The following is a 55818-nucleotide window of genomic DNA, read 5'->3' on the forward strand; positions in this document are numbered from 1 at the left end:
GGCACACGCTTTGACTTCAAAGGCACCAGCGCCGCCGTCGAACTCAAAGACAAGGAAATCACCCTGTTCGGCGATGCCGACTTCCAGCTCCAACAGGTGGAAGAGGTGCTGCGCAACAAACTGGCCAAGCGCAGCGTAGATGTGCGTTTTCTGGAGGTCGGCAAAGTCGAAAAAATCGGCGGCGACAAGGTCAAGCAGGTGGTCAAGGTGCGCAACGGCATTGCGACCGAAGATGGCAAGAAAATTCAGCAGGCGCTCAAGGCCAGCAAACTCAAGGTACAGGGCGCCATTCAGGGTGACGCAGTGCGTGTGACGGGCGCCAAGCGCGACGATCTGCAAGCCGCCATGAATGTGATCAAGGGCGAGTTGAAAGACCTGCCGCTGTCTTTCAACAACTTCAGGGATTGACACGCCCCCCCGCCTTGCAAGGCCTGTTCCAAGACGACCTCGGTCAAGGCCCTTTATGCGCACATGGCTTCTTTGCTCCGCTCTGACTTTGGCTCTCGCTGCCGGTTCGTCGTTGGCGCAGTCGGTGGCACTTTCTGGGGTGGCGGGCTCCAAGGCGTTGCTGATCGTAGATGGTGCTGCGCCGAAGTTTTTAAGCCCAGGGCAGACGCACCAGGGCGTGAAGCTGCTGAACACCCAGGGCGAGAACGCTGTGATCGAAGTGGGTGGCCAGCGCCAGACGCTTCGGGTGGGTGAGGCGCCGGTGCATGTGGGGCGCAGCGCCGCGGGCGGGCGTGGCGCCGAGCGCATTGTGCTCACGGCAGACGGCCAGGGCCATTTCATGCCACAGGGGCAGATCAACGGGCGCGCGGTGCAGTTCATGGTGGACACAGGCGCCACCCTGGTCATCCTCAGCGAATCGGATGCCAAACGCATCAACCTGAACTACGAGCAGGGCCAGCGGGTTCGGGTCAGCACGGCCAACGGTGGCGCGGTGGGCTACCAGGTGCGGCTGGACTCGGTGAAGGTGGGTGACGCGCAGGTTTACGCGGTGCCCGCGATCGTGCTGCCCCAGGCCATGCCTTATGTGCTGCTGGGCAACAGCTTTCTCACCCGGTTTCAGATGCAGCGCAACAACGACCAGCTGACACTGGAGCGAAGGTACTGACGAAGCGCGCCGACGGCCTGTTCAGTCGGTTCTGTGTTTTCGTTTCAACCCGCCTGCGCCGCCGTCACCACAATTTCGATCTTCCAGGCCGGGTCGGCCAGAGCCGCTTGCACCGTGGCGCGTGGTGGCGCGGTCCCCGGCACCACCCAGGCGTCCCACACGGCGTTCATGGCAGCGATGTCGCTGATGTCACTCAGGTAGATTTGTGCGCGCAAGATGCGCGACTTGTCGCTCCCGGCTTCTTGCAGACGGGTCTGCACCTGGTCCAGCACGTCTTGCGTCTGGCCAGCCATATCGGCGTCGCCGCGCTCGGGCACCATGCCCGCAAGGTACACCAGGCCCTGGAAAACAGCGGCTTCGCTGTAGCGCGCCGCTACGCCATGGCGAACCAGTTCGTTGCTCATTTCTTTGCTCCGAGTTTGCTTTCTTTACCGGCCAGCAAACGGTTGATATTTTCGGCGTGGCGCCACACCAGCAGCACCCCCATGACGGCCAGGCTCAGCACCATCACACCCGGTGCGTTCCAGGCCACGCGGTCGCCAAACAGGTAAAAGGCTGGCGCAAACACGGCCGTGACGATGGACGCCAGCGACGAATAGCGGAAGAAGTACGCCACGATCACCCAGGTGAGCAACGCAGCCAGCCCCAGCCAGGGCTGAAAACCGATGATGACGCCGGCGGCCGTGGCCACACCCTTGCCGCCCTGAAAGCGGAAGAACACCGGAAACAGGTGTCCCAGAAACGCAGCCAAACCCACCAGTGCCACCGTGCCATCACCCAGGCCATAGGGTTCGCCCCACCCGGCCACCGCCACCACCGGCACCCAGCCCTTAAAGGCGTCCAGCAGCAGCGTGACCACGGCAGCGGCCTTGTTGCCCGAGCGCAGCACGTTGGTGGCCCCGGGGTTTTTGCTGCCGTAAGTGCGCGGGTCGTTCAGGCCCATGGAGCGGCTGACGAGCACCGCAAACGACAGCGAGCCGATCAAATAAGCGGCCACCGTGGCCAACAGGGGGTATGCGGATTCCAAAAAAACTCCTCGTGAGGTGTCGACTGGGCACAGCCAGGATGGCAGCTATTCTGCCAGCGCGCACTGCACCGGCTGGGCTCCCAGCGGGTCAGACAGCACCCCGGGATGGATGCCCACCAGAAAACCGCGCCGGCCGCCGTTGATCCAGATCGCCGGGAGCGTCAGCACCGACGCTTCGACCCACACCGGCATGCTGCGCTTGAGGGCGAACGGCGAGGTGCCGCCCACCAAATAGCCGCTGTGACGGTTGGCAACGTCGGGCTTGCAAGGCTCTACCGACTTGGCCCCGATCTGGCGCGCCAAGTTTTTGGTGGACACGGTGCGGTTGCCGTGCATGAGCACCGCCAGCGGTCGCGCCCGCTCGTCTTGCATGATCAGCGTCTTCACCACCGAAAACGGGTCGAGGCCCAACACGGCCGCGCTGTGCTGCGCACCGCCGTGCTCCAGGTAGTCGTAAGGGTGCTCGGTGAACGCCACGCCGTGCGCCTTAAGCCAGGCGGTGGCGGGGGTTTCAGAAATGTGGTTCTTTTTTGCCATGGACACAGTCAAGAGACGGTTCCGGCCCTGGAGGCCTTACGCGAAGCGAAGTGTCTTAACCAAGGATGCCGCGGAACTGGCTTTGCCAAGCCGCAGGCATCGCCCCTGAGGGGTGACGCCGCAGGCGGCGCGGGGGGATTCCTCTACTGCGCTGGATCGCGGCATTCCCACCGAATTTTGTCGATTTCGGTCAGCAACTCGGGGGACAGTTCGGCACCCCATGCGTCCAGGCATTCATCTAGCTGGGTCAGCGACGTCACACCAATGATGGTGCTCGCCACCCGCCAGTTGTTGTAGCAAAAAGCCAGCGCCAGCTGCGAAGGCGTGAGGCCGTGGTCGCGCGCCAGCGTGTTGTAGCGGCGGGCGGCGTCCAGCGCCTCCGGACGGCCCCAGCGCTGCTTGCGCATCGATTCATACAGCGACATGCGACCGGCGTCACCCACCAGGCCGGTGGCGTCGTATTTGCCGGTGAGCAAACCGAAGCCGAGTGGCGAATACGCCAGCAGCGACACACCCAGACGGTGGCAGGTCTCGTCCAGTCCGTTTTCGTAGCTGCGGTTGATCAGGCAATATGGGTTTTGCACCGTATCCACCCGTGGCAGGCCGTGCTGTTCGGCCAGGCGCACGAACTCGTGCACGCCATAAGGCGTTTCGTTGGACAGACCGATGGCCTTGACCTTGCCCGCCTTGACGAGCTCGGCCATGGCCTCCAATTGCTCGCGGATGGACGCACACGGCTTGTCTTTGCTGGGGTCAAAGTACAGCGCTCCAAACGCGGGCACATTGCGCGCTGGCCAGTGAATCTGGTAGAGGTCGATCACATCGGTCTGCAAGCGGCGCAGACTGCCTTCGCAAGCGTTGATGATTTCGGCCTTGGTGACGCCAGAGTTTTCACCCCGGATCCAGGGCATGCCGCGCGACGGCCCCGCCACTTTGGTGGCCAGCACCAGCTTGTCGCGCGCGCCCGGCGTTTTGGCAAACCAGTTGCCCAAAATGGTTTCGGTGGCGCCGCAGGTTTCGGCCCGGGCCGGCACCGAATACATCTCGGCGGCATCCAGGAAATTGACGCCTCGCTCCAGCGAGCGGTCCAGGATGCTGTGCGCGTGCGCCTCGGTGACCTGCTCGCCAAAGGTCATTGTTCCGAGACATATGGACGTTACCTGTAGCGCGCTAGAGCCAAGTGAAACAGTTTTCATGACATTATTTGTAAGTAAAAGTGGAAGACATTGGCAAATCACACCGACAAGGTATAAGTTTAGGTTGCATTGACGCAGAAGGATGGTCACGGCTGCAACAGCCCACAGACCCTGCACTGTGGCTTACATCTCGTGTCCACCACTGCGGCAATTTCTCGCAACAACCCCAACAGGAGCACTGAACATGCAACACAACAACACAACGATGCCCCGCGCCTTCACCGCTGCCGTTCTGGTGGCAGCCATCACACTCACCGGCTGTGCCAACATGACGGAGACCCAGCAAGGCACGGCCAAGGGCGCTGCCATTGGCGCCGCTGCGGGTGCCCTGCTTGGCGTGGCCACCGGTGGCTCCAAGCGGGCCGGCACGGGTGCCGTGATTGGGGCGGGCGCCGGCGCACTGGGCGGCTACATCTGGTCGCAAAAAATGCAAGCGCAAAAAGCCGCCATGGAACAAGCCACCGCAGGCACCGGCGTAGGCGTGACACAAACCGCCGACAACCGCCTGAAGCTGGACATTCCGGCCGACATCTCGTTTGACGTGGGCCGATCGGCCATCAAGTCCAACCTGGCCGGCGTGCTCAACCAGTTTGCCAACACGCTGAACGCCAACCCGGTGACCACCGTGGCCATCGTCGGGCACACCGACAGCACTGGCAGCGACGCCGTGAACAACCCCCTGTCGCTTGACCGCGCCAACAGCGCCCGCGACTACCTGATTGCCCGTGGCGTGGGTGTGGCGCGCTTCAGCACCGAAGGCCGTGGCTCGCGCGAACCCGTGGCCGACAACAGCACGGCTGAGGGCCGCGCCAAGAACCGCCGCGTGGAAATCTACGTGGCCGAACCCGCCGCAAAGTAAGCCCCCTCCGAGGGGTGATGGCCCCTTTGACGTGAGCCAACACAGGGACGCGCCGTCAGGCCCGTCCCTGTTGTGCTTTGTAGCGCTGCTCTTCTTGCAGACGCAAAACACGGCGCTGCACCTTGCCGGTGGTGGTCATGGGCAAAGCGTTCACGAATTCGATTTCTTTCGGGTATTCATAAGGGGCCAGCTTGCCCTTCACGTGGGCCTGCAGCTCGGCGGTCAAGCGCTGCTCAAAGGCGGCATCTCCCGCCGAGCGTCCGGGCTGCGCGGCCAGATATTCCTGCGCCAATACCACATAGGCTTTCACCACCGCACCCCGCTCGGCGTCGGGCTTGGGCACCGCCGCGGCATTGGCCACAGCCGGGTGCTTCACCAGGCAGTTCTCAATTTCGCTCGGGCCAATGCGGTAGCCCGCTGCTTTGAACACATCGTCCGCACGGCCCTGGTACCAAAGGTAGCCGTCGGCGTCTCGCACCGCCATATCGCCGGTGCGGCACCAGCTGCTGGCCGGGTCGCCGGTGAACTTGGCGCGGGTCGATGCCTCGTTTTTCCAGTAGCCCAAAAAGAAAATGGGGTCGGGCTGGCCGTGCACATCGAGCCGGTGCACCGCCACATCGCCTGGCACGCCCACCGGGCATTCATTGCCTTCATCGTCGATCACGGCCACCCGGTGTCCGGGGTAGCCTTTGCCCATGCTGCCGGCGCGTGCAGGCCACAAACGGGCGCAGTTGCCCACGATGTAGTTGATCTCGGTCTGACCGAACATTTCATTGACCGTCACGCCCAACTGTTGCTGGCAGTAGGCAAACACCGCGTCGCCCACCGCCTCACCCGCACTCATCAGGCCTTCTAGCCGCAGGTGGAAATGGTCTTGCGGTGCGGGAAAGGCTTTCATCATGGCCTTGAGCGCTGTGGGAAACAAAAAGCTGTGCGTCACCTGGTGGCGCTCCAGCAATTCAAACGCCGTTTGCGGGCTGAAGCGGCCGTTGAAACCCACGATGGGTCGGCCGAAATACAGCGTGGGCAAGAGCGCGTCCATCAGCCCACCGGTCCAGGCCCAGTCGGCCGGAGACCAGAACACCGCGTTCGAGGGCTTTGCCGCGTCAAACGGGTCGAAACCAAACCAATTCTGACTGCACACGAAACCCGTCAAGTTGCCAATCAGCGCACGGTGCGGAATCAGCGCACCCTTGGGATTGCCGGTGGTGCCGCTGGTGTAGATGAGCACGGCGGCTTCGTCCGCCAGGGTGGCCACCGGGTGAAAATCGGCCGGCGCCTGGGACAGCACCGCTGCCCAGTCCAGCGCCCGGCCGTGTTGCGCTGGCGTATCCACCGCCATCAGGGTGTGCAGCAGCGGGCAGTGGGCGCTGACCGACTGCACCGCCGCCAAAGTGCTGGCATCGCAAATGGCGGCAACAGCTTCGCTGTCTTGCAAACGAAACTCCAACGCTTCGGGACCAAACAGCTGAGACAGCGGCATGCCCACAGCCCCCATTTGCAGCACGGCCATGTAAGCCACAGCGGTCTCAAAACGCTGCGGCATGACGATGGCCACCCGGTCGCCCCGTTGCACACCCAGCGCAGCCAGCGCGTTGGACAAGCGGTTGGCCTGGTCTTGCAATTCGGCGTAGCTGTGGTGGCGATCGGGCTGGTCGGGTGTGCAGGCGATCACCGCGGTTTGCGCAGCTTGGGCAGGGTCGGCGGCCCAGCGCCGGGCGCACACCTCGGCCATATTGAAGCGCTCGGGCACCTGCCAGCGAAACTGGCTGTGCAGGGCTTCGTAGCCGTCCAACCCGGCTGGCCCCGAGGCCTTGCGAACAGCTGTGCGCGGTGGGGTCTTGTCTCGGCGTTGACTCCGGCTCATGGCCTGTCTCCATCTCGTTCTCTATGATCCACTGAATGTACCAAGCCCTGAAAGCCTCGCGCAGCGAATTCGTCCCCATTCGCAACCTGAACTATCACGTGCGCGTCTGGGGCGAGCCCGACCCTGACCGGGCGCCGCTGGTGCTGGTGCATGGGTGGATGGACGTGGCCGCTTCCTGGCAGTTCATGGTGGACGCGCTGGCGCAGCAGCGCTGGATCGTGGCGCCCGACTGGCGGGGTTTTGGCCTGACCCGCGCTGCAGGCCCTGCGCCCGACAGCTATTGGTTCCCCGACTACCTGGCCGACCTGGACGCCCTGCTCGACCACTACGCCCCAGAGCAGCCGGTGGACCTGGTGGGCCACAGCATGGGCGGCAACGTGGTGATGGTGTACGCCGGGGTGCGACCTCAGCGTATTCGCCGGCTGGTGAACCTGGAAGGCTTTGGCATGCCGGCCACCCGGCCCGCCCAGGCGCCCGGGCGCTACGCCCAGTGGATGGACGAAGTAAAGGCGTTGCACCGGGGCGAACAGGCGCTGAAAGCCTACGACTCGCCCGAAGCCGTGGCCCGCCGGCTCATGAAAACCAACCCGCGCCTGGCGCCAGACAAAGCCGACTGGCTGGCCCGCCAGTGGGCTGCGCCCAACGCCCAGGGGCAATGGGAAATTTTGGGCGATGCCGCGCACAAGGTGGTGAGCGCCTACCTGTACCGGGTGGACGAGGCGCTGGAGGTGTACCGGCGCATCAGCGCACCGGTGCTGTCGGTCACGGCCAGCGACGACAGCCTGAGCCAGTGGTGGAAAGGCCGCTTCACACTGGCCGAACACCACGAACGCCTGCGCGCCGTGCCGCGCCTGGACAACGCGGTGGTGGCAGACGCGGGCCACATGCTGCACCACGACCAGCCCCAGTTGCTGGCGCAAACCATCGAACACTTTCTGGCCCGGGTGGACTTGGACTGAAGCCAGCCCCAGAAGGGCATCTGGTGTGTCGGATGTGCTCGGTGGAGCCTCGCCCGGCAGGGCTCGGCGCTGCCGTTGGCCAGACGTGAGAAAATCGCTCTTTCGGTCGTTGCTGTGCAGCACGGCCAGCCCCCTATTTTCAGCACCCCATATATTCAAGGATCCCCCATGGAAGCCGAACGCAGCAACGCCATCCGAAGCCAACTCGAAGACCTGACCACGCGCGTAGCCGAGTTACGGAGGTATCTTTGACTACGATGCCAAAGCATCGAAACTGAAAGAAGTCGAGTCGGCGCTGGAAGACCCCACCGTCTGGAACGACCCCAAACGCGCCCAGGACCTGGGCCGGGAGAAAAAGTCGCTGGAAGACGTGGTGTTGGTCCTTGACCGCCTCACCAACGAGCTGTCTGATAACACCGAGCTGTTCGAAATGTCGAACGAAGACGGTGACGACGCTGGCTTGATCACCATTGAAGGCGAGGCCGCCAAGGTGGCAGCCGAGGTGGAAAAGCTCGAGTTCCGCCGCATGTTCAGCAACCCGGCCGATCCGTTGAACTGCTTCCTGGACATTCAGGCCGGCGCCGGTGGCACCGAAGCCTGCGACTGGGCCAGCATGCTGCTGCGCCAGTACCTGCGCTATGCAGAGCGCAAGGGCTTCAAGACCACGATTGAAGACGAAACTGCGGGCGACACCGCGGGCATCAAGGGCGCCACGATCAAGATCGAAGGCGAGTACGCCTTTGGCCTGCTGCGCACCGAAACCGGCGTGCACCGCCTGGTGCGCAAGAGCCCGTTCGACTCGTCGGGTGGACGGCACACCTCGTTTGCCTCGGTATTCGTGTACCCGGAAATTGATGATTCGATCGAGATCAACATCAACCCGGCCGACGTGCGCACCGACACCTACCGCGCTTCGGGCGCGGGTGGTCAGCACATCAACAAGACCGATTCGGCCGTGCGCCTGACGCACATTCCCACCGGTATCGTGGTGCAGTGCCAAGATGGCCGCAGCCAGCACGGCAACCGCGATGTGGCCTGGAAGCGCCTGCGATCCAAGCTGTACGACTTTGAGTTGCGCAAGCAGCAAGAAGAGCAGCAAAAGCTGGAAGACACCAAGACCGATGTGGGCTGGGGCCACCAGATCCGCAGTTATGTGCTGGACAACAGCCGCATCAAGGACCTGCGCACCAACGTGGAAATTTCGGCCACCCAAAAAGTGCTGGACGGCGACCTGGACGCCTTCATCGAAGCCTCGCTGAAGCAAGGCGTTTAATGGTTCAGGCCCTGATCTTCGACATGGACGGCACCATGATCGATTCCATGCCCTCGCATCAGCGCAGCTGGGTAGAGTTCACGCGCCGCCGGGGGCTGAGCATCGACGTGCCTGAACTCATGCGCCGCACCACCGGGCGCACGGGTGTGGAATGCATGCGCCAGCTGTTTGGGCAAGACCTGCCCGAAGATCGAGCCATCACCTTTGTGGCCGACAAAGAAGCCGTTTACCGTGAGCTGTTCGCGCCCGTGTTCAGCGAAGTCGCTGGCTTCAAGGCCTTTTTGGTGCAGGCCCAGGCACGCGGCCTGGCGGTGGGCGTGGGCACCGCAGGCGACCGCCACAACCAGGCCTTTGCCTACCAACACTTGGCCTTGGGCCAGACGCTGCCCACCGTGGGTGGCGACGAAGGCCTGCCCGGTAAACCCGAGCCTGCCATTTTTCTGGAAGTAGCGCGGCGCCTGGGCGTGGCGCCCGAGCGCTGCATCGTGTTTGAAGACGCCCCCCTGGGCATTGAAGCGGCACGGCGTGCCGGCATGCGCGCGGTGGCCATTTGCAGTTCACACACAGCCGACGAACTGGACGGGGCCCACGTGCTGGCCCGCGTTCCCGACTACCACGCACTGATCACATCCCGTTTCCTGGAGACCCACCATGTCCCTTCTGCGTGAGGCCAATGGCCCAACCACGGTGATCCGCCGCGAAGACTACGCCGCCCCCGCCTACTGGATCGACACGGTCGAGCTGAGCTTTGACCTGGACCCGGCCAAAACTCGGGTGCTCAACAAAATGCGCCTGCGCCGTAACACCGACGTGGCCGCGCAAGCGCTGCGCCTGGACGGCGAAGAACTGAACCTGGCCCGCGTGCTGGTCAACGGGGCCGGCTGCTCGTTCAAGATGGAGGGCCACCAGCTGGTGCTGGAAAACCTGCCCGAAGGCGATGCGCCCTTTGACCTGGAAATTTTTACCACCTGCGAACCCGACAAGAACACGCAGTTGATGGGCTTGTACGTAAGCCAGGGCACGTTTTTCACGCAATGCGAAGCCGAGGGGTTCCGACGCATCACGTATTTTCTGGACCGCCCGGACGTGATGGCCAGCTACACCGTGACGCTGCGCGCCGACAAAAAACGCTACCCGGTGCTGCTGTCCAACGGCAACCTGGTGGAAGAAGGTGTGCTGCCCGACGGCCGGCACTTTGCCAAATGGGTTGATCCGCACAAAAAACCCTGCTACCTGTTTGCTCTGGTGGCCGGGCAGTTGGTGGCTCGCGAGCAGCGCATCGTGGCGCGCAATGGCAACGAGCATCTGCTGCAGGTGTATGTGCGCCCCGGCGACATGGACAAGACCGAGCATGCGATGAACTCGCTGATCGCCAGCGTGGTGTGGGACGAAGCGCGCTTTGGCCTGCCGCTCGACCTGGAGCGCTTCATGATCGTCGCCACGGCCGACTTCAACATGGGCGCCATGGAGAACAAGGGCCTGAACATCTTCAACACCAAGTACGTGCTCGCCAACAGCGCCACTGCCACCGACACCGACTTCGCCAACATCGAATCGGTGGTGGGCCACGAGTACTTCCACAACTGGACCGGCAACCGCATCACCTGCCGCGACTGGTTCCAGCTGTCGCTGAAAGAAGGCCTGACCGTTTTTCGCGACCAGGAATTCAGCATGGACCTGTGCGCCGAAGCGTCGGCACGCGCGGTCAAGCGCATTGAAGATGTGCGCGTGCTGCGCACCGCACAATTCCCCGAAGACGCCGGCCCCATGGCCCACCCGGTGCGGCCCGACAGCTACGTCGAGATCAACAACTTCTACACCGTCACCATCTACGAAAAAGGTGCCGAGGTCGTGCGCATGATGCAGACCTTGGTGGGGCGCGCCGGTTTCGCGGCCGGCATGAAGCTCTACTTTGCCCGCCACGACGGCCAGGCCGTCACCTGCGACGACTTCGCCCAGGCCATGGCCGATGCCAACCCGCAGTCGGACCTGGCGCGGCTGCTGCCCCAGTTCAAGCGCTGGTACAGCCAGGCCGGCACGCCACATCTGCATGCCGAAGGCGTTTTTGACGCCGCAACGCGCAGCTACACGCTCACGCTCACACAGCGCTGCGACCCCTCGCCCGCCCAGCCGGCCAAGCAACCGTTTGTCATTCCCGTGGCCCTGGGTCTGCTGGACGCCAACGGCACCGAACTGCCCCTGCAACTGGCCCATTGGGGCCAGCCCGAAGCTGGCACCCGCACCTTTGTACTGACCGAGGCCAGCGAGAGCTTCACCTTTGTGAACGTCGACAGCGAGCCGGTGCCCTCCATACTGCGCGGCTTCTCGGCCCCGGTGGTGCTGGAGGTGGACTACACAGACGCCCAATTGCTGGGCCTGTTGGCATTTGATACCGATGCGTTCAACCGCTGGGAAGCCGGCCAGCGCCTGGCACTGCGCCTTGCACTGAACGCCATCCGCACGCAAGGTCCGGTGCCGAACGCCCCCCTGGACGCTGCCTACCTAGCCGCCATGCGCGCCGTGCTTCGCCACCCGGCACTGGACGCCGCGTTCAAAGAACTCGTGCTCACTCTGCCCAGCGAAAGCTACATCGCCGAACAACTGGACGTGGTCGACCCCCAGCGCATCCACGCCGTGCGCGAAGCCATGCGCGAACAGCTCGCGCATGGCCTGCACGATGACTGGGTCTGGGCGTACGAAGCCCACAAAGACAACGGAGCCTACAGCCCCGACCCGCTGGGCACCGGCCGCCGCGCGCTGGCGGGTATGGCACTCACCATGCTCTGCTTGGCGGCACGCAGCAACGGCAACCCAGTGTGGCCTGGCAAGGCCTACCAGCGCTTCAAAGACGCTGGCAACATGACCGACCGCTTCAACGCCCTCTCAGCACTGGTCGTCAGCGGCCAGCCGCTGGCACCCGACGCGCTGAACCGCTTCCACAGCATGTTCCGCAGCGAAGCGCTGGTGATCGACAAGTGGTTTGCCCTGCAAGCTGGCGCACCCGACCGCAGTGGCAACGTGTTGCCCGCTGTGCGCCAACTGCTCGTCCACCCCGACTTCAATCTGCGCAACCCCAACCGCGCCCGCAGTGTCATCTTCAGCTACTGCAGCGCCAACCCGGGTGGTTTTCACCGCGCCGATGCAGCGGGCTACGTGTTCTGGAGCGAGCGGGTCATCGAGCTTGACGGCTTCAACCCGCAAGTTGCCGCGCGCCTGGCGCGTGCGCTCGACCGCTGGAAAAAGCTCGCCGAGCCCTACCGCAGCGCTGCGCGCGAAGCCATTGCCCGCGTTGCAGCCAAACCCGACCTGAGCAACGACGTGCGCGAAGTCGTCACACGCTCCCTGGCCGACTGAGCTTTTTTACAGCTTGCCAAGCGCTGCAAACAGCTTTCACCGAACCTGAAAAATCATGTCCAAACGTATTTCACTCACCCGCTACCTCGTCGAACAACAACGCGTGGACGGTCATATCCCGGGCGACCTGCGCCTGTTGCTCGAAGTGGTCGCACGGGCCTGCAAACACATCAGCCAGGCCGTCAACAAAGGCGACCTGGGCGACGTCCTGGGTTCGGCCACCACCGAAAACGTGCAAGGCGAGATGCAAAAGCAGCTCGACATCATTGCCAACGAGGTATTGATCGAAGCCAACGAATGGGGCGGCCACCTGGCGGCCATGGCCAGCGAAGAAATGGAAGGCATTTACGTGGTGCCCAACCGCTTTCCACAGGGCGAGTACCTGCTCATGTTCGACCCGCTGGACGGGTCCTCCAACATCGATGTCAACGTGTCCATTGGCACCATCTTTTCGGTGCTCAAGAAGGGCAACGAAGACCCGACCACCATCGAGCCCGTCAACGAACAAGACTTCTTGCAACCCGGCAGCCAACAAGTGGCGGCGGGTTACTGCGTTTACGGCCCGCAGACCACCCTGGTACTCACCGTAGGCGACGGCGTGGCCATGTTCACCCTCGACCGCGAACAAGGCTCATTCGTGCTCACCAAAGAACACATCCAGATTCCGCCCGACACCAAAGAATTTGCCATCAACATGAGCAACATGCGCCACTGGGACGAACCCGTGAAACGCTATGTGGACGAATGCCTGGCCGGCAAAGAAGGCCCTCGCGGCAAAGACTTCAACATGCGCTGGGTAGCCAGCATGGTGGCCGACGTGCACCGCATCCTCACCCGCGGTGGCGTCTTCATGTACCCCTGGGACAAGCGCGAACCCGAAAAAGCCGGCAAGCTGCGCCTGATGTACGAAGCCAACCCCATGAGCTGGCTGGTGGAGCAAGCCGGCGGCGCAGCCACCAACGGCAGCCAACGTATCCTTGACATCCGGCCCACCAAGTTGCACGAGCGTGTCAGTGTGGTTTTGGGATCAAAGAACGAAGTCGATCGGATCACCAGCTACCACACCGCGCTATAATCTAAGGCGTTGCCGGTGTAGCTCAGTCGGTAGAGCAGCTCATTCGTAATGAGAAGGTCGGGTGTTCGATTCATCTCTCCGGCACCAACGTATACAAGTAAAGCCTGCTATCCAAAAGATAGCGGGCTTTTTCTTTTGTTGTTCGTGTAGCGAACACACAGTCACTCGTGCTGTGAATCGCTGGGTGACAGACCTGTGGGACTCAGAAAAATGGTGGTGCAGGCCCCGTGCAAAAACGAGGAGTCTGGCGGCATGCCGGCATACCCGATATACCGCCTCTCGCTGGTGGCAAACCAGAAATAGAAAACCCCGGAAACCTTTCGATTTCCGGGGTGTCTATTTGGTGCGGCTGGCAGGAATTGAACCCACGACCCCTTGGTTCGTAGCCAAGTACTCTATCCAACTGAGCTACAGCCGCGAAGCCTTGTATTCTAGCAGGGTTTTCACGCTGACTTTTTCACACCGCCAAAAACTGCATCTTGGTAGGCCGTGTAGGACTTGAACCTACGACCAAAGGATTATGAGTCCTCTGCTCTAACCAACTGAGCTAACGGCCCCAAGACACTTGAATTGTAGAGGCATGTTGCCGCACTCACTTGCTGTGGCTGAGCGCGTTGCTCACCAGCTTGGATGTGACGTCCACAATCTGGATCATGCGCTCGTAGGGCATACGCTGTGGCCCGATAACGCCCAGTGTGCCTACCACCTGGCCGTCAACCTCGTAGGGGGCCGTGACCACCGACAGGTCTTCAAACGGAACCACCTGGCTTTCGCCGCCAATGTAAATGCGAACACCGTCGGCCTGGGCCGACACATCGAGCAGGCGGATGAGTTGGGTTTTTTGCTCAAACAAATCAAACATGCGCCGCAGGTTGCCCATGTCGCTTGAAAACTCGCTCACAGACAACAGGTTGCGCTCGCCCGACACCACCACTTCTTCTTGCGCCGCGTCGGCCTCTGCTCCGATTTCAACGGCGGCTTTCATCAGGTCGGCGATTTCACCGCGCAAGGCTTCGACTTCGGTCTTCAGCCGTTCGCGCACCGCTTCCATGGCGAGGCCTGCGTAATGGGCGTTGAGGAAGTTGGCTGCTTCGAGCAGTTGCGGCTGGGTGAAGTTGACCTGGGTGTGGATGATGCGGTTTTGCACATCGCCTTCGGGCGAGACGATAATGACCAGCACCCGGCGCTCGGAGAGGCTGAGAAATTCAATGTGCCGAAATACCGACGCGCGGCGCGGCGCCATGACCACACCCACAAAGTGCGACAGGCTCGACAACATTTGCGCGGCGTGGCTGATGACACGTTGCGGCTGGCCGGCGTCGAAACCCTGACTGGTCATTTCGCTCATGGGCGCCAGCCCGTCGCGCCGTACCGTGAGCATGGTGTCGACAAACAGGCGGTAGCCCCGCGCCGTGGGGATGCGCCCGGCCGAGGTGTGCGGGCTGGTGATCAGGCCCAGCTCTTCCAGGTCACTCATCACGTTGCGGATGGTGGCTGGAGACAACTCCAGCCCCGCAGCTTTGGCAAGTGTGCGAGAACCGACGGGCTGTCCGTCGGCGATATATCGCTCAACGAGGGCTTTGAGCAGCAGCTTGGCGCGGTCATCTAACATCGTTTCATTTTAGGAGGGTCTGGTCTCGCGCGGCCGCTCGGAGCAAGGGTTTTCGGGCAAACCACGACAAAGAAGCTATGTTGTAATTTGCCGATGAGTTTGCCATCCGATACCAGGTCTGCCCCCCCCCGAGAGAGGCGCCCGCTGCGCTTTGCGCATGTGGTCATCATCGGCAAGTACCATGCGCCAGGTTCGCGCAACGCGGTGGATGAAATTGCCCACTTTCTACATGCCGAGGGTTGCGACGTGTCGCTGGAGCAGGAAACGGCGCTCAACACCGGTTTGCTGCAATACCCCGCATTGGATGTGCCCGCCATGGGCAACACCTGTGACCTGGCACTGGTGGTGGGCGGCGACGGCACCATGCTGGGCATTGGCCGCCAGCTGGCGCGCTATGGGGTGCCACTGGTGGGCATCAACCAAGGGCGGCTGGGCTTCATCACCGACATCCCCTTTGAAAGTTACCGAGAAAAACTGCGGCCCATGTTGCGCGGAGAATACGAAGAAGACCCGCGCGCGCTGATGGCGGCCAGCGTTTGGCGCGACGGCCGCTGCGTGTTTGAGGCCACCGCGCTGAACGATGTGGTGGTGAACCGCGGTGGCGTGGCCAGCATGATTGAGTTGCGTGTGGAAGTGGACGGCCATTTCGTGGCCAACCAGCGCGCCGATGGCTTGATCATTTCTTCGCCAACTGGCTCCACAGCATATGCCTTGTCTGCCGGCGGGCCGCTGCTGCACCCAGCCATTGCCGGCTGGGTGATGGTGCCGATTGCGCCGCATACGCTGTCCAACCGCCCGATCGTGCTGCCGTCCGACAGCGAGATCGCTGTGGAGATTGTTTCGGGCAAAGACGCCAGCGCCAATTTCGACATGCAGTCGCTCACCAGCCTGATGCACGGCGACCGTATTGTGGTGCGCCGCTCAGAACACGCCCTGCGGCTGCTGCACCCGGTGGGCTGGAGCTATTTCGACACCTTGCGCAAAAAACTGCACTGGAACGAAGGGGCCTGAAAGGCCGGTCACAATACGGGCGACACCCCAAAAACCGACCCTGGATTCCGACGTTCATGAGCCTCAGACGCATCGTTTTGCGCGACTTTGTCATCGTGCAGTCCCTGGACCTGGACTTGGACAGCGGCTTCTCCGTTCTGACGGGAGAAACCGGTGCCGGCAAGTCCATCCTGATCGACGCCCTGCAACTCGCCTTGGGTGCCCGCGCCGACAGCGGCGTGGTGCGTGAGGGCGCTGCCCGATGTGAAATTGCCGCTGAGTTTGATGCCTTGCCCGCGCTCACCCCCTGGCTTGAAGAACAAGGCTTTCCGGTCGAAGACACCCTGCTGCTTCGGCGCACGGTAGACACCGAAGGCCGCAGTCGCGCCTGGATCAACGGAAGCGCCGCCACCATGACCCAGCTGAAGGCGCTGGCCAAAAGCCTGGTGGACATTCATGGTCAGCACGCCTGGCAAAGCCTGACCCGCGCAGACGCGGTGCGTGAACTGCTTGATGCTTATGCTGGCGTAGACACCACAGCGGCCCATCAAGGCTGGACCGCATGGCGAAGCAAGCGCAAGACGCTGGAAACGGCCACCGAGCGCCAGAACACCTTGCAACAGGAAAGTGAACGCCTGGCCTGGCAAATCGCCGAGCTCGACAAAATCACTCCGCTGCCCGATGAATGGGCCGAACTGAATGCCCAGCACAGCCGCCTGGCCCATGCGCAAGCGCTGCTGGACGCGGTGCAGGTGGCGGTGTCGGCGCTGGACGACGACGAACCCAGCGCGGGCAGCCTGTTACATCGCGCGCTCACGGCCTTGCAGGCACAGGCGCACATCGAACCGCAGTTCGCCGATGCCATTGAGGCACTGGAAGCCGCGCTGGCCGGTGTGCAGGACACCGTGCACAGCCTTCACCAATACGCTCGGCGCACCGAGCAAGACCCCGCCAGCCTGGAAGCACTTGACGAGCGCTTGTCGCAATGGGTGTCGCTGGCGCGGCGCTACCGCCGCCCCCCCGAGGAACTGGCCGACCTGCACGCGCAGTGGAAAACAGACCTGATCCGTGTTGACCAGGCGCTGGACCTGGCCGCCCTGCAGCGGGACGAGCGCCAGGCCTGGCAGGCCTTCTCAGCCACCCTGCAGACGCTGACGAAAAAACGCCAGCAAGCAGCGCCCAAGCTTTCCAAGGCGGTCACGGAAACCATGCAGTCCCTCGGCATGCAGGGCGGCCGCTTCGAAGTGAGCCTTCAGCGGCTGGAAGAACCTCAAGCCGAAGGCTGGGAACAGGTGGAATTTCTGGTGGCCGGCCACAACGGCGTGACACCGCGCCCGGTGGGCAGAGTGGCGTCTGGCGGTGAGCTCTCACGCATTGCCTTAGCCATTTCGGTCGTCACCAGCCGCCTGGGGCAAGCGCCCACCTTGATTTTTGACGAGGTGGACTCGGGCATTGGTGGCGCGGTGGCCCACACCGTGGGCCAGTTGCTGCGCCAGTTGGGCGTTGACCGCCAGGTGCTGGCTGTGACCCACCTGCCCCAGGTGGCCGCCTGCGCCGACCAACACCTGCTGGTGAGCAAACAGCAAGCCGGCGCGCAGACGGTCAGCACGGTCAAAGCCATCACACCGCAGGGCCGCGTGAGCGAACTCGCCCGCATGCTCGGCGGCAGTGCAGCGTCTGAGGTGTCGCTCGCCCACGCCCGCGAACTGCTCGCCAACTGAATGACCGACACCGTGACAACACCCCCCTCTCAAGCCATCGAGCTGGTGCTGATCACGGGCATGTCCGGCTCCGGCAAGTCCGTGGCGCTGACCGCGCTGGAAGACGTGGGCTTCTATTGCGTGGACAACCTGCCGCCGGAGCTGCTGGAGCCATTCATAGCCCTCGAACACAGCCACCGGACCGACAAGGTGGCGATTGCGATGGACGTGCGCAGCGCTGCGTCGCTCCCGGGGCTGCCGCAACGGCTGGCTGCACTACAAAGGCACCCTGGCCGCCAGGTGAACCTGACCATCCTTTTTCTGGACGCCAACACCGACACGCTGGTGCGGCGGTTTTCAGAAACCCGCCGTTTGCACCCGCTGTCGCTCAAAACCAGCCACGACCAGCGCCGCGCGCTGACCGATGCGATTGAGCACGAACGCGAACTGCTGGCCGAGCTGCACGAGCTCGCTCTGGTGATGGACACCAGCCTGATTCGGCCAGCTCAGTTGCGAAGCCAGATCAAAGACATGCTGGGCGCCACACACTCGCCACTGACGCTGGTGTTTGAGTCGTTTGCCTTCAAGCGCGGCGTGCCGATGGATGCAGACTTCATGTTTGATGTGCGCATGCTGCCCAACCCGCACTACGAACCAGAGCTCAAAGCGCTCAGTGGACGCGATGCACCAGTGGCCCAATACCTGGCCGACCAGCCTGAAGTAGCGCAGATGCGGGAGCAGATCATGGCCTTTCTGAGGCATTGGCTGCCCCAGATGCTGCGCGACCACCGCAGCTATGTGACCGTGGCCATCGGCTGTACGGGCGGGCAGCACCGTTCGGTCTACCTGGTAGAGCAATTGGCGCAAGCCTTTGGTGCCGAGTGGAGCACGCGTGTGCGGCACCGCGAAGCCAATGGATGGCCACAGCCGCCTGCCGCGGCAGAAAACACCAGCGCCTGAGAGGCAGACCCAGCGCGAAAAGGCACAGCCCACATCGCCAAGTTCCCTCGCACTTTCAGGTCTGGGCGCGGCCCAGCCAAGGCGCCAGCAACACGCGCACCGGAGCCGGCAGACCGTGCCCATGCAAGGCCACAATGTCCACCCAGTCGCCCTCCATCGCGGCGGGCACCATCAACGGTCCGTCCAGCACCAGCAAACGCGGGTGCAAGCGCAGTTCGCGGTGCGTCAGGCTGTGCGACACGGCCTCCAGCTCGTGCAAACCTTCCCGCCAAGTTGGCGGCAGCGCGTCCAGCAGTGCCGCTTCGCTGCCGAATACCGGTGGGCAATACAGGCCCGCCCAGATACCCGGCGCTGGCCGGCGCGCCAGCCAAATACGCTCACGGCCCGCGTGACCCGACTCGCGCAACAACAACAGCCACCAGCTTTCGTGCCGGCGCTTCACAGCGCGGGTCTTGACCGGGTAGTTCGAGACCGTGCTGGTTTCAAGCGCACGGCATATGCCCTGCACCGGGCAGCGCTCGCATTGGGGCCGGCTGCGCACACACAAGGTGGCGCCCAGATCCATCAGGCCCTGTGTGTAGGCAGTCATGTCATCGGGCGACGGCGCCTCTGGCAGCAGGGCCTGGGCCAAGTCCCACAGCTCGCGCTGGCGCGCGGTTTGCGCCAGGTCGCCATCAAAAGCCAACAAGCGCGACAGCACCCGGCGCACATTACCGTCCACGATCGACACCCGCTCACCGTGGCAAAACGCTGCGATCGCCGCAGCGGTAGATGCGCCGATGCCAGGCAGCGCTTGCAGGCCTGCTGCGTTGCTGGGGAACACGCCACCGTGCTGGGCCACCACCGCCTGGGCACAGCGGTGCAGGTTGCGCGCGCGGCTGTAGTACCCCAGCCCGGCCCACAAGGCCATCACCTCGTCAGCGCTCGCTTCGGCCAGGGCTTGGACCGTTGGGAATTTGTCCAAAAAACGGGGAAAGTACGACAGGACCGTGCTCACCTGGGTTTGCTGCAGCATGACTTCAGACAACCACACCCGGTACGGGTCTCGGGTGTGCTGCCATGGCAAGCCCCTGCGGCCGTGTTGGCGCTGCCAGTCGATCAGCAGCCGCGCAAATGCCAGAGGCAGGCCGCTGCCCGCGTTCACCACCACCGCGTTCATGTGGCCATGGCGCTGTCAGACCTCTCGTCGGGCGCTGCCAGCAGGTGGTCGGTCAGTTCAGACAGTTTGGCATCCACCAAATGGAGCTCGGCCTGCTGCGATTGCAGTTCGCGGATGCGCTCGTCAAGCCCGCCAGCGGCCTGCTGGATACGTGACACCGCTTCAATACGGCGCGAAAAATTGCGGCGCCGCTCACGCAACTGGGCGTCAAGCTGGGCCGCTGCCGACTTGTTCCACAACTCCACCTCGTTGACGGCCGTGTCGTACACCACCCTCAGACGGCTCATGAGTGCCCGGGCCAGGCGTTCGGCAAATTCGGGTTGTGCCAGGCGCAGCGTATTGCTCAGGCTGAGGTACTGCAAATGGCTTTTCTCGATCAGGTCGAGCTCGCGGGCGTAGTCGGTCAGCAGGGGTGGTGTGGGCGCCTGCAAAGAAAAACCGTACGCGGCATTGAGTCCCTTGAAACTGCCTTCCAGCATGGCCAGGATGTCATCCGCCAACTGGTGCGCCCGGGCCAGGTCCGTGCGAAGGCGCTCAAAGGTCTGACCATACGCCCGCTTAACGCCCAGCTTGATGCCGGGCTGCTTGAGCGCACGGGCCAGCTCGGACACCTCGGTTTTCAAGTGGGTGGCGCTGAGCAGCGCAAACAGGTTTTTGAGCAGACTCAGGTGCACCGAGCGCACCGCCTGGATCTTGGCCCCGCTGGCGTCAAAGTCGGCCTGTTCCTGCTCAATGCGCAGCCGCATCTGTTTGATGACGCCCACATTTTTACCCCGCAGCCCCTCAAGTTCCTGAACCTGCTCCATCAGGTCGCGGGCACGGGTGTGCACCAGGCGACCGGTTTCCTGGCGCAGCAACTGAATTCCTGAAGCCACCACCGAACTCAAAATTGTGCGGCGCTGGCCAAGCAAGTCCACGCCCAACGCCGTTTCCAACTCCAACAAATTGCTGGCCTCAAGCAGCTTGTCGTCGCCATTGACCTTGGCCAGCAGCCCTTTTTGAGCCGAAACCGCCAGCACCTGCTTGGGCGAAAGGCCCAAAATGGCGGCCGAATCGGTACGCTGCGAGGCTATTTGCCGCTGCACCTGATCGGGGGAACTCAGCGCATCCCACATGGTGTCAATTTTGTTCAGTACCACCAGGCGAGACGCTTTGCGCTCCCCCAGCACAGCCAAATGCTGGCGCCAGATGGTGAGGTCGGACTTGGTCACGCCGGTGTCTGCCGCAAGAATGAACACCACCGCATGCGCCTGCGGCAGCAGGCTCACCGTCAACTCCGGCTCGGCGCCGATGGCATTGAGTCCAGGCGTATCCAGAATCACCAAGCCCTGCTTGAGCAGCGGGTGCGCCATGTTGATCAAGGCATGGCGCCACTTGGGCACCTCGATCAATCCGTCAGAGCCCATCAGAGGGTTGTCGTCGGGCACTTCGTCGTCCCAGAAACCCAGGGCGGCCGCCTCCGTTTGGCTCACCCGGCGCACCTCGGCCACCTTCTGAATCGCCTTGGCCAGCTGTTTCGGGTCGTTCACATCCAGATCGATTCGCTCCCATTTGTCGGGCGCATTGCGCCAGTCCAGCAGCGACTGGGGCTGCAGCCGGGTTTCGATGGGCAACAGCCGCAAGCAAGGCGGCACCTGGGCATCAAAACCCAGCTCAGTGGGGCACATGGTGGTGCGCCCTGCACTGGCCGGCATGATGCGGCGCCCATAGCCGGCAAAAAACACCGCGTTAATCAGTTCAGACTTGCCACGCGAAAACTCGGCCACAAACGCCACGGTGATCTTGTCGTTCTTGACCTGTGCGTGCAGCTGTTCGAGCCGGTCGCGCACCCCCGCTTCCATCAGGTCGTGGTCGGTCAGCCATTCAGAAAGTTGCCTCAGCCGCAAAGCAAACTGCTTGCGCCAAGCGCCGTGCTGATCAAAGTCCTGATTGAAGCTCATAGGCCGATTTCTGTAGTTATCGCTCAATATAGCACCGGGCCAACCCGGCAAAAGGGGCGGCAGCCAGACGCCCCAACCCCCGGGATGAGCGGCTTACGGCTTCTGACAATGGGGGCAAAAAAAGGTGGACCGCTGACCCTGGCGCATGCTTTTAATCGGCGTTTCACACACCCGACACGGCAGGCCTTCGCGCCCGTACACCATAGCGTCGAGCTGAAAGTAGCCACTTTGCCCTTGCGCGCTTGAAAAGTCGCGCAGCGTGCTCCCACCCAGCGCCACGGCGCGCTGCAACACCGCCACAATGGCCGCGTGCAGGCGCGCTGCCCTGGGCTTGCTCAGTCGCTCGGCCCGCACGGTGGGGCGTATGCCCGCCATAAACAGCGCTTCCGACGCATAAATATTGCCGACGCCCACCACAATGTCGCCCGCCAGCAGCACCTGTTTGATGCTGGCGCGACGCAATTGCAGCGCACGGTGAAAAGACAACGGATCAAACCCGGCCTCCAGCGGCTCTACGCCCAAGCCGCCCAACAACTTCACAGCGCGCGGGTCGTCCAGGGAGTCGACATACACCACAGCGCCAAACCGGCGCGGGTCGTGCAGGCGCATAAGACCTCGGCTGGTGCCCACCTCAAAATGATCGTGCACCCCGCGCGGCGGCAGTGCGGGCGCAAACTGCAAACTGCCCGACATACCCAGATGGAGCAGTAAAACGCCCACATCCAGCTGTACCAGCAGGTATTTGCCGCGCCTGGTCACGCGCAACACTGTGCGCCCCACCAGGCTCCCGGCTTCACAGCCAAGCGCCCAGCGTAGGGGTTTGCCCATTTGCACATTCACAATACGAGCGCCCGCAATGCGGTCAGCAAAGCTGCGGCGTGTGACCTCTACTTCCGGGAGTTCGGGCATGGCAAGGGGGCTTTTTAAGTGTTGTTCAGGAACGCCCGCACGGTCTTTGAGTCCGACCCGCAGCCTCCTGAAAGCCTTCCATTATCAAGAGTGAACCGCCCCGGGGCGGTTCACCATATCGAAGAAGTTCGATATGGGGGTTCGAACAGTCTGAGCAACCGAGTGCTTCTGCATTCATGGTGTCACAGGCGTATCCACGCCCTTGGCTTGGAGGTCACCAAGCCGGTCCCATTACGGGGACTTTAATCTGGTGCTATAGAGTAGGGGTATGCAACCCGATAACTCTAGAGATCCAGTGGTCGTCCGTGAGCCGTATGCGTCGAAAGGCGCAAGTACGGTTCTTAGGGGGGGCTTTGGTGGAAACACCACGGCCCTACCCTCCAACACCTTGCACCGCAACGTCCATCCGGCTTTGAGTCGTGCAAACGGGGCGAGGCGCCGCCCCCACCACGCCGGCAAGCGGGTCGCTCTGTTGGTGGCTTTGTTGCTGGGCGTGGCGCTGAACGCGACAGCACAAACAGCCCCCAGCACCCCTGAGGCCGCGCCCGCCACGCCTGCGGTCCCGGTGGTCAACTCGGCACTGAATGCGCCGCTTTTTTACCAGTTGCTACTGGGTGAACTCAACGTCCAGGCCGGTGAACCCGGTACTGGCTACTCGCTGATCCTGGACGCTGCGCGAAAGCAGCGCGATGAGCGGCTGTACCGGCGCGCGGTTGACGTGGCGCTGCAAGCGCGGTCGGGCGAAGCCGCGCTGGGCGCCGCGCGAGCCTGGTCACAAGACCTTCCGCAAAGCCCGGAGGCCCACCGGTTTGTGCTGCAAATCCTGCTGGCCCTCAACCGGGTGGGAGAAGCTGCCCCGGTGCTGCGCACCATTTTGGACCGCAGCACACCCGCCGAGCGCAACGATGCACTGAACGCCATCCCGCAAACGTTTGCCCGCGTAACCGACAAGGCGCAAGCCCTGGCGGTGGTGCGCGAGGCGCTGATCGGCGCGTTCAAACAGCCCGAACATGCAGCCGCAGCCTGGACCACGGTTGGCCGCATGGAGCTGGCCGCTGGCCAACTGCCCCAATCGCTGGTCTCGGCTCGCCAGGGACACCAGGCTGACCCTGCATCGCCCTTCCCCGCACTGCTGGCGCTGGAACTGCTTGAGCGCGGCCAGCTCGACGCTGAGGCGCTGGTGCGCCGGCACCTGCAGGTCAGCCCGCAAACGCCACCGGGCACACCACCCGTGGCGCTCGCCTACGCGCGCATTTTGCTCGACCTGCAGCGCTACCCCGACGCGCGCAGCCAACTTGACAACATCACCGCCAGCCAGCCCACCTTGGCCGACCCCTGGTTGCTGCTGGCCACACTGCAAGTGCAAGACAACGCGCTGCCTGCAGCCACCACATCGCTGCAGAATTACATGGCGTTGGCCCGCCAGGCGGGAGACGAGCGATCGGCCCGTGGCTTGACGCAGGCCTATCTGCAAATGGCCCAGATTGCCGAAAAGCAAAACGACTTTGCGGCAGCCAGCGCCTGGCTGGACCGGATTGAAAACGCCGACGACATCATGGCCGCCCAAATGCGCCGCGCCTCGCTGCTCGCCCGGCAAGGGCAGCTGCCCCAAGCACGCGCCTTGTTGCGCAACCACCCCGAACGCCGCCCGGAAGACGCCCGCCTGAAGCTGGTCGCCGAAGCCCAGCTACTGCGCGACCTTAAAGACTGGCAGCAAGCCTACGAGGTGTATGCAGAGGCCAGCCAGCGCTTCCCGCAAGACACCGAACTGCTGTACGACCAGGCCATGATGGCCGAAAAGGCGGGCCAACCCGAAGCCATGGAGCGGCTGCTGCGCCAACTCATCGCAGCCAAACCCGATTACCAGCACGCTTACAACGCGCTGGGCTATTCGCTGGCCGACCGCAACGAACGCTTGCCCGAGGCCAAGCAATTGATCGAAAAAGCGGTGGAACTGGCCCCCACCGATGCCTACATACAAGACAGCTTGGGCTGGGTTGAATTCCGGCTGGGCAATTTCCCGCGTGCGCTTGAAATTCTGCAGGCCGCCTACAGCAAACGTCCCGACGCCGAGATCGCCGCCCACCTGGGCGAAGTATTCTGGACCATAGGCCGGCGAGAAGAGGCCTTGAAGATCTGGCGCGAAGGCCTGCTGCTGTCCAACGACAACGAAACACTGCAGGCCACCCTGAAACGGCTCCGGGTTGCACCATGAGGTTGCCTGAGAATGGGGGTGAAACTGGCTCCTGGCGGGCTCAGTTCAGGTGGCGACTGTTGGCGCTGGGGTGCGCTGTGCTGGTCTCTGCCTGTGCCACACCGCCGCGCGCCGTGCTGCCCGGAGAAACCACCTGGAATGGCCGCCTTTCGGTGCGTGTCGACAGCGATCCTCCCCAGACTTTCTCGGCTGGGTTTGACCTTCGCGGCTCTGCGCACACCGGCGAGCTGCAACTAACCTCGCCACTGGGCAACACGCTAGCCACCGTGCTCTGGTCGCCTCAAGGCGCCGAATTGCGCCAGGGGCAACAAGTCACTACCCGCAACAGCTTGGACCAGCTGACCAAAGAACTCAGCGGCACCAGCCTGCCCGTGACCGCCATGTTTGGCTGGCTGCAGGGCCAGGCCAGCGAAGACGCCCATGGTTGGCTGGCCGACCTGACCCGACAGCCCGAAGGCCGCATCACCGCCCGGCGCACCGCCCCGCTGCCAGCTGCCGAGCTGCGCATCCTTTTCCAACCATGACCGATTTCCCCTCACGAATGCCGCTGAAGCGGCTTTTTGACGTGCCCGCGCCCGCCAAACTCAATCTGTTTTTGCACATCACCGGTCGGCGAGCAGACGGCTATCACCTGCTGCAGTCCGTCTTCATGCTGATCGACTGGTGCGACACCCTGCACTTCGAACTGCGCCAAGATGGCGGCATCAGCCGTGAAGACCTCACAGGCGCACACCTGCCCGCAGAAGACTTGGTCGTGCGTGCTGCACGACTGCTGCAACGAGCCACCGGCTGTGCGCTGGGCGCTCACATGGGGCTCGAAAAACGATTGCCTGCCGAAGCGGGCATGGGCGGCGGTTCGTCAGATGCGGCTACTTGCCTGCTGGCGCTCAACCGCCTGTGGGGCTTGGGCCTAAGCCGCACGCAACTGGCGACGCTGGGTCTGCAACTGGGAGCCGATGTGCCCTTCTTTATCGGCGGGCGCAGCGCATGGGTGGAAGGCATCGGTGAGCAACTGACGCCACTGTCGCTGGAAGAAGCCCGGTTTGTGGTGGTCAAACCCCCAGGAGGAGCCTCCACGAAATCCATTTTCAGCTCCCCAATTTTGAAACGCGACTCAAAACCCGCTATAATCCAAGGCTTTGCTGCAAACGATGCACACGAGCCGTTAAGGCACAGCATTCAGAGCATTCTGGATGTTGGGCACAACGACCTCCAACCCGTCGCACAAGCGTTGTGCCCTGATGTAAGGCACTGCATTAACTGGCTCCAGAGCCACGGATTGCAAGGACGCATGAGCGGGTCGGGTACAGCAGTGTTTGCGCAAATACGACAGTCTCTAGATGTTTCAGATGCCCCTGGCAACTGGCTGATCAAAGATTGCAAAAATATGGATGCACATCCATTGTTTGACTGGTGTTCCGGGTAGAATCTCGGTTTACGCTCAGCCCAGGCAGTTGATGCGTAACCTGCGACAGTTTTCGGTTTTCTGAGTGGCACTTGTGCCAAACAGTTGACCTGCGTAGGGGAGTCGCCAAGTTGGTAAAGGCACTGGATTTTGATTCCAGCATGCGAGGGTTCGAGTCCTTCCTCCCCTGCCATTTCATTTGATCCACACCACGTAACAAAACGGCCATCCTGCGGTGGCCATTTTTTATCGGCGATCCTGTGGGGCCGCCGTAGCAACAGCTGGGAACACCATGCAAGTTCAGCCCCCGGATTTCATGATCTTCACCGGCAATGCCAACCCGGTATTGGCCGCTGAAATTGCACAGCACCTGGGTACGCAGCTGGGTGCCGCTAACGTGGGTCGCTTCTCCGACGGTGAAGTCACGGTTGAAATCACCCAGAACGTGCGCACCCGCGAAGTCTTCGTCATTCAGTCGACCTGCGCTCCGACCAATGAGAACCTGATGGAACTCATCATCATGGTCGATGCCCTCAAGCGCGCTTCGGCGTCACGCATCTCGGCCGTCATTCCTTATTTCGGGTACGCCCGCCAAGACCGCCGTCCGCGTTCGAGCCGCGTGCCCATCACAGCCAAAGTGGTGGCCAACATGCTGCAGGCCGTGGGTGTGGACCGCGTGCTGACCATGGACCTTCACGCCGACCAGATCCAAGGTTTCTTCGACATTCCGGTGGACAACATTTACGCCTCGCCTGTGTTGCTGGGTGACTTGCGCGCCAAAAACTATTCCGATTTGCTGGTGGTCTCCCCGGACGTGGGTGGCGTGGTGCGCGCACGCGCACTGGCCAAGCAACTCAACTGCGACATGGCCATCATCGACAAGCGCCGTCCGAAGGCCAACGTGTCGGAAGTGATGCACGTCATTGGCGACATTGATGGCCGCAACTGCGTGATCATGGACGACATGATCGACACCGCCGGCACGCTGGTGAAAGCCGCAGAGGTGCTGAAAGAGCGCGGTGCCAAGAGCGTTTACGCCTACTGCACGCACCCCATTTTCTCGGGTCCAGCCATTGAGCGCATTGCCAAGGGCAACGCACTCGATGAGGTCGTTGTGACCAACACCATTCCTTTGTCGCAGGCTGCACAGGCCTGCGCCAAGATTCGCCAACTCTCCGTGGCACCGCTGATGGCTGAAACCATTGCGCGTATTGCTTCGGGCGAGTCGGTGATGAGTTTGTTTGCCGATCAGGACAACCTGTTTTAAGGCCCTGTCAGCAGCAAGAAGTGGGCAGTTCCCATGGTGGGGACAGCCCTTTTGAAACAGAGGCGCTCTGGTCGCGGAGCCCCTCAAATGGAGAATGTTATGCAATTTGTCGCTTTTGAGCGCGCCAAGCAGGGTACGGGTGCGAGCCGCCGTCTCCGCAACACCGGCCGTGCGCCCGGTATCGTTTTTGGTGGCGAAGCCGCTGCATCGCTGATCGAACTCGATCACAACGCACTCTGGCACGCCCTGAAGAAGGAAACGTTCCACGCCTCCATCCTGGACATGGAAATCGCCGGTTCGGTGCAAAAAGTGCTGTTGCGCGACGTGCAATACCACCCCTACAAGCCGCAAGTGCTGCACGTGGACTTCCAGCGCGTGGACGACAAGACCCGCCTGCACAAAAAGGTGCCGCTGCATTTCATCAATGCAGAGAGCTCGCCTGCCGTCAAAGAAGACAAGTGCGTCATCAACCACGTGATGACCGAGATCGAAATCGAGTGCCTGGCCACCCAGCTGCCCGAGCACATCACGGTTGACCTGGGCGCAGTGGTCAAGGGCTCCACCGTTCACACCGGTGACATCAAGCTGGACAAGAATGTCAAGCTCGTCATGCACGGCCGCAAGAACCTGACCGTGGCCACCGTGGTTGAGCCTGTGACCGAAGTGATTGCAGCCCCCGTGGTTGTGGTGGACGACAAGAAGGGCAAGAAGAAGAAATAAGTCCATCCGGACCTTTTCTCTCTGCCCGAAACGGCCCGCTATGCGGGCCGTTTCTCTTTGTAGCGTCACCGATAATTTGCGCATGATCCGACTGATTGCCGGACTGGGAAACCCCGGTCCCGAATACGAACACACCCGCCACAACGCCGGCTTTTGGTGGCTAGACGAAGCCGCGCGCCTGCTCAAGGTACCGCTGCAGATGGAACGCGGTCACTTTGGACTGGTGGCCCGAGCGAATGTGAATGGCAACAGCGTGTGGCTGGTGGAACCACAGACATTCATGAACCTGTCGGGCAAGTCGGTGGCATCGGTGGCCCGGTTTTTCAAGATAGCACCCGAAGAGGTGCTGGTAGTGCACGACGAACTGGATCTGCCGCCCGGCGAAGTGAAGCTGAAAAAAGGCGGTGGACACGCGGGACACAATGGCCTGCGCGACATCCATGCCCAGCTTGGCAGTGCCGACTACTGGCGCCTTCGCGTGGGTATTGGCCACCCGGGCAACAAAAACGAGGTGGCCAACTGGGTGCTGAAAAAACCATCACCCGATGACCGCATTGCCATTGCACAAGCGCTGGACCGCAGCCTCAAGGCCCTGCACAACCTGATTGCCGGCGAAATGGACAAGGCAACGGCGCTAATTCACACCAGCAAACCACCGCGCCCCAAACCACCCAGGCCAACGAAGACCGAAACGCCCACGGTTCAGACGCCGGATGCTGGCGCTGCGCCACCGGTGGACACGTCGGTCGAAGCAGACAAAGGCTGACCGGCCTTTTGCAAGCGCTGGTATTTTTGCCACAGCGTTTCCCGGGTCTCAATGTGGTCCGGGTGAAGGGGGATACAGGCGACCGGGCACACCTGCACGCACTGCGGCTCGTCAAAATGGCCTACGCACTCGGTGCATTTGGACGGGTCGATCTCGTAGATTTCTTCGCCCATGTAGATCGCCTCGTTCGGGCATTCGGGCTCGCACACATCGCAGTTGATGCATTCGTCGGTGATCATCAGCGCCATGTCAGGCCTCCAGCTTTTTGGGCAGCAGCCGCTGTGCCACCGCAGCGTTCACCATCTGAGACACATCTCCGCTCAGGTAGGAAATCTCGCGAACCAGGGTGCTGGAAATGCATTGCAGCTCGGCCTGCGGCAGCAAAAACACGGTTTCTACGGCCGGGTTGAGCTTGCGGTTCATCGCCGCCATCTGGGCTTCGTAGTCAAAGTCGGTGAGGTTGCGTATGCCGCGCACCACCGCCGAGGCATTTTGCTGTCGGCAAAAGTCCATGATCAGACCGTCAAACGGCAGCACACGCACCCGCCCGGGCATCCGCGCAGCGGCTTCGGCCGTCATGTCCAGCCGTTCGGCCAGGGTGAAGCGCGTTTTCTTGTGGTGGGCCATGGCCACCGCAATGATCACCTCGTCAAACAGCAAGGAAGCACGGCGGGCCACGTCTTCGTGGCCGAGCGTCAACGGGTCAAACGTGCCGCTATAGATGGCGATGCGGGGGCTACCGGCTGACCGGGACAGATCGAAACTCATGCCGTGAATTATGCGGGACGGGTGCTGTGGCCCGGCCTATTGGGCGGGCAATAGCCGCAGCAGGTGAAAGGCGACTTGGCCGGCTTTGCCCTGGCGGTGGACCTGCAGCCCGATCTGGGCCAGCTCATCAGCGCTCCAGACGCGTGGGGCTTCCAGGTAGATCAAACCCGTTTCGCCCACAGCGGCACGGGCTGCGGCCAGCGCCGAAAGCACCAGGGCATCGTTTTGCCCATCGGCAAACGGGGGGTCCAGAAACACCACATCCAGCCCCAGACCACCGCGCTGGCGCAGAGCAGCTACGCCGTCTCCGCGCTCCACGCGCACCGTGTCGGCACTGAGCTTGGTCTTGGTGCGGCTCAAGGCGCTCAACAAGGCGCCGTCGTGCTCCACCAGCACCACTTCGGCAGCGCCACGCGAGGCGGCTTCGAACCCGAGAGCACCCGTGCCGGCAAAGGCGTCAAGGCAGCGCAGGCCTTTCAGATCATGCCCGAGCCAGTTGAACAAGGTTTCGCGCACACGCGCGGGCGTGGGCCGCAGGCCGGGGTGGCTGGGCACTGGAAGAATGGTGCGCTTCCACTGGCCGCCGATGATGCGAACTTCATTGGGTGCGCTGGCTGGGCGCTTGTGCGCTGCAGGTGCTGGTTTTTTCATGCCCGTAGCTTAACGCTCAAGGCTTTGCGCCCACCACCACGGTCACCATGCGATCGGGTTGCAGCACGCGGTTGAAAGCGCGGCGAATGTCGGCCACGCTCACCCGCTGAACCTGCTCGGCCCAGGTATCGAGGTAATTGAGCGGCAGGCCGTTCCAGGCGATGTTGGCCACGTTGTCCAGCAACTTGCGGTTGCTGTCGATGCGCAGCGCAAAACCGTTGATGAGGAAGTCTTTGGCGGCCTGCAGTTCGGCGTCGGTCGGGCCTTGTTCTACGAACTGGCGCACCACGTCGCGCGCCACGGCCACGGCCTGGGCGGCTTGGTCTGGCCGGGTGGTCAGGCCCACCTGAAACGCACCGGCGTGCAGGCCGGGCGAAAAATAGCTGTAGACGCTGTAGCTCAGGCCGCGTTTTTCGCGCACTTCGGTGGTGAGGCGCGAGACGAAGCCGCCACCGCCCAAAATGTAGTTGCCCACGAACAGGGGGAAAAAGTCGGGGTCGTTGCGGGCCACACCGGGCTGGCCCATCAGCACCTGCGCCTGAGCTGCTTCAAGGGGCCGCTGTTCGTTCACCGCCCGCGCCAGTGGCTGCACCTGGGGCACGTTGGGCAGAGCCGCACAGCCGTGGGGCTGTACCGCGCCCACCAACTGGCCCACGATGCGGTTGGCCTGCGCGCGGTCGATGGCACCCACCAGCGTCACCTGGGCGCGGCAGGCGGCCATGTGGCGGCGGTAAAAGGCGCGCATGTCAGCCACTGAAATGGCACCGAGCGTGGCGGCCACGGGCTCAAAACCATAAGGATGGTTGCCGTACACGGCGCGGGCAAAGGCCCGGCCGGCCTGGGTAGCGGGGCGCGTATCGGCTTCTTTCAGTGCGGCCAGCGTGCGCTCGCGGTCGCGCTGCCACACGCGCTCGGGCCAGGCGGGTGCAGCGAGTTGGCGCGCGGCCAGGGCCACAGCGCGTTCCAGCAAGTCGGGCTCGGTGAGGGTGCGCAGCGACAGGGTGAAGCGGTCGCTGCCAGCCTGCGCGCCAAACTGGGCACCCAGATCGACCCAGGCTTCGCTGAGCTGGTTTTCGTCCAGTGCGGGCTGCGCGCCCTGCGCCGCCACACCCGCAGACAGCAGACCGGCGGTGGCGCTGGCCAGGCCGGCTTGGGCGAGGGGGTCGCGGCGGCTGCCGCCGTCAAAGTCGAGCTGCACGTCCAGCATGGGAATGGACGGGCTGACCACGAGGTACACGCGGGCGCCGCTGGCGTGCGTCCAGTGTTCGATGGGGATGGCGGCCTGTGCGGGCAGCAAGGCGCACAGCGCCAGCAGGCCGGCCAAGACAGAAACTGGACGGGCGAAGCGAAGCATGGATGTGAGCATGGTGGCGTCTGTGAACGGCTTTGGAGGGCTCAATGGCGGCCCAAGGCGGGGCGCGACGTTGCTGCAGCGCCGCTGACAGCGGTGCGCCGGCTGGCGTCAGGCACCAGCACGGCGGTGGTGAGCTGTTCGTCGGAGAAGTAGCGTTGTGCGACCGACTGCACCTGTGCCGCCGTGACCTGGCGCAACGCCGCCATGAGGCGGTCGCCGGTGTTCACGTCCATGCCGTTGATCCAATAGTTGCCCAGTTCTCGGGCCTGGTTGAACACCGAGTCTAGCTTGTAGATTTCACCGGCAGTCCATTGGGTTTTGACGCGCTGCAACTCGGCTGCACTGATGCCTTCGCGGGCGATGCGCGCCACCTCGGTTTTCAGGGCCGCCGAAGCGGTGTCGGCCGACACACCGCGGGCCGGCACCGCACTGAGCAAAAACAGCTGCGGGCCGCGGCCATACAAGCCGTAAGAGGCGCCCGCGCTGTCGGCCACGCGCTTGCCACCCATGCCCTCACCCTGCACCAGCGCGCGTTCCAGCCGGGCGCCACTGTAACCGTCAAGCACAGCCGAAAGCACAGTGAGTGCCAGCGCGTCCTGGCTCGCTGGGTCGTCGCCGCCGGTCCACTGGGGCACCTTGAAGGCCAGCGCCAGCATGGCCTGCTCGGCTGCTGCGCGGTATTCCAGGCGGCGCGGGCCGGCTTGCTCGGGCTCGCTGCGCGGCTTGCGCGCGGGCACCGCGCGGGCGGCCAAGCCACCGTAATGTTTTTCCGCCAGCGCACGCACTTGGGCTACGTCCACATCGCCCGCAATCACCACGGCGGCGTTGGCTGGGGTGTACCAGCGCTGGTAGAAGGCGCGCACGTCGTCGGGCGTCATAGCGTCGAGGTCGCTCATCCAGCCGATGATGGGGCGCCGGTAAGGGCTGGCCTGAAACACCGCCGCATTGAGCGCTTCAAACATGCGGGCACGTGGTGCGTCTTCGGTGCGCTGGCGGCGCTCTTCCTTGATGACTTCGAGCTCGCGCTTGAACTCGTCGTCGGCCCACTGGTTGTTGGCAAAACGATCGGCTTCCAGCCGCATCACCTCTTCAAGCTTGCCTGCGGGCACCTGCTGGTGGTAGGCGGTGGCGTCGCGGCTGGTGAAGGCGTTTTCGCGCGCGCCCAGCGCAGCCATGCGGCGGGAAAACTCGCCTGGCTTGAGCGTGGGCGTGCCTTTGAAGAGCATGTGCTCCAGCGCATGGGCCACGCCGGACGTGCCGTCCACCTCGTCGATGGACCCCACGCGCACCCACAGCATGTGGGCCACAGTGGGTGCTCGCCGGTCGGGCCGCACGATCAGCGTCATGCCGTTGGCCAGCGCAAAGGTGTGGGCCTTGGCTTCTGATGCTGCTGGCGCGGCGGCGGCGGGGGTCGGGGTTGCGGGTACCGCTGGCGCTTGCGCCAAAGCACTGGAAGCACTCAGTGCCAGGATCAAAAAAAGCGCGTTGAAGCGCGTGTCAAGCAGGTGCATGGTGCGTTTCATAGAATGCAATGGATTCTAGAGATTGAAAAATGTTCTCGTTCTTCCGAAAAAAAACCCCTACCCCTCATCCAGCACCCGCCCCGACACAGCCACCTGCTGTGGGGCCCGCTGCCGTACCTGTGGTCATATCTGTGGCCGTACCGACCGTGGCGCCAGCGGCAGCACCCCAGCCTGTGGCCCCGCCTGCGCCCATGGCTGCGCCAACGCCTGTGGTGGCTGCCGCCGCACCAGAACCGCGCAAGGGCTGGCTCGACAAGCTCAAGGCCGGTTTGCGCAAGACCGGCGCCAGCATTGCCACGGTGTTCACCGGCACGCAGATTGACGACGCGCTGTACGAAGACCTGGAAACCGCGCTGCTGATGGCCGACACCGGCGTGAAGGCCACCGAGCACCTGCTGGCCGACCTGAAAAAAAGGGTGAAAGACCAGAAGACGACCGACCCGGCCGCCGTGAAAGGGTTGCTGGCCGACGCAATCACCGATCTGCTCAAGCCGCTGCAGAAGCCGCTGGTGATTGGCGAATTCAAGCCCACGGTGATCATGGTGGCGGGCGTGAATGGCGCGGGCAAAACCACGTCCATTGGCAAGCTCACGCGCCACCTGGCCAACGAAGGCGCTACGGTGCTGCTGGCCGCAGCCGACACCTTTCGCGCCGCCGCCCGCGAGCAACTGGCCGTGTGGGCCGACCGCAACACGGTGGACATCATCACGCAGGAAGGCGGCGACCCCGCTGCGGTGAGCTTTGACGCCGTGACCGCCGGCCGCGCGCGCGGACGCGATGTGGTGCTGGTGGACACCGCCGGACGCCTGCCCACCCAACTTCACTTGATGGAAGAGCTGCGCAAGATCAAACGGGTGGTGCAAAAGGCCGACGCCACCGCACCGCACGAGGTGTTGCTGGTGATTGACGGCAACACCGGGCAAAACGCTTTGATGCAGGTAAAGGCGTTTGACGACGCGCTGCAACTCACCGGCCTGGTCATCACCAAGCTCGACGGCACCGCCAAGGGCGGCGTGTTGTGTGCGATTGCGCGCGAAAAACCGGTGCCGGTGTACTTCATCGGCGTGGGTGAAAAACTGGAAGACCTGGAAACCTTCGATGCCCGCGAATTTGCGCAAGCATTGCTGAACTGAGCAAACAAGCGCTCCAGGCGTCAGCGCTCGTCGTCCGTGTAATGGCGCCAGTTTTTCATGGCGTTGCGCATGCTGAGCACTTGACGCTCAAAGGTGGGGCAAGCCTTGCACATGGCCATGTGCATGCACAGGGCCAGCTGCTCGGCCAGGGGCAGTTCCCGGTCTTCGCGGGCAATGACCAGCGCCGTCACCTCCTTGCAGGAGCGCATCAGGGGGACTTTTCTGAGCCAGGCGTTCATCGTGCGGCAAACCAGTTCAATTCCAGACATTCACGCAAGCGCAGACGGGCGCGGTGCAACTGAACGTACAAGTTGGTCGGCGTCAAATTGAGTTCCTTACAGATCGCTTCGCTAGACAGTTCCAGCCACTCGCGCATGAGGAACAGCCGGCCTTGCACCGCGGGCAGTTTGTCGGTGCAGGCTTCCAGAATGACAAAAAATTGTCGGCTGTTCAGGTCTTGCTCCGGGTTGCCCCAATCGGCTGGCTTCTCAGCAAAGTGCCCGTCGCGCTTGAAGGCCATGTGCTCCAGCGGGTCGGTACTGTCATCTTCAGAACCCGTGTCCAGCACCACCTCGCGCTGTCGCTGGCGCATCGAGTCGATGATCTTGTGTTTGAGGATGCCCACCAGCCAGGTCTTGAGCTGCGAGCGCGCCTCGAACGCCAGAGGCTTGGCCAAAGCAGCGAGCAGGGTCTCGGAGACGGCGTCTTCTGCCCAAGCTTCGTTGCGCAGTTGCAGGCGCGCAAAGCGCATGAGGTAGCCCCGAAGGGCGACCAGCTGATGCTCGAATTCGACGGGTTGATCTGTGTGCATGTGGGCGGCTTGGAGCGAATTGGAGCGAATTGGAGCGAATTGGAGCGAATTGGAGCGAATTGGAGTGTAAGCAATCGAAGATAACTGCGACAAAAAGTATTCGTCCTTGAAGGAGATACCCGATGACGCACCCAAATACCGCTCCTGGAAGCCTCCAGCGCCGACAGTTCATGGCAATGGCTTTGCTGTGCGCTGCCGGGCCCGCTGCGCCACAGTTCACGGCACCGGCTGGCGCCACCCTGCCGGCACTGCAAGGCGCCACCGCCGATGGGAAACGGCTGCAATTGGCGGCATTTCAAGGCCGCGTGGTGCTGGTGTTTTACTGGGCTACGGGTTGCCCGGTGTGCCGCGACAAAATGAAAGAATTGCGCGCCAACCTGATGGGCTGGCGCAGTCAACCGTTCACATTGATTGGCGTGAACATGGACGCCCAGCAGCAAGACTGGCTGGACTACGAGCGGCTGGTGGCCCAAACCACACCGGCGTCTCAGCGATTCGCTTCTGTGTGGGCCGGCGGCAGCGAATTCAGCGACACCATGGGTCGCCCACTCCAGTTGCCCAGCGCCCGGCTGATCGACAAGCGAGGCCAGTTGATCGAAGCGTACCAAGGGCGCATACCCGTTGAGGCCTGGGACCGCATTGCCGACGCTCTTTGAGCCGCTGGCCATTTTTTTTATGCCGTTCTGTAAGAACCGCCCGCCCTGACTGACTCACGCCCAACCACCAGGCGCTGCGCCGCAGGCCAGTGGTTTCAACCCTTTAAATATGGAGTCACTGAAATGAACCAACGCGACCTGATCACCACTGCCGCCGCTTCGCTGATGTCGCTGGCCCTGCTGTCTTCGCCAGCTTTGGCGCAAACAACCGCCAAAGAAAAGTGCTACGGCGTCGCCAAGGCCGGGCAAAACGACTGCGGCAACCTTGCAGGCACGCATTCTTGCGCCGGCCAATCCCAAGTAGACAACGACAAAGGCGAGTGGAAGTACGTGGCGGCCGGCACCTGCAAGGCGCTGGGCGGTCTGACGGCAGACGAAGCCAGGAAGACCATGAAGTCCTGAACGGACTTCGCTACGCGCATCTAAAAAGCCGCCACATGACCACACCCGCTCATCGGACTTCAGCCGCAGCGCCCTCAGTAGGCATTGGTTGGCGGCACCCCCATTACGCGGCGTTGCTGGAACAGCAACCCGCGCTGGACTTCATTGAAGTCCATTCAGAAAACTTCTTCGCCTGCGGCGGCGCTGCGCTTGCGGTGTTGCGCGAAGGCCGCGGGCGCTACCCGGTGAGCCTGCACGGCGTGGGCTTGTCGCTGGGGTCTGTCGCTGGCATCGACCCCTGGCACCTGGACCAACTGGCGCGCTTGGCACAAGCCATTGACCCGGTGCGCGTGAGCGACCACGCCAGCTTCGCGCGCGGCCCCGGCCTGCACGCGGCCGACCTGCTGCCCGTGCCCATGAACCAGGCAGCGCTTGGCGCCATGTGCGCCAACGTGAACCAGGTGCAAGACCGCTTGCAGCGGACCATTGCGGTGGAAAACCTGTCGGTCTACGTGCCATGGCGAGACGCAGAAATGAGCGAGCCCGACTTTTTGAATGCGCTCGCGCAGCGCACCGGCTGCCAGTTGCTGGTGGATGTGAACAATATTTACGTGAACGCGCTCAACGCAGCATTGCGCGGCGAAGCCACAGACCCCCTGGGTGTGTGCATGCGCTGGCTCGACGCGGTGCAGCCGCACCATGTGGCCGAAATGCACCTGGCGGGCCATCTGCACTGCGGCGACATCGTCATTGACGACCACGGCAGCCGTGTCCATGAGTCCGTGTGGTCGCTCTACCGCCACGCCATTGGGCGCTGGGGTGCCGTGCCCACACTGATCGAATGGGACACCGATATGCCCGAGCTGCAGGTACTGCTGGACGAAGCCGAGCGCGCCCGCTGCACGACCCAACGTTGCCTGGATGCAACCGCTTTGCAGGCGGCCGCAGCATGAGCACACAGACACTGCACGCACTGGGCGCCCAGCAACAGGCGCTGCTGCAAGCGTTGCTGGCCCGGCCCGGCAGTGCGCTGGCACGCTCAGCAGCCGCTTGCCTGCCGGACTTTCTCGACACACGCCACATCCAGACCACACGCGGCCTTGCCGTGTACCAGGCCAATGGCCATGCCATGGCCGAACGGGCTTTGTTCAGCGCCTACCCCGTGGTGGCGGCACTGATCGGCGCAGCCAACTTCGCACTGCTGGCGCGCGACCTGTGGCACCAGCACCCGCCGCAGCGGGGCGATCTGGCCCAGTGGGGCGACGCCCTGCCTGGCTTCTTGCAGCACAACGCGCAACTGGCCGATGTGCCCTACTTGAGCGATGTGGCGCACACAGAATGGGCGCTGCACGCCGCCACCGGGGCCGCCGACATCGCGCCCGACCCCGCCAGCTTCGCTCGCCTGGCACACGAAGCGCCTGAAGGCCTGGCGCTCACCCTGGCGCCCGGCACCACCGTGGTGTGCAGCGCCTACCCGGTGGCAAGCCTGGTCGGGGCACACCTGCACGCAACGCCCCGGCTGGATGAAGCCGCCCAGCGCCTGCGCAACGGCCAGGGCGAACACGCACTGGTGTGGCGCCAGGGCCACCGTGCCCGCCTGCAAGGCATTCAACCCAACGCATCGGCCCTGCTGCAAACGCTACTGGCCGGCGCCGACCTGCCCCAGGCGCTGAACGCCGCCTTTGCCGTGACAGATTCAGCCAGCAACTTTGACTTTTCTGCCTGGCTGAGCGCCGCCGTAACTGACGCCCTGGTCACCGGGGTGCACAGCCTGCTGCCGAACGCCCAGCCCGAAAACCCAGCGCATGAGTCCCATCGGCCCATGAATTAAGCTCAGCCAACCGTTTTTTTGGAGACCCCATTGACAACCTTCAGTCTGTCCCGACGCGAAATCCTGACGATCGCTGGCAGCGCCACGGGTGCAGCCATCACACCCGCCTGGGCGCAATCACCCGCCACTGCTTGGACCAACCTGGAAAAAGCCGCGCGCGGCCAAACCGTGTATTTCAACGCCTGGGCCGGCAGCGAAACCACCAATGCCTACCTGCAGTGGGTAGCGGCTGAAGTGCAAACCGCTTATGGAATCAAGCTGGAGCACGTGAAGATCACCGACACCGCCGACGTGGTCAAGCGTGTGCGGGCCGAAAAGGCCGCTGGCCGCCAGGCCGGCGGCGGTACCGTGGACCTGGTGTGGATCAACGGTGAAAACTTTGCCGCCATGAAGCGCGACAGTCTGCTGCTGGCCCCGTGGGCTGACGCGCTGCCAAATTTCAAATACGTGGACACGGTGGGCAAACCCACCACCTTGAACGACTTCTCGGTGCCCACCGACGGGCAAGAGTCGCCCTGGGGCATGGCGCAATTCACCTTGTTTGCCGACAGCAAGCGCCTGCCACAGCCACCGCAAAGCATGGCCGAATTGCTGGCTTTGGCGCGCCGCCAGCCCGGGCGCATCAGCTACCCGCGCCTGCCGGACTTCACCGGTACCACGTTTGTCAAGCAGGCGCTGCTGGAACATGTGGCCGATGCCAGCGTGTTGGCCAAGCCACCTGCAGACACCGACTTCGCCAAAGTCACCGCTCCGCTGTGGCAGTTTCTGGACGCCCTGCACCCACACCTGTGGCGCGGCGGCAAGCAGTTTCCACAAAGCCCGACCGCCATCCGGCAGATGATGGCCGACGGCGAACTGCTGCTGGCGCTCACCTTCAACCCCAACGAACCGGCCAACGAAATCGCGGCCAAGCGCTTGCCGGCCACGGTGACCAGCTGGCAGTTCGCCAAGGGCACCATTGGCAACACGCACTTTGTGGCCATCCCGTACAACGCGCAGGCAGCCGCCGGCGCCCAGGTGGTGGCCAACTTCCTGCTGTCTGCCAAGGCGCAGGCGCGCAAGGCCGACATCCGGCACTGGGGCGACCCGACCGTGCTCGACCTGTCCAAGCTGCCCGCCGCCGAGCGCGCGCTGTTCCCCAGCCAGCCGCTGCCGGGCCAAGTGGCCAAGCCAGCGCCGACCCTGCCCGAGCCGCACGCGGCCTGGGTAGAGCCGGTGGAGAAGGAGTGGGCCAAAAGGTACCTGTGACGGCCATTCGTTTGTTCTGGGCAACCACCCTGCTGCTGCTTGCGGGTGGGCCGCTGCTGACCACAGCAGCGCTGGCGCTGGGCGCGCTGCTCGATGCCACGGCCTGGCGCGCACTCTGGCATGAGCCGCCATGGCTGAGCGCCCTGGGCCTCACGCTGTGGACCGGGTTGGCGTCTACCGCGCTGGCGTGGTGGCTGTCGGCGGCGTTGCTGGCGCAGGGCTTTGTGCGCCAGTCGCTGGGTCGGCTGCTGCGGGGCCTGCCGGTGATGCTGGCCACGCCGCACGCAGCCTTCGCCATTGGGCTGGTGTTTTTGCTGGCCCCCAGCGGCTGGCTGCTGCGGGCGCTGTCGCCCTGGCTCACCGCGTTTGAATTTCCCCCGCCCTGGGCCACCACGCAAGACCCCTGGGGCCTGGGGCTCATTGCAGCGCTCACCGCCAAAGAGGTTCCGTTTTTGCTTTGGACTGCAGCCACCCAGCTGCAGCGCGACGACCTGCGCCAGCGCTGGCGCAGCGAGCACGCGTTGGCCCAGACGCTGGGCTACAGCCCGCAGCGGGCATTTTGGCGTGTGGTGTGGCCACAGCTGAGCGCGCGCCTGTGGTGGCCGCTGCTCGCGGTGCTGGCCTATGGCCTCACGGTAGTCGACATGGCGCTGGTCATTGGTCCAGCCTCGCCGCCCACGCTGGCGGTGCTGGCCTGGCAGTGGCTGCAAGACGCCGACCTGGCGGTAAACGCGCAAGGCGCTGCGGCCGGCGGCGTGCTGACGCTGGCCCTGCTGGGGGCGGCGCTGCTGTGGCGGGGCTTTCAGCGCCTGCACCGGCGGGGCGGCCGGCGGCTGAACGGCCAGCGCGGTGTTGCGTCCATGCCTGCGAGCGCTCAACCATCTGCGGGTCTGCCCGCCAGCTACCTGCTGCTGGCCGGCCTTTACGGCGCCGTGCTGCTCGCGCTGGCCGTGGGCAGCGTCGCCGGCGTGTGGCCGTTCCCCAGCGTCTGGCCCGAAACCGTCACCTGGCAAGCCTGGCACCGCGTGTGGGACAGCCGCAGCACCGTGGGCACCACCCTGGGCCTGGCGCTGGCTTCGGCCGCGCTGGCGCTGGCCTGGAGCGTGGCCTGGCTGGAACTGGCACCGCGCCGCTGGGACACCGCCCTGCGCCCGGTGCTCTACCTGCCGCTGGTGCTGCCCGCCGTGCTGTGGGTGGTGGGCTTGTACAGCCTGGCGCTGCAGTGGCGGCTGGAAGGCCAGTGGCTGGGTTTGCTGCTGGCGCACACCTACATGGTGTTGCCTTATGTGCTGCTGGCGCTGAGCCCCGCCTACCTGGGTTTTGATGCGCGCTACGCCCAGCTCAACGCCAGCCTGGGCCACGGTCCCTGGCATTTTTTGTGGCGCATCAAATGGCCGCTGCTGCGCCGTGCGCTGGCTGCCAGTGCGGCGGTGGGCTTTGCCGTGAGCGTGGCGCAGTACCTGCCCACGCTCTACATTGGGGCCGGGCGTTTCAGCAGCGTCACCACCGAAGCCGTTAACCTGGCGGCCGGCGGGCAGCGCTCGCTCACCAGCGCCTACGCTGGGCTGCAGTTTCTGCTGCCCGTGCTGGCCTTTGCGCTGGCCGCCTGGCTGGGCACTCCCCGCCGTTTCAAACCCGCACACCCATGACGCTTCAGGTTCACATCACCCAACTTGGCAGTGCGCCGCGTGTGCTGTTGCAAGCGCTGCGCTTTGAGGTGCCGGCGGGTCACATCCTCACGCTCATGGGCCCCAGCGGCTGTGGCAAGAGTTCGGTGCTGGCAGCCATAGCAGGCACCCTGGGCAGCGTGGCCGAAGGCGCCCAGGCACTGCACGCCCAGGCCAGCGTGCGGCTCAACGGTGAAGAGATCGGCCAGCGGCCGACCGCGCAACGCGGCGTGGGCCTGCTGTTTCAAGACGCCCTGTTGTTCGCCCACCTGACGGTCGCAGAAAACCTGCTGTTCGCCGTGCCGCCCGGCCCGCGCGCCCAGCGCCTGGCCCAGGTGCAGCAAGCGCTGACCGAAGCCGGGCTGCAAGGCTACGGCGAGCGCGACCCGGCCACGCTCTCGGGCGGGCAGCGTGCCCGTGTGGCGCTCATGCGCGCCTTGCTGGCGCAACCCAAAGCCTTGCTGCTGGACGAGCCTTTTTCCAAACTTGACGCCACGCTGCGCGACCAGTTTCGCGCCTTTGTGTTTGAGCACATCCGCGCGCAGAACATCCCCGCCGTGCTCGTCACCCACGACGCAGCCGACGTGGCCGACCCCGCACGGGTGCTGGAACTGCCCACCCATAACGCAACCTGAATAAGCCATGCTCGATCGCGCCATCCAGACCGCCATCAAACCCGTGCTCAACCGCGTGGCGCAGGGGTTGGTGCGTCTGGGCGTCGGCGCCGACGCTGTCACCCTCACCGGCTTCGTGATCGGCATGGCCGCCGCCGTGGCGATCGCCTTACAGGCATATGTGTTGGGCCTGGTGCTGCTGCTCACCTCGCGCCTGATGGACGGGCTGGACGGCGCCGTGGCCCGGGCCACCCAGCCCACCGACCGCGGCGGGTTCCTGGACATCACCCTGGACTTTCTGTTTTACGCGGCCATTCCGCTCGCATTCGCTGTCGCCAACCCCGCCCAGAACGCCCTGCCCGCTGCCGTGCTGCTGGCCGCCTTCATTGGCACCGGCAGCAGCTTCTTGGCCTTCGCGGTGATAGCCGAAAAACACCAGGTCGCCTCCACCGCCTTCCCCGACAAAAGCTTCTACTTCCTGGGCGGGCTCACCGAAGCGACCGAGACCATCGCCGCCTTCGCTGCCATGTGCCTCTGGCCAGCCGCGTTCCCGCTCATCGCTTACGGGTTTGCGGTGCTGTGCGGCATCACGATCGCGATGCGCATCGTGTGGGGGTGGCAGCGGTTTGGGTAAAGGTCTCTGGCCGCTCCACCGAATCCGTCCAGCGTGGGGCACCAAGACACGTGCTGCCTCACACCCACGTCGGAAGGTGCGCCCACACCCAACGCCACGGACAAACCTGGGGGTATCACCCGCTCGACGGATGGCGTGTGTCGCATCGCGCACGATGGTCTCCAGCCGCCCGGATCAGCCATGCGGCTCAAAAGACCCACCGACACAGGAGACAGTCGATGACAACGCACGCGCCCATCCCACTGGCCGCCAAGCGCTACTTCTGCGAAGGACCTCGCTGACACGAGGGCCTCTTCTGGTTCAGCGCTTTTTATGCCCACCAAGTCTGGTCGTTAGGACTGGGAGGCGATGCGCGGGCAGCGCTGCGTCTCTGGTCCGAGCATCCGTTTGGCCTGGGCTGGCTGCCCAACGCCGACTTGCTGGTGTGGGCATGCCGAAGCGGCAGCTGCTGCGCCGCTCGGCCGGCCAGGCAGTGACGGCTGCCGAGCCCATGCGCGACTGGAATTGGGGAGCTGTTAGCAAGCTCCTCGGCGCGCATTGGGCGACCGCAGGGGTGTTCAGGAGTGCGACAGCGCGCCCTGGGGCACGACCCGGGTCAACCGCCAGAAGCGCGCGCTGAGCACCACGGCCGCTACCGCCAGCCCACCGACCAAGCCCACCCACAGGCCGACCGGGCCCAGCGGGCCGAAAACACCGAGGCCCAGGCTCAGGCCCATGCCGATCACCCAGTAGCAAAACACGGTGATGAGCATGGGCACTTTCGTGTCTTTGTAGCCGCGCAGCACACCCATGGCCCCCACCTGCAGGCCGTCGACCAGCTGGAAGACGGCCGCGAACACCAGAAACTTCGCGGCCACCGCCATCACCTGCGCATTGGCGGTGTAGAGGCCGGCCAGGAATTCATTGGCGCCCCAGAGCACGCAGGCAGAGAAGGCCATGAAGCCGCTGCACAGGGCAATGCCCAGGCGGCCGCGGTAGCGCGCGGCGAGCGGGTCGCCAGCGCCCAGCGCCTGGCCCACCCGCACCGTGAGCGCAATGGAGATGCCCAAGGGAACCATGAAGGCGATGGAGGCGATGTTGATGGCGATCTGGTGGCCAGCCACCGCGTCTACGCCGAAGCGGCCCATGAGCAGCGCGGTGGCGGTGAACATGCCGGACTCCATGGCCATGCCAATGGAAATGGGCAGGCCCAGGCGCACGGTTCGGGCGATGTGCGCACCGTCGGGTCGGGTCCAGGTCGGGCGCAGCCGGTGGGCGGCGTAGCGCGGGGCACGCAGGGTGTAGGCGAACAGCGCCAGGCAGCCGAGGGCCTGGGCGATGCCGGTGGACAGCGCCGCGCCGGCCCCGCCCATGGCGGGCCAGCCGAAATGGCCGTACATGAACACGTAGTTACCGAGCACGTTGAGTGGCAGCATCAGCAGCTGGGTCCACAGCATCGGCATGGTGTGGCCCATGGACTCGTTGAGAAAACGCGGCACCAGGTAGAGGCAGGTGAACGGCAAGCTCCAGCCGACCCACAACAGGTAGCGGCGCGTTTCGCTCACGATCTCGGGCGCAATGCCCAGGTGCGGCATGAGCAGCGCCAGCGCAAACAGCGTGGCGATTTGCACCAGCGACAGCCCCAGCGCCAGCCAGAGGCCCTGCCGCCATTCTTCACCGATGAGGTGGTGGCGGTTGGCGCCGACGTGGTGGGCCATGATGGGCGTGAGCGCCAGCATGAGGCCCAGGCCAGCGATGAAGGTGAAAAACCACATGGCCGAGCCCATGGCCACCGCCGCGAGGGCCAGAGGGCTGATACGCCCTGCCATCACCGTGTCGGCCACGCCCATGCCCATCTGCAGCAGCTGCGCAGTGATGACGGGCAAGGCAATGAGGGCAATGGCGCGCAGCTCGGTGCGCGCTTTCAGAAAATGGGGGGTCATCACGAAGACAGAAAAAAAGGCGCCACCCCAAAGGGCCACGGCGCCGTACAGATGCAACGATGAAAACCCTGGACTGTACCGGCGCCTGGCGGCCGATCAAGGCCTGGCCGCCTGGCGCTGGCGCAACAAGGCTTTCTCCAGCTCCAGCACCACCAGCACCACCACGCCGGCAGCGGTGCACATAAGCAACTGCGTCAGCCCCAGCGCGCGGGTGGAAAACAGGGTTTGCATGAACGGCGCGTAGGTGAACAGGGTTTGCAGCAGCACCACGCCCGCCACCGCCAGCAGCACGCGCGGTGTGCCCTGAACCCCCTTCAAGGTGAAGGAAGGCGCCCGAAGGTAGCGCACGCTGAACAGGTAAAACACCTCCATCGCCACCAGCGCATTGACCGCCACCGTGCGCGCGGTTTCCACATCGGCACCTTGCGACAGCGCCCAGCGGTACAAACCGAAGATGCCGATGAGAAACAGGAGCGACACGAAGGCGATGCGCCAGATCACGAACGGCGAGAGCATGGGCTCGTGCGCGCCGCGGGGTGGTCGTTGCATCACGCCGGGCTCGGTCGGCTCGAAAGCCAGCACCATAGCCAGCGCGATCGAGCTCACCATGTTCACCCACAAAATCTGCGCCGGCAAAATGGGCAGCGCCAGGCCCAACAACACCGCCGCCAGCAGCGAGAGCGATTCGCCGCCGTTGATGGGCAGCAGGAAGGTGACGGTCTTGCGTAGGTTGTCGTACACCGTTCGCCCCTCTTCAACCGCGTGCGCGATGGAGGCGAAGTTGTCGTCGGCCAGCACAATCGCGCCGGCCTGCTTGGCCGCTTCGGTGCCTTTGCGCCCCATGGCCACGCCCACGTCGGCCTGCTTCAGCGCCGGTGCGTCGTTCACGCCGTCGCCCGTCATGGCCACCACCTCGCCATTGGCCTGTAGGGCGCGCACCAGCCGCAGCTTGTGTTCGGGGCTGGCGCGGGCAAACACATCGACCTCGCTCACCGCCTGGCGCAAGGCGGCTTCGTCCATGTTTTCAATCTCTGGCCCGGTGATAGCGCGCAGGGCCTCGCCCATGCCCAGCTGGCCCGCAATGGCGCTGGCGGTCACACCGTGGTCGCCGGTGATCATCTTGACCCGCATGCCCGCCGCCCGGCACTGGGCCACGGCCGCCACGGCTTCTTCGCGCGGCGGGTCGATGATGCCCACCAGTCCCAGCAGCGTGAGGCCTTGCAGGTGTGTGTGGCTGTCCAGCGTGGTTTGGCGGCCCATGTGGCCACGCGCCAGCGCGAGCACGCGGCGCCCCGCGCGAGCCTGAACATCAATGGCCTGCTGCCAGTGGGCTTCGTTCAGGTCCTGGGTCTGGCCGTCGGCACCGAGCTGATGGGCGCACATGCCCAACAAACGCTCGGGCGCTCCCTTGATGAACACGTCTTGCCCAGGGCCAGCCTCTGGCATGGCCGCGTGCGCGGTGGCCATGTAACGGTGCTCTGACTCAAAAGGAATGGCGCCGGTGCGGGGCCGCTCCCGCGCCAGCTCGCCTGGCTCAATGCCGGCTTTCATGGCCAAGGTCAGCAGCGCGCCTTCGGTCGGGTCGCCCACCAGCTGCCATTGCCCGGCCTCCTTGTGCAGGCTCGCGTCGTTGCACAAAGCCGCCGCCTCGGCCAGCGCCAACAGGGCCGGCGCTTCCCGGAACAGCTCGGCGGGCTGCAATGCATGGGCGTCGCGGACCAAGGCACCCTCTGGCGCATACCCCGCGCCACCGACCTCGATCACCTGCTCCGCCATCACCACTTGCTGCACCGTCATCTCGTTGCGGGTGAGGGTGCCGGTCTTGTCGGAACAGATCACCGTCACCGAGCCCAGCGTTTCCACCGCCGGCAGGCGGCGCACCACGGCGTGGCGCCCCGCCATGCGCTGCACGCCGATGGCCAGGGTGATGGTCAGGATCGCGGGCAGACCTTCGGGAATGGCGGCCACGGCCAGGCCCACCGCGGTCATGAACATGTCGCTGGCGGGCATGCCGCGTACGAAAGTGCCAAAGGCAAACAGCGCGCCAGCGGCCAGCAAGATGGCCACGGTGATCCAGCGGGACAGCTGGGCCATGTTGCGCACCAGCGGCGTGGTGGTTTGCTCCACCGAAGCCAGCAGACGGCCGATGCGGCCCATTTCGGTGCGTGCGCCGGTGTCCACCACCACCGCGCTGGCCTGGCCCTGGGTGACCATGGTGCCGGCATAGGCCATGCACAGGCGGTCACCCAGTGCCGCAGCGCCAGCCACCGGGTCCAGCGCCTTGTCCACCGGCACCGACTCGCCCGTGAGCGCCGCCTCGTCCACCCGCAGGTTGTGGCTGCGCAGCAGGCGCACGTCGGCCGCCACACGGTCCCCCGAGGCCAGTTGCACCACGTCGCCGGGCACCAGGTCGGCGGCGTCAACCTCGATCAAGCGGCCATCGCGCAACACCATGGCATGGGGCGCCAGCAAATGCCGGATGGCCTGCAAGGCCTTTTCGGCCTTGCCCTCCTGCAGCACCCCAATGGTCACGTTGAGCAGCACCACGGCCAAAATGACGAACGCGTCCAGCCAGTGGCCAATGGCCGCAGTGGTGAACGACGCCGCCAGCAACACATAAATGAGCAGGTTGTGAAACTGCGCCGCCACACGCCGCCACAGGGGCACGCTGGCTTCAGCCTCCAGCTGGTTGGGGCCAAAACGCTGCAGGCGTTCCTGCACCTGCGTGCTGCTCAGGCCACCGGCCTCGGCGCCCAGCTGGGCGAGCACACCGGACGTACTGAGCGTGTGCCAAGCCGGTGTGTTGTGTGGGCTGCGGGATGCTTCGGTCGTGGAATGAGGAGAGGCCATGGCTCGGTCGACGTAAAACAAGTGGGTGGGCAGGGCTTTGCGAGCCTACCCGTCTCCACCTTAACCCAGGCCCGCGCACAGCCGTGCACCGGGTCTGCCCGATCGTTCGCCCTGTTGACGAAGCTCAAGTGCCCGAACGGCTGCGGTGGGCCTGCAGCCGCAGCCAGTCGGCTGGCTCGTCCACGTCCCACAGGGTGGGCAGCTCGGTGCAGCTGGCGCCTGCTTCATGCAAACGCTCCAGGGTCTGTGCCAGCACGCGCTCGGTGCTCCAGTCGATGCGTTCAAACACGCAGGCCAGTGGGCTCCGCAGGCCCAGCAGCACATAGCCGCCGTCTTCGGCCGGGACCACCACGGCGTCGTGCGTTTGCAGAGCATCGGCGGCCTGCTGCAGGTGAGCAGGCGTGAGCGCCGGGCAGTCGGTGCCCACCACCAGCCAGGGCATGTGGGGGTGCGCCGCAAAGTGCGCAGCCATGGCGGCAGCCATGCGCTGGCCCAGATCACCAGGGGGCTGCGGCGAGCACACCACGCCATGGCGCTCGCGCAGCGCGCGAAAGAAACGGTGGCGGGTATCGGGCGCACACCACAGCGTGAGCGGGCCGGTGCTGGCCGCGCGCACGGTGGCCAGGGTTTGCAGGGCAAAGGCGCGCTGGGCACGGGCGGCACCGGCGGCACCCAGCAGCGGTATCAGCCGCGTTTTGGCCAGGCCGGGCACCGGCGCCTTGGCGACCACAGCCACCGCGGCCGGAGCGCGCGGCGTGTAGCCGTAGCGCAAGGCCAGGGCGTGTGGGTCGGCTCCGGCGGCATAGGCAGCGCGCAGGCGCCACATGAGCACCACGGTGCGCCACAGGCCATGCTGGTCCCAACGCCGGCCAGCGGTAGTGGCGCGCTCGGCCACGCAGGCCGGCGGCGAGCAGCGCTTGAGCCGGGCGCTGAGCTCGATGTCCTCCATGAGCGGCAGGGGCGCAAAGCCACCCAGCGACTCAAACACGCGCCGTCGCACAAACAGGGCCTGGTCACCGGTGGCGATGCCACTGAGGCGCGAGCGCCCGTTCATGAACGCCGCCACCATGGGCAGCAAGGGGTGGGCGCCGTCAATGCGCACGTCAAACCGCCCCCAGGCAGCGCCAGCGCTCAACGCGGTTTCAATGAGTCGGTCGGCATCGGGCGGCAGCTGGGTGTCGGCGTGCAGAAACAGCAGCACATCGGCCCCGGCACGCGACGCTGCCACAGCCCCGGCGTTCATTTGCGACGCGCGTCCGCGGGGTGCGCTCAGCACAGTGTCGGCCAGGGGCTGGGCCACGGCGCAGGTGGAGTCGGTGCTGCCGCCATCGACCACCACCACCCAGACCCCGCGTGCGCGCAGCGGTGCCAGCGCCAGCAGCCGTGGCCGCAAAGCGGCGGCTTCGTTGAGCACCGGAACCACCACGGCCAGCTTCATGGGCACAGCGCTTCGCTCAGCGCGCTCAGTTCGTGCAACAGACGCTGTACCACACAGGGGCTGAGGTAGTGGTCGACCCGCTCGCGCACATGGCGCACCAGCTGGGCCTGGCTGTGCTGGACCGACCAGTCTTCGCCGTCGCCCCCCTTTCGCGCGGATTCATCCGAAAGCACGCGCCACTTGGCGCACCAGGTGAGCGACCACAAGGCCATGGCGCTGCGCAGCGGCACATGCCACGCGGCAGCACCCTGGGCGGCAGGCCCGGCGGCAGCGGTCCAGTCGCGGTAAAAGCCGGCCACGGCGTGGACGTTGAGCACGGCGTGGGTGTCCACATCCCAGGTGGTCGAGGTGTAGAGCGTAGCGTGGGCCAGGTCGAGCCCGGGGTAGCTGTAGCGGCATTTTTCCAGGTCCACCAGCACGGCGCGGCCGTCGTCACGCACGATGAAGTTTCCGGGATGGGCGTCAAACGCCACCAGGCGGCGCGGCGGGCGCTCGGGCGCTGCGCACCGGGCTTTGAGCTGCTGCAGTTGCTGCGCCACCGCGTGCGCCACCTCGGGCGCCACGCAAGCCGCAGGCAGATAACGGGCCTGGGCGCCAATCTCGTCATGCAAGGCCCGCAGCGGGTCGGGCGCCCACAGCAACGGCGCTCCGTCGGCCAGGCTGGGCAGCGCCAGAGCGTGCAACGATGCCAGGCTGAGCGCAATGGCGGGCAGGTCGTCCGGCAAGCGGGCGGGTCGGCCCACCACCTCGTCCACCAGCAAGGCACCGCGCGGCAGCTGGACGCTGGGCGCCAGCCAGCCGTGCAGTGATGGGGTGTGGCCGCTTCGGGCTGCGCGGTCAAAACATGCGCGCTGGTAGGCCAGGTTGTGGGCAGCGCCCAGCCCCATCTGGCTTTGCTTGGGTATGCGTGCCAGCAACCCGCTGCCCACCAGGCGCACATGGTCGTGGGCCAACCCTTTGTCGGGCAGGGGCTCCAGCGGCTGCTGGGCGCCCGGGTGGTGTGCGCCGGCCAGGGCTGCGCGCAAGGCGGTGCACAGGGCTTGCGTCCGGTCTGACCGCGAAGGCGCAAGCGCGTTGTCGGAGGCATCCGTGGGGTTCATGGGTTTGGGGGCGGTGGGTCGGCAGGGTCCGAGTGTAAGAATGGGCGGCCTGCTGCGACTCACACGCAACAGAACCAACAAGGAACAGTCTTGAATCTCCGCAAAGTCTTACTCCTCATCGCGGTGCTGCTGGGCATCGTGGCTTTCTTTGCGTTGGGGCTGGACCGCTATTTCAGTCTGGCGTTCTTAAAAGAAAGCCAAGCCAGCTTGGCAGCCCTGCGCGAACAGCAGCCGCTGCAGCTGGCGCTGGGTTTCTTTCTGGTCTATGTGGCGGTCACCGCGCTGTCGCTGCCAGGCGCGGTCATTGTCACGCTGGCTGGCGGCGCCATCTTTGGCCTGGGATGGGGTTTGCTGCTGGTGTCGTTTGCGTCCAGCGTGGGCGCCACACTGGCTTTTTTAACCGCGCGCTTTTTGCTGCGCGACTCGGTACAGAGCCGCTTTGGCCAGCGCCTGGCTGATGTGGACAGAGGCATACAGAAAGACGGCGCCTTTTACCTCTTCACGCTGCGCCTGATTCCGGTGGTGCCGTTCTTCGTCATCAACCTGCTGATGGGCCTGACCAAGATGAAGACCTGGACGTACTACTGGGTGAGCCAGGTGGGCATGCTGGCCGGCACCGCCGTGTATGTGAACGCCGGCACGCAGCTGGGCCAGCTGGACTCGCTGCAAGGCATTTTGAGCCCCGGCTTGCTGGGCAGCTTTGTGCTGCTGGGCTTGTTCCCGCTGATCGCGCGCAAGATCGTCGAGGCGGTGCAGAAACGCAAGGTGTACGCAAAGTGGGCCAGCGTGCGGCCCGCGAAGTTCGACCGCAACCTGATCGTGATCGGTGCGGGCGCGGGCGGCCTGGTCTCGGCCTACATCGCCGCCGCCGTCAAGGCCAAAGTGACGCTGATCGAAGCGCACAAGATGGGCGGCGACTGCCTGAACTACGGCTGCGTGCCGAGCAAGGCGCTGATCAAGAGCGCCAAGCTGGCACACCAGATGCGTCATGGTGCGAACTACGGCCTCTCGGACACCACACCCACCTTCAGCTTCAAGGCGGTGATGCAGCGCATCCACGACGTGATCGCCGCCATCGAGCCGCACGACAGCGTGGAGCGCTACACCGGCCTGGGCGTGGAGGTGCTGCAGGGCTACGCCAAGCTGGTGAACCCGTGGACGGTGGAGATCGCGCTGAACAGCGGCGGCACGCAACGCCTGACCGCGCGCAGCATCGTGATCGCCGCAGGCGCACGCCCTTTCGTGCCGCCGCTGCCGGGGCTCGACGACGTGGGCTACGTCACCAGCGACACGCTGTGGGACGAATTTGCCAAGCTGGATGACGTACCGAAACGCCTGGTGGTGCTGGGCGGCGGGCCCATCGGCTCGGAACTGGCGCAAAGCTTTGCCCGCCTGGGCTCGCAGGTGACGCAGGTGGAAATGGGCGCGCGCATCATGGTGCGGGAAGACGAAGAGGTGTCGGCGCTGGCCAAGGCCTCGCTGGAAGCCGATGGTGTGGCGGTGCTGACCGGCCACAAGGCGCTGCGCTGCGCGCTGGTGGATGGCGAGAAGACCTTGGTGGTGGAACACGGCGGCGCCGAGAAGCGCATTGCGTTTGACCAGCTGCTGTGCGCCGTGGGCCGCGTGGCGCGGCTGACCGGCTACGGCCTGGAAGACCTGGGCATTCCGACCAACCGCACGGTCGAAACCAACGAGTACCTGCAGACGATTTACCCCAACATTTACGCCGCCGGCGACGTGGCCGGGCCCTACCAGTTCACCCATGTGGCGGCGCACCAGGCCTGGTATGCCGCGGTGAACGCGCTGTTTGGCGACTTCAAGAAGTTCAAGGCCGACTACTCGGTGATCCCCTGGGCCACCTTCATCGACCCCGAAGTGGCGCGCGTGGGCCTGAACGAACAGGAAGCGAAGGAAAAGAACATTCCCTACGAGGTCACGAAGTACGGCATTGACGACCTGGACCGCGCGATGGCCGACAGCGAGGCCCACGGCTTCGTGAAGGTGCTCACCGTGCCGGGCAAAGACAAGATCCTGGGCGTGACCATTGTCGGCACGCACGCGGGCGACCTGCTGGCCGAGTACGTGCTGGCCATGAAGCACGGCCTGGGTCTGAACAAGATCCTGGGCACGATCCACACCTACCCGACGCTGGCCGAGGCCAACAAATACGTGGCCGGCGAATGGAAGCGCGCCCACCAGCCGCACCAGTTGCTGGCCTGGGTGAAGAAGTTCCACGACTGGAAACGCGGTTGAGCCAGCGGTTGGACCCCGCCCACCTCAACGGAGTCCACACACCATGACCACACGCCGCCACTTCATCGCCCTGATGGCCACCACCGTCGTGCCGCTGGCGGTCCAGGCGCAAACCGCCTTTGACCACCGCTACGCCGCTTGGGAGGCCTTGCTGAAAAAACACGTGCGCTGGCTGCCCGACGGCAAGCAGTCGCGCGCCAACTACAAGGGCTTTGCCGCCGACCGCGCCGCGCTCAAAGCCGTACTGGGCATGTTGAGCGCCGTGCCCCAAGCCAGCTTCGACGGCTGGAGCCGGCCACAGCAGATGGCGTTCTTGATCAATGCCTACAACGCCTTCACCGTCGAGCTGATCCTCACCCAGTACCCCAACCTCAAGTCCATCAAAGAGCTGGGCTCTTTCGTGCAGTCGGCCTGGAAAAAGAAGTTCTTCACCCTGCTGGGCGAAGAGCGCCACCTGGACTGGATCGAACACGAGCAGCTGCGCCCGCGCTACAACGAGCCGCGCATCCACGCCGCCGTCAATTGCGCCAGCATCGGCTGCCCGGCGCTGCGCGACGAGGCCTTCACCGCCGAGAAGCTGGAAGCCCAGCTCGAAGACGGCATGCGCCGCTTCATGGGCGACCGCACACGCAACCGCGTGCGTGGCGACAAGGTGGAAGTAAGCAGCATCTTCAAGTGGTTCAAGGAAGACTTTGAAAAAGGCCACGGCGGCTTCAAGCAGGTGGAAGACGTGTGGGCACGATACGCTGAACTGCTGAGCGACCAACCCGCTGAGCAGGCCGCGCTGAAAGCCAAAACGCTGCGCGTGGGCTACCTCGACTACGACTGGTCTTTGAACGACACCGGGCGGTGAACATGCGCCACTGGCTGGCGCTGTGCGCCCTGTTCCCCTTGGCCGTGGGTGCCGAAACACCGCCGCCCCTGCCGCCGCTGTTGAAGGCCGACGGCACGCTCAACCCGGCCTGGCGTTTTGTAGGTTTCCCGAAAAAACACGCCGATCTGCCCGCCACCCGCTTCGAAGCCGCCAGCGCAGATGGCCAAGCCGCGCTCAAAGTGAGCACCGCGTCGTCTTACGGCACGCTGGTGCACGACACCCCAGGCGCTGCGCCTGGGCGCCTGCAATGGCGCTGGCGGCTCGACCAGCCGCTGAGCGGCGGCAAGGCCTCGCCCGACCTGCGCACCAAGGCCGGCGACGACGCCGCGCTCAAGGTCTGCGTGATGTTTGACCACCCGCTGGAGCGCGTGCCGTTTGTGGAGCGCACGGTGTTGCGCCTGGCCCGCAGCGTGAGCGGCGAAGCCTTGCCAGCGGCCACGCTGTGCTATGTGTGGGACAGCGCCACCCCGGCGGGCCTGCAAGGCGCCAACCCCTACACCCGGCGCGTGCGCTTCATCAGCCTGCAAGGCCAGGGCGCCGCACTGGGCCAGTGGGCCACCGAAACCCGCGACGTGGCTCAAGACTTCGCCACACTGTTTGGCGACGAACTGCCCGCAGGCGCACCCCCGCCCCGCGTGGGCACGGTGCTGATCGGCGCGGACAGCGACAACACCGCCAGCCGCAGCACCGGCTGGGTCGACGGTTTGCGCTGGCTGGCCGTGGCGCCCTGAAAGCGCTCAGCCGTTCAGTGCTTGGCCGGGGCCGTGGCCTTGGCCGCAGCGTCAAACCCGCCCTTGGCCTTCCACTCTTCCATGCCACCCTGCAAGATGCGCAGGTTGTCCCAGCCCGCCACGCGCATGGCGAAACCGGCCTGGGCCGAGAGCGAACCGGTGTTGCAGTAAATGAGCACCGGTTTGTCTTTCGGGATGGTGTTGCGCTTGGCCAGCACCTGGCGCCAGTCCAGGTTGATGGCGCCGGGAATGTGGCCCTTGGCAAACTGGCTGGCGTCGCGCGCGTCGATGACGATCATCTTTTTCCACTCGTCGGCCGGGATCTGCTCAGCAAAGATCACGCCGCCGCCGTAGTCCACAAACTCCAGGTAAGCCTCCATCTCGTCGACGGCGATGGCTTTGTTGTCGGCCTGGGCCCACGACGCAGCGGCCAGGACCACGGCAGCCAGGGCGGTTTTCAAAAAACGGTTCATGTTCAGGACTCCATGCGGGTGGCACTGGCAGCGCCACGAAGCCCAGAATATAAGCGTGCAATGATTTTTTAATCTAGTCGCTTTCCCGCATGGCCGCGCGGCACAGCTCAGCAGCCCAGCAAATCGGCCAGGTGCAGCAGATCGCGGGCATGCAGCGTGTTGGCCGGGTCGGGCGACACGTCTTTGGGCTGCGCAGCGCCGAATTCGAACGGGCGTTCAATGTAGGCCGTGGCCAGGCCGCAGGCGCGGGCCGCCGCCAGGTCGTCCTGGTGGGCAGCCACCAGCATCACGTCGGCGGGCGCCACATCAAACGTTTGTGCCACACCGAGGTAGGTGCGGGGGTCGGGCTTGTAGGCGCGAAACACCTCGGCGGACAAGATGCAGTCCCACGGCAGCCCGGCGCGTTTGGCCATGTTGGTCAGCAGGCCGATGTTGCCGTTGGACAGCGTGCATAGGGTGAAGCGCGTCTTGAGTCGCGTGAGCCCCTGCACCGTGTCGGGCCAGGGGTCCAGCCGGTGCCAAACGCGGTTGAGGTGCTGGCGCTCGGTCTCACCCAGGTGGTCCAGGCCAAAGCGGGGCAACAGGCCGTCCAATATGAGGCGGTGCAGTGCGTCGATGCGCGTCCAGCCCAGCTCACCCGATCGCACCCGCGCCATGGCCGGCTGGTAGCCCGCGCGCCAGGCGAGCGCGAAGGCGCCGGCGTCCACCGCCGGGTACAGCGCCTGCACCTCGCGTTGGACGCTGCCGTGCCAATCGACCACGGTGCCAAAAATGTCAAAGGCCAGTACGTGCGGTGTGTGCATGGGTGGACTCCATCTGGACAGGCAATGGGGGGGGAGAGGTACAAGTCAAACAAGCTCGGCCAGCACCGCCAGCAGTGCAGCCCGCTCGGCCTGGGGCGAAAACAGCGGCGCCCGGCTGGCGCACTGGGCCTGCAGCGCCACGAGCGTGCCGCTTCTCTGTGTCAGCTCACCGCGGCAGCGGCGCAGCAGGGCCACCAGGTCGGCCGCATCGCCGGGGGCAAAGTAGCCAGCGTATCCCGTGCCCAGCATGCCCACATTGCCCGCCACGCGCGAGGCCAGCACCGGCGTGCCGCACAACACCGCTTCCATGATCACGTGGGCGCCGCCTTCCATGCGGCTGGGGTGCACCAGCAGGTGGGCGCGCTGGATGCGCGCGCGCGTGGCGGCGTGCGACAAGCCACCCAGCCAGCGGTAGTGCGGGCAGTCGTGCATGGTTTGGCGGGCGGCTTCGCCCAGCGCGGGGTCGAGCGCGTGGCCCACGTGGTCAATCAAAATGCCTTCGTCGGGCTGTATCAGGCGCGCCGCTTCAAACAGCGTCTGCGGCGACTTTTCTTCACGCAGATGGCCCACCATCACCACGCGCAGGTGGCTGCAGGTTTTGGGCAGCGTCTGGCGCGCCGTGCTGGACTGAAACACCACGCGGCACTGGCTGCGCAGCGCTTCGGGCAGTTCTTGCGGGCCTTGCTCTTGCAACACGATCAGGCGGTGCGCCAAGGCCAGCGACTGCTGGGCACTGGCGTCGGTGGCAATGTCGCGGTAGAGATCGGTGCCAGTGAGCGCCAGCACCAGCGGCTTGCCGGGACAGGCCTGTGCCCAGGCGGCCACCGAAGCAGCCGAGCGGCGCGCGTGCAGGGCCAACAACAGATCGGTCTCGCCCTCTTCCAGCGCATCGGGCCACTGTTTGCACAGCCGAACCCGATAATGCCCCGACAGCATGTGCGCCCAGCGGCGGGCGGTTTGCCAGTTGCCGTTGTTGGCGTCGGCCAGCGCCGGCGTGACGATACAAAGCGAAGGTTTTTTCATGGAACAGCGAGTGTCTGACATTGTGTCCGAACCCACCGGGGAGGCCGAACAAGCCCGCTGCGCTGACAAGGTGGCGCTGGCCGCTGCGCTGACCGACGCACGGGCGCGCACGCTGGCGCTGTTTGGCGCCTACGAGGCCGCGCTGGGCGCCGGCTTGCGCGTGCCCTGCACGCCCG

General features: G+C 64.5%; 54 protein-coding genes and 4 tRNA genes (2 of these 58 only partly in view). 33 read left to right on the forward strand and 25 right to left on the reverse strand.

What is annotated here, in order from left to right:
* A protein-coding gene (locus tag ACTG4K_RS02935) for a YajQ family cyclic di-GMP-binding protein (protein ID WP_439112708.1) crosses the window boundary here: on the forward strand, positions 1 to 408 show its 3' portion. It extends 78 nt beyond the left edge of the window; the window shows 408 of its 486 coding nt (coding positions 79–486); its start codon lies off the left edge, out of view; the stop codon is at positions 406 to 408.
* An 88-nt stretch (positions 409 to 496) separates the two neighbouring features.
* Complete coding sequence (locus ACTG4K_RS02940; protein WP_439112709.1) at positions 497 to 1114, forward strand: retropepsin-like aspartic protease family protein; 618 nt, start codon at positions 497 to 499, stop codon at positions 1112 to 1114.
* A 44-nt stretch (positions 1115 to 1158) separates the two neighbouring features.
* Here the strand turns inward: ACTG4K_RS02940 and ACTG4K_RS02945 are convergent, their stop codons facing one another.
* The 4 genes from ACTG4K_RS02945 to ACTG4K_RS02960 all read right to left on the reverse strand — a co-directional run bounded on the left by ACTG4K_RS02945 (position 1159) and on the right by ACTG4K_RS02960 (position 3874).
* Positions 1159 to 1518 carry a RidA family protein gene (locus ACTG4K_RS02945; protein ID WP_439112710.1) on the reverse strand — a complete coding sequence of 120 codons (360 nt, stop codon included), beginning with the start codon at positions 1516 to 1518 and terminating at the stop codon, positions 1159 to 1161.
* On the reverse strand, positions 1515 to 2141 hold the full coding sequence (gene plsY / locus ACTG4K_RS02950) for a glycerol-3-phosphate 1-O-acyltransferase PlsY (RefSeq protein ID WP_439112711.1): 627 nt from the start codon (positions 2139 to 2141) through the stop codon (positions 1515 to 1517). Before plsY ends, ACTG4K_RS02945 begins: the two co-directional genes overlap by 4 nt.
* A 45-nt stretch (positions 2142 to 2186) precedes the next feature.
* Complete coding sequence (locus ACTG4K_RS02955; protein WP_439112712.1) at positions 2187 to 2678, reverse strand: aminoacyl-tRNA deacylase; 492 nt, start codon at positions 2676 to 2678, stop codon at positions 2187 to 2189.
* Between the two features lie 143 nt (positions 2679 to 2821).
* Positions 2822 to 3874 (reverse strand): aldo/keto reductase, encoded by a 1053-nt coding sequence (locus ACTG4K_RS02960; RefSeq protein ID WP_439112713.1) that lies wholly within the window; start codon positions 3872 to 3874, stop codon positions 2822 to 2824.
* 184 nt (positions 3875 to 4058) lie between these two features.
* Here ACTG4K_RS02960 and ACTG4K_RS02965 point away from each other — a divergent pair, with 184 nt between their 5' ends.
* Positions 4059 to 4733, forward strand: coding sequence for an OmpA family protein (locus tag ACTG4K_RS02965; protein WP_439112714.1), 675 nt, complete (start codon positions 4059 to 4061; stop codon positions 4731 to 4733).
* A gap of 55 nt (positions 4734 to 4788) precedes the next feature.
* Here the strand turns inward: ACTG4K_RS02965 and ACTG4K_RS02970 are convergent, their stop codons facing one another.
* Complete coding sequence (locus ACTG4K_RS02970) at positions 4789 to 6600, reverse strand: acyl-CoA synthetase (protein WP_439112715.1); 1812 nt, start codon at positions 6598 to 6600, stop codon at positions 4789 to 4791.
* A 35-nt stretch (positions 6601 to 6635) separates the two neighbouring features.
* Between ACTG4K_RS02970 and ACTG4K_RS02975 the strand changes: the two genes are divergently transcribed.
* From ACTG4K_RS02975 to ACTG4K_RS03000, 6 genes are all read left to right on the forward strand, one after another.
* Positions 6636 to 7559, forward strand: coding sequence for an alpha/beta fold hydrolase (locus tag ACTG4K_RS02975; protein WP_439112716.1), 924 nt, complete (start codon positions 6636 to 6638; stop codon positions 7557 to 7559).
* A 168-nt stretch (positions 7560 to 7727) separates the two neighbouring features.
* Positions 7728 to 8832 (forward strand): peptide chain release factor 2 gene (gene prfB, locus ACTG4K_RS02980; RefSeq protein WP_439112717.1). Its coding sequence is split into 2 segments (ribosomal slippage): positions 7728 to 7808 and positions 7810 to 8832, totalling 1104 coding nucleotides; the frame shifts between segments, so codons are not numbered across the junction.
* Positions 8832 to 9500 (forward strand): HAD family hydrolase, encoded by a 669-nt coding sequence (locus tag ACTG4K_RS02985; RefSeq protein WP_439112718.1) that lies wholly within the window; start codon positions 8832 to 8834, stop codon positions 9498 to 9500. The genes prfB and ACTG4K_RS02985 overlap by 1 nt, the downstream gene beginning before the upstream one ends.
* The gene (pepN, locus tag ACTG4K_RS02990) at positions 9484 to 12186 is read left to right on the forward strand and encodes an aminopeptidase N (RefSeq protein WP_439112719.1); all 2703 of its coding nucleotides are present in this window, start codon (positions 9484 to 9486) and stop codon (positions 12184 to 12186) included. Before ACTG4K_RS02985 ends, pepN begins: the two co-directional genes overlap by 17 nt.
* Positions 12187 to 12241: 55 nt before the next feature.
* Positions 12242 to 13261 (forward strand): class 1 fructose-bisphosphatase, encoded by a 1020-nt coding sequence (locus ACTG4K_RS02995; protein ID WP_439112720.1) that lies wholly within the window; start codon positions 12242 to 12244, stop codon positions 13259 to 13261.
* Positions 13262 to 13272: 11 nt separating this feature from the next.
* Positions 13273 to 13348: transfer RNA gene (locus ACTG4K_RS03000), tRNA-Thr, on the forward strand.
* Between the two features lie 254 nt (positions 13349 to 13602).
* Here ACTG4K_RS03000 and ACTG4K_RS03005 read toward each other — a convergent pair.
* The 3 genes from ACTG4K_RS03005 to hrcA all read right to left on the reverse strand — a co-directional run bounded on the left by ACTG4K_RS03005 (position 13603) and on the right by hrcA (position 14873).
* Positions 13603 to 13679: transfer RNA gene (locus tag ACTG4K_RS03005), tRNA-Arg, on the reverse strand.
* A 62-nt stretch (positions 13680 to 13741) separates the two neighbouring features.
* Positions 13742 to 13818: transfer RNA gene (locus tag ACTG4K_RS03010), tRNA-Ile, on the reverse strand.
* A gap of 35 nt (positions 13819 to 13853) precedes the next feature.
* Entirely contained in the window at positions 13854 to 14873 is a 1020-nt protein-coding gene (hrcA, locus tag ACTG4K_RS03015; RefSeq protein WP_439112721.1) for a heat-inducible transcriptional repressor HrcA, read from the reverse strand.
* 93 nt (positions 14874 to 14966) lie between these two features.
* On the opposite strand from hrcA, the gene ACTG4K_RS03020 reads away from it, so the two are divergent.
* The 3 genes from ACTG4K_RS03020 to rapZ are packed head-to-tail and all read left to right on the forward strand — an operon-like array spanning position 14967 to position 18523.
* Positions 14967 to 15884, forward strand: a complete 918-nt coding sequence (locus ACTG4K_RS03020) for an NAD kinase (RefSeq protein WP_439112722.1) — start codon at positions 14967 to 14969, stop codon at positions 15882 to 15884.
* A gap of 56 nt (positions 15885 to 15940) precedes the next feature.
* Entirely contained in the window at positions 15941 to 17584 is a 1644-nt protein-coding gene (gene recN, locus ACTG4K_RS03025; protein ID WP_439112723.1) for a DNA repair protein RecN, read from the forward strand.
* A gap of 12 nt (positions 17585 to 17596) precedes the next feature.
* Entirely contained in the window at positions 17597 to 18523 is a 927-nt protein-coding gene (rapZ, locus tag ACTG4K_RS03030) for an RNase adapter RapZ (RefSeq protein ID WP_439112724.1), read from the forward strand.
* A gap of 55 nt (positions 18524 to 18578) precedes the next feature.
* On the opposite strand, the gene mutY is transcribed toward rapZ, so the two are convergent.
* From mutY to mutM, 3 genes are all read right to left on the reverse strand, one after another.
* Positions 18579 to 19682, reverse strand: coding sequence for an A/G-specific adenine glycosylase (gene mutY / locus ACTG4K_RS03035; RefSeq protein ID WP_439112725.1), 1104 nt, complete (start codon positions 19680 to 19682; stop codon positions 18579 to 18581).
* The gene (locus ACTG4K_RS03040; protein ID WP_439112726.1) at positions 19679 to 21622 is read right to left on the reverse strand and encodes a dynamin family protein; all 1944 of its coding nucleotides are present in this window, start codon (positions 21620 to 21622) and stop codon (positions 19679 to 19681) included. The genes mutY and ACTG4K_RS03040 overlap by 4 nt, the downstream gene beginning before the upstream one ends.
* Positions 21623 to 21715: 93 nt before the next feature.
* The gene (gene mutM / locus ACTG4K_RS03045) at positions 21716 to 22531 is read right to left on the reverse strand and encodes a bifunctional DNA-formamidopyrimidine glycosylase/DNA-(apurinic or apyrimidinic site) lyase (protein WP_439112727.1); all 816 of its coding nucleotides are present in this window, start codon (positions 22529 to 22531) and stop codon (positions 21716 to 21718) included.
* Between the two features lie 90 nt (positions 22532 to 22621).
* Between mutM and ACTG4K_RS03050 the strand changes: the two genes are divergently transcribed.
* From ACTG4K_RS03050 to pth, 8 genes are all read left to right on the forward strand, one after another.
* Entirely contained in the window at positions 22622 to 22777 is a 156-nt protein-coding gene (locus ACTG4K_RS03050; protein WP_439113128.1) for an HNH endonuclease, read from the forward strand.
* A gap of 142 nt (positions 22778 to 22919) precedes the next feature.
* A complete protein-coding gene (locus ACTG4K_RS03055; RefSeq protein ID WP_439112728.1) occupies positions 22920 to 24746 on the forward strand; it encodes a tetratricopeptide repeat protein in 1827 nt (608 codons plus the stop codon).
* Between the two features lie 113 nt (positions 24747 to 24859).
* Positions 24860 to 25270, forward strand: coding sequence for a lipoprotein insertase outer membrane protein LolB (locus ACTG4K_RS03060; RefSeq protein ID WP_439112729.1), 411 nt, complete (start codon positions 24860 to 24862; stop codon positions 25268 to 25270).
* Between the two features lie 23 nt (positions 25271 to 25293).
* The gene (gene ispE, locus ACTG4K_RS03065; protein ID WP_439113129.1) at positions 25294 to 26172 is read left to right on the forward strand and encodes a 4-(cytidine 5'-diphospho)-2-C-methyl-D-erythritol kinase; all 879 of its coding nucleotides are present in this window, start codon (positions 25294 to 25296) and stop codon (positions 26170 to 26172) included.
* Between the two features lie 95 nt (positions 26173 to 26267).
* Positions 26268 to 26344: transfer RNA gene (locus ACTG4K_RS03070), tRNA-Gln, on the forward strand.
* 99 nt (positions 26345 to 26443) lie between these two features.
* Positions 26444 to 27418, forward strand: coding sequence for a ribose-phosphate pyrophosphokinase (locus tag ACTG4K_RS03075; protein WP_439112730.1), 975 nt, complete (start codon positions 26444 to 26446; stop codon positions 27416 to 27418).
* 99 nt (positions 27419 to 27517) lie between these two features.
* A complete protein-coding gene (locus tag ACTG4K_RS03080) occupies positions 27518 to 28138 on the forward strand; it encodes a 50S ribosomal protein L25/general stress protein Ctc (RefSeq protein ID WP_439112731.1) in 621 nt (206 codons plus the stop codon).
* Positions 28139 to 28220: 82 nt separating this feature from the next.
* Positions 28221 to 28904, forward strand: coding sequence for an aminoacyl-tRNA hydrolase (gene pth / locus ACTG4K_RS03085; RefSeq protein WP_439112732.1), 684 nt, complete (start codon positions 28221 to 28223; stop codon positions 28902 to 28904).
* Here the strand turns inward: pth and ACTG4K_RS03090 are convergent.
* The 5 genes from ACTG4K_RS03090 to ACTG4K_RS03110 are packed head-to-tail and all read right to left on the reverse strand — an operon-like array spanning position 28841 to position 33188.
* Positions 28841 to 29152, reverse strand: a complete 312-nt coding sequence (locus ACTG4K_RS03090) for a YfhL family 4Fe-4S dicluster ferredoxin (protein WP_439112733.1) — start codon at positions 29150 to 29152, stop codon at positions 28841 to 28843. The genes pth and ACTG4K_RS03090 overlap by 64 nt on opposite strands.
* 1 nt (position 29153) lies before the next feature.
* Entirely contained in the window at positions 29154 to 29672 is a 519-nt protein-coding gene (gene coaD / locus ACTG4K_RS03095; protein WP_439112734.1) for a pantetheine-phosphate adenylyltransferase, read from the reverse strand.
* 36 nt (positions 29673 to 29708) lie between these two features.
* Entirely contained in the window at positions 29709 to 30323 is a 615-nt protein-coding gene (gene rsmD, locus ACTG4K_RS03100) for a 16S rRNA (guanine(966)-N(2))-methyltransferase RsmD (protein WP_439112735.1), read from the reverse strand.
* A 16-nt stretch (positions 30324 to 30339) separates the two neighbouring features.
* On the reverse strand, positions 30340 to 31689 hold the full coding sequence (locus ACTG4K_RS03105; protein ID WP_439112736.1) for a M16 family metallopeptidase: 1350 nt from the start codon (positions 31687 to 31689) through the stop codon (positions 30340 to 30342).
* A gap of 29 nt (positions 31690 to 31718) precedes the next feature.
* On the reverse strand, positions 31719 to 33188 hold the full coding sequence (locus tag ACTG4K_RS03110; protein WP_439112737.1) for a M16 family metallopeptidase: 1470 nt from the start codon (positions 33186 to 33188) through the stop codon (positions 31719 to 31721).
* A 41-nt stretch (positions 33189 to 33229) separates the two neighbouring features.
* Between ACTG4K_RS03110 and ftsY the strand changes: the two genes are divergently transcribed.
* Positions 33230 to 34333, forward strand: coding sequence for a signal recognition particle-docking protein FtsY (gene ftsY, locus ACTG4K_RS03115; protein WP_439112738.1), 1104 nt, complete (start codon positions 33230 to 33232; stop codon positions 34331 to 34333).
* A 20-nt stretch (positions 34334 to 34353) separates the two neighbouring features.
* Here ftsY and ACTG4K_RS03120 read toward each other — a convergent pair whose 3' ends face one another.
* Positions 34354 to 34542, reverse strand: coding sequence for a zf-HC2 domain-containing protein (locus ACTG4K_RS03120; RefSeq protein WP_439112739.1), 189 nt, complete (start codon positions 34540 to 34542; stop codon positions 34354 to 34356).
* 26 nt (positions 34543 to 34568) lie between these two features.
* Positions 34569 to 35144, reverse strand: coding sequence for a sigma-70 family RNA polymerase sigma factor (locus tag ACTG4K_RS03125; RefSeq protein ID WP_439112740.1), 576 nt, complete (start codon positions 35142 to 35144; stop codon positions 34569 to 34571).
* 170 nt (positions 35145 to 35314) lie between these two features.
* On the opposite strand from ACTG4K_RS03125, the gene ACTG4K_RS03130 reads away from it, so the two are divergent.
* The 8 genes from ACTG4K_RS03130 to ACTG4K_RS03165 all read left to right on the forward strand — a co-directional run bounded on the left by ACTG4K_RS03130 (position 35315) and on the right by ACTG4K_RS03165 (position 42175).
* Entirely contained in the window at positions 35315 to 35800 is a 486-nt protein-coding gene (locus tag ACTG4K_RS03130; protein ID WP_439112741.1) for a TlpA family protein disulfide reductase, read from the forward strand.
* 123 nt (positions 35801 to 35923) lie between these two features.
* On the forward strand, positions 35924 to 36202 hold the full coding sequence (locus tag ACTG4K_RS03135) for a BufA1 family periplasmic bufferin-type metallophore (RefSeq protein WP_439112742.1): 279 nt from the start codon (positions 35924 to 35926) through the stop codon (positions 36200 to 36202).
* Between the two features lie 35 nt (positions 36203 to 36237).
* Positions 36238 to 37134, forward strand: a complete 897-nt coding sequence (bufB, locus tag ACTG4K_RS03140; protein WP_439112743.1) for an MNIO family bufferin maturase — start codon at positions 36238 to 36240, stop codon at positions 37132 to 37134.
* A complete protein-coding gene (locus ACTG4K_RS03145; protein ID WP_439112744.1) occupies positions 37131 to 38012 on the forward strand; it encodes an HvfC/BufC family peptide modification chaperone in 882 nt (293 codons plus the stop codon). The genes bufB and ACTG4K_RS03145 overlap by 4 nt, the downstream gene beginning before the upstream one ends.
* A gap of 30 nt (positions 38013 to 38042) precedes the next feature.
* Positions 38043 to 39260, forward strand: a complete 1218-nt coding sequence (locus ACTG4K_RS03150) for an ABC transporter substrate-binding protein (RefSeq protein WP_439112745.1) — start codon at positions 38043 to 38045, stop codon at positions 39258 to 39260.
* A complete protein-coding gene (locus tag ACTG4K_RS03155) occupies positions 39257 to 40909 on the forward strand; it encodes an ABC transporter permease (protein ID WP_439112746.1) in 1653 nt (550 codons plus the stop codon). Before ACTG4K_RS03150 ends, ACTG4K_RS03155 begins: the two co-directional genes overlap by 4 nt.
* Positions 40906 to 41562 carry an ATP-binding cassette domain-containing protein gene (locus tag ACTG4K_RS03160; RefSeq protein WP_439112747.1) on the forward strand — a complete coding sequence of 219 codons (657 nt, stop codon included), beginning with the start codon at positions 40906 to 40908 and terminating at the stop codon, positions 41560 to 41562. Before ACTG4K_RS03155 ends, ACTG4K_RS03160 begins: the two co-directional genes overlap by 4 nt.
* 7 nt (positions 41563 to 41569) lie before the next feature.
* The gene (locus ACTG4K_RS03165) at positions 41570 to 42175 is read left to right on the forward strand and encodes a CDP-alcohol phosphatidyltransferase family protein (protein WP_439112748.1); all 606 of its coding nucleotides are present in this window, start codon (positions 41570 to 41572) and stop codon (positions 42173 to 42175) included.
* Between the two features lie 557 nt (positions 42176 to 42732).
* Here the strand turns inward: ACTG4K_RS03165 and ACTG4K_RS03170 are convergent.
* The 4 genes from ACTG4K_RS03170 to ACTG4K_RS03185 all read right to left on the reverse strand — a co-directional run bounded on the left by ACTG4K_RS03170 (position 42733) and on the right by ACTG4K_RS03185 (position 49485).
* Complete coding sequence (locus ACTG4K_RS03170) at positions 42733 to 44097, reverse strand: MATE family efflux transporter (RefSeq protein WP_439112749.1); 1365 nt, start codon at positions 44095 to 44097, stop codon at positions 42733 to 42735.
* A 96-nt stretch (positions 44098 to 44193) separates the two neighbouring features.
* On the reverse strand, positions 44194 to 46947 hold the full coding sequence (locus ACTG4K_RS03175; RefSeq protein WP_439112750.1) for a cation-translocating P-type ATPase: 2754 nt from the start codon (positions 46945 to 46947) through the stop codon (positions 44194 to 44196).
* A 124-nt stretch (positions 46948 to 47071) separates the two neighbouring features.
* Positions 47072 to 48385: a TIGR04283 family arsenosugar biosynthesis glycosyltransferase gene (locus tag ACTG4K_RS03180; protein ID WP_439112751.1), complete on the reverse strand. Its 1314-nt coding sequence runs from the start codon at positions 48383 to 48385 to the stop codon at positions 47072 to 47074.
* Complete coding sequence (locus ACTG4K_RS03185) at positions 48382 to 49485, reverse strand: hypothetical protein (protein WP_439112752.1); 1104 nt, start codon at positions 49483 to 49485, stop codon at positions 48382 to 48384. Before ACTG4K_RS03185 ends, ACTG4K_RS03180 begins: the two co-directional genes overlap by 4 nt.
* A gap of 90 nt (positions 49486 to 49575) precedes the next feature.
* On the opposite strand from ACTG4K_RS03185, the gene ACTG4K_RS03190 reads away from it, so the two are divergent.
* Genes ACTG4K_RS03190 through ACTG4K_RS03200 form a run of 3 tightly spaced genes read left to right on the forward strand, consistent with a single transcriptional unit; the run spans position 49576 to position 53343 of the window.
* Positions 49576 to 51738 (forward strand): FAD-dependent oxidoreductase, encoded by a 2163-nt coding sequence (locus ACTG4K_RS03190; protein ID WP_439112753.1) that lies wholly within the window; start codon positions 49576 to 49578, stop codon positions 51736 to 51738.
* A gap of 43 nt (positions 51739 to 51781) precedes the next feature.
* Complete coding sequence (locus tag ACTG4K_RS03195; RefSeq protein ID WP_439112754.1) at positions 51782 to 52591, forward strand: DUF547 domain-containing protein; 810 nt, start codon at positions 51782 to 51784, stop codon at positions 52589 to 52591.
* A gap of 2 nt (positions 52592 to 52593) precedes the next feature.
* Positions 52594 to 53343, forward strand: a complete 750-nt coding sequence (locus tag ACTG4K_RS03200; protein WP_439112755.1) for a DUF3047 domain-containing protein — start codon at positions 52594 to 52596, stop codon at positions 53341 to 53343.
* A 14-nt stretch (positions 53344 to 53357) separates the two neighbouring features.
* Here ACTG4K_RS03200 and ACTG4K_RS03205 read toward each other — a convergent pair whose 3' ends face one another.
* The 3 genes from ACTG4K_RS03205 to senB all read right to left on the reverse strand — a co-directional run bounded on the left by ACTG4K_RS03205 (position 53358) and on the right by senB (position 55642).
* On the reverse strand, positions 53358 to 53816 hold the full coding sequence (locus ACTG4K_RS03205; protein WP_439112756.1) for a rhodanese-like domain-containing protein: 459 nt from the start codon (positions 53814 to 53816) through the stop codon (positions 53358 to 53360).
* Positions 53817 to 53923: 107 nt separating this feature from the next.
* Positions 53924 to 54619 carry a haloacid dehalogenase type II gene (locus tag ACTG4K_RS03210; protein ID WP_439112757.1) on the reverse strand — a complete coding sequence of 232 codons (696 nt, stop codon included), beginning with the start codon at positions 54617 to 54619 and terminating at the stop codon, positions 53924 to 53926.
* Positions 54620 to 54664: 45 nt separating this feature from the next.
* A complete protein-coding gene (gene senB / locus ACTG4K_RS03215; protein WP_439112758.1) occupies positions 54665 to 55642 on the reverse strand; it encodes a selenoneine biosynthesis selenosugar synthase SenB in 978 nt (325 codons plus the stop codon).
* A 10-nt stretch (positions 55643 to 55652) separates the two neighbouring features.
* Here senB and senA point away from each other — a divergent pair, with 10 nt between their 5' ends.
* Positions 55653 to 55818, forward strand: partial view of a selenoneine synthase SenA gene (senA, locus tag ACTG4K_RS03220; protein WP_439112759.1) — the start only. Its footprint extends 1073 nt past the window's final position; only the first 166 of its 1239 coding nucleotides appear in the window; it begins with the start codon at positions 55653 to 55655; its stop codon lies beyond the right edge, outside the window.

Source organism: Hydrogenophaga sp. (genome assembly GCF_965657535.1).
GTDB lineage: Bacteria > Pseudomonadota > Gammaproteobacteria > Burkholderiales > Burkholderiaceae_C > Hydrogenophaga.

Coding starts and splice junctions, on each gene's coding strand:
- ACTG4K_RS02945 (WP_439112710.1), bottom strand. CDS start 1,518: ATGAGCAACGAACTGGTTCGCCATGGCGTAGCGGCGCGCTACAGCGAA.
- ACTG4K_RS02955 (WP_439112712.1), bottom strand. CDS start 2,678: ATGGCAAAAAAGAACCACATTTCTGAAACCCCCGCCACCGCCTGGCTT.
- ACTG4K_RS02960 (WP_439112713.1), bottom strand. CDS start 3,874: ATGAAAACTGTTTCACTTGGCTCTAGCGCGCTACAGGTAACGTCCATA.
- ACTG4K_RS02965 (WP_439112714.1), top strand. CDS start 4,059: ATGCAACACAACAACACAACGATGCCCCGCGCCTTCACCGCTGCCGTT.
- ACTG4K_RS02970 (WP_439112715.1), bottom strand. CDS start 6,600: ATGAGCCGGAGTCAACGCCGAGACAAGACCCCACCGCGCACAGCTGTT.
- ACTG4K_RS02975 (WP_439112716.1), top strand. CDS start 6,636: ATGTACCAAGCCCTGAAAGCCTCGCGCAGCGAATTCGTCCCCATTCGC.
- ACTG4K_RS02985 (WP_439112718.1), top strand. CDS start 8,832: ATGGTTCAGGCCCTGATCTTCGACATGGACGGCACCATGATCGATTCC.
- pepN (WP_439112719.1), top strand. CDS start 9,484: ATGTCCCTTCTGCGTGAGGCCAATGGCCCAACCACGGTGATCCGCCGC.
- ACTG4K_RS02995 (WP_439112720.1), top strand. CDS start 12,242: ATGTCCAAACGTATTTCACTCACCCGCTACCTCGTCGAACAACAACGC.
- hrcA (WP_439112721.1), bottom strand. CDS start 14,873: ATGTTAGATGACCGCGCCAAGCTGCTGCTCAAAGCCCTCGTTGAGCGA.
- ACTG4K_RS03020 (WP_439112722.1), top strand. CDS start 14,967: ATGAGTTTGCCATCCGATACCAGGTCTGCCCCCCCCCGAGAGAGGCGC.
- recN (WP_439112723.1), top strand. CDS start 15,941: ATGAGCCTCAGACGCATCGTTTTGCGCGACTTTGTCATCGTGCAGTCC.
- mutY (WP_439112725.1), bottom strand. CDS start 19,682: ATGAACGCGGTGGTGGTGAACGCGGGCAGCGGCCTGCCTCTGGCATTT.
- ACTG4K_RS03040 (WP_439112726.1), bottom strand. CDS start 21,622: ATGAGCTTCAATCAGGACTTTGATCAGCACGGCGCTTGGCGCAAGCAG.
- mutM (WP_439112727.1), bottom strand. CDS start 22,531: ATGCCCGAACTCCCGGAAGTAGAGGTCACACGCCGCAGCTTTGCTGAC.
- ACTG4K_RS03075 (WP_439112730.1), top strand. CDS start 26,444: ATGCAAGTTCAGCCCCCGGATTTCATGATCTTCACCGGCAATGCCAAC.
- ACTG4K_RS03080 (WP_439112731.1), top strand. CDS start 27,518: ATGCAATTTGTCGCTTTTGAGCGCGCCAAGCAGGGTACGGGTGCGAGC.
- pth (WP_439112732.1), top strand. CDS start 28,221: ATGATCCGACTGATTGCCGGACTGGGAAACCCCGGTCCCGAATACGAA.
- ACTG4K_RS03090 (WP_439112733.1), bottom strand. CDS start 29,152: ATGGCGCTGATGATCACCGACGAATGCATCAACTGCGATGTGTGCGAG.
- coaD (WP_439112734.1), bottom strand. CDS start 29,672: ATGAGTTTCGATCTGTCCCGGTCAGCCGGTAGCCCCCGCATCGCCATC.
- rsmD (WP_439112735.1), bottom strand. CDS start 30,323: ATGAAAAAACCAGCACCTGCAGCGCACAAGCGCCCAGCCAGCGCACCC.
- ACTG4K_RS03105 (WP_439112736.1), bottom strand. CDS start 31,689: ATGCTCACATCCATGCTTCGCTTCGCCCGTCCAGTTTCTGTCTTGGCC.
- ACTG4K_RS03110 (WP_439112737.1), bottom strand. CDS start 33,188: ATGCACCTGCTTGACACGCGCTTCAACGCGCTTTTTTTGATCCTGGCA.
- ftsY (WP_439112738.1), top strand. CDS start 33,230: ATGTTCTCGTTCTTCCGAAAAAAAACCCCTACCCCTCATCCAGCACCC.
- ACTG4K_RS03120 (WP_439112739.1), bottom strand. CDS start 34,542: ATGCGCTCCTGCAAGGAGGTGACGGCGCTGGTCATTGCCCGCGAAGAC.
- ACTG4K_RS03125 (WP_439112740.1), bottom strand. CDS start 35,144: ATGCACACAGATCAACCCGTCGAATTCGAGCATCAGCTGGTCGCCCTT.
- ACTG4K_RS03130 (WP_439112741.1), top strand. CDS start 35,315: ATGGCAATGGCTTTGCTGTGCGCTGCCGGGCCCGCTGCGCCACAGTTC.
- ACTG4K_RS03135 (WP_439112742.1), top strand. CDS start 35,924: ATGAACCAACGCGACCTGATCACCACTGCCGCCGCTTCGCTGATGTCG.
- bufB (WP_439112743.1), top strand. CDS start 36,238: ATGACCACACCCGCTCATCGGACTTCAGCCGCAGCGCCCTCAGTAGGC.
- ACTG4K_RS03145 (WP_439112744.1), top strand. CDS start 37,131: ATGAGCACACAGACACTGCACGCACTGGGCGCCCAGCAACAGGCGCTG.
- ACTG4K_RS03160 (WP_439112747.1), top strand. CDS start 40,906: ATGACGCTTCAGGTTCACATCACCCAACTTGGCAGTGCGCCGCGTGTG.
- ACTG4K_RS03165 (WP_439112748.1), top strand. CDS start 41,570: ATGCTCGATCGCGCCATCCAGACCGCCATCAAACCCGTGCTCAACCGC.
- ACTG4K_RS03170 (WP_439112749.1), bottom strand. CDS start 44,097: ATGACCCCCCATTTTCTGAAAGCGCGCACCGAGCTGCGCGCCATTGCC.
- ACTG4K_RS03175 (WP_439112750.1), bottom strand. CDS start 46,947: ATGGCCTCTCCTCATTCCACGACCGAAGCATCCCGCAGCCCACACAAC.
- ACTG4K_RS03180 (WP_439112751.1), bottom strand. CDS start 48,385: ATGAAGCTGGCCGTGGTGGTTCCGGTGCTCAACGAAGCCGCCGCTTTG.
- ACTG4K_RS03185 (WP_439112752.1), bottom strand. CDS start 49,485: ATGAACCCCACGGATGCCTCCGACAACGCGCTTGCGCCTTCGCGGTCA.
- ACTG4K_RS03195 (WP_439112754.1), top strand. CDS start 51,782: ATGACCACACGCCGCCACTTCATCGCCCTGATGGCCACCACCGTCGTG.
- ACTG4K_RS03200 (WP_439112755.1), top strand. CDS start 52,594: ATGCGCCACTGGCTGGCGCTGTGCGCCCTGTTCCCCTTGGCCGTGGGT.
- ACTG4K_RS03205 (WP_439112756.1), bottom strand. CDS start 53,816: ATGAACCGTTTTTTGAAAACCGCCCTGGCTGCCGTGGTCCTGGCCGCT.
- ACTG4K_RS03210 (WP_439112757.1), bottom strand. CDS start 54,619: ATGCACACACCGCACGTACTGGCCTTTGACATTTTTGGCACCGTGGTC.
- senB (WP_439112758.1), bottom strand. CDS start 55,642: ATGAAAAAACCTTCGCTTTGTATCGTCACGCCGGCGCTGGCCGACGCC.